The 56,107-nt window shown below is 61.7% G+C and carries 52 protein-coding genes, 1 tRNA gene and 1 pseudogene; 25 read left to right on the forward strand and 29 right to left on the reverse strand.

The features are described 5' to 3' along the window. The coding region (locus VHO05_RS19375; RefSeq protein ID WP_329648280.1) for a M24 family metallopeptidase at positions 1-481 on the reverse strand (481 nt) is incomplete at its 3' end. 260 nt (positions 482-741) lie between these two features. On the opposite strand from VHO05_RS19375, the pseudogene VHO05_RS19380 reads away from it, so the two are divergent. Then, positions 742-1,167, forward strand: a pseudogene (locus VHO05_RS19380) (tyrosine-type recombinase/integrase). 522 nt (positions 1,168-1,689) lie between these two features. On the opposite strand, the gene VHO05_RS19385 reads toward VHO05_RS19380, so the two are convergent. Further along, positions 1,690-1,764: transfer RNA gene (locus VHO05_RS19385), tRNA-Lys, on the reverse strand. A 200-nt stretch (positions 1,765-1,964) separates the two neighbouring features. Here VHO05_RS19385 and VHO05_RS19390 point away from each other — a divergent pair. Continuing rightward, positions 1,965-2,906: a DMT family transporter gene (locus VHO05_RS19390; protein ID WP_329648281.1), complete on the forward strand. Its 942-nt coding sequence runs from the start codon at positions 1,965-1,967 to the stop codon at positions 2,904-2,906. On the opposite strand, the gene tgt is transcribed toward VHO05_RS19390, so the two are convergent. From tgt to coaD, 9 genes are all read right to left on the reverse strand, one after another. Then, complete coding sequence (gene tgt / locus VHO05_RS19395; RefSeq protein ID WP_329648282.1) at positions 2,898-4,067, reverse strand: tRNA guanosine(34) transglycosylase Tgt; 1,170 nt, start codon at positions 4,065-4,067, stop codon at positions 2,898-2,900. The two genes, VHO05_RS19390 and tgt, sit on opposite strands and share 9 nt — an antisense overlap. Further along, the gene (queA, locus tag VHO05_RS19400; RefSeq protein ID WP_329648283.1) at positions 4,060-5,166 is read right to left on the reverse strand and encodes a tRNA preQ1(34) S-adenosylmethionine ribosyltransferase-isomerase QueA; all 1,107 of its coding nucleotides are present in this window, start codon (positions 5,164-5,166) and stop codon (positions 4,060-4,062) included. Before queA ends, tgt begins: the two co-directional genes overlap by 8 nt. A 353-nt stretch (positions 5,167-5,519) precedes the next feature. Next, complete coding sequence (locus tag VHO05_RS19405; protein WP_329648284.1) at positions 5,520-5,765, reverse strand: hypothetical protein; 246 nt, start codon at positions 5,763-5,765, stop codon at positions 5,520-5,522. 45 nt (positions 5,766-5,810) lie between these two features. Next, the gene (locus VHO05_RS19410) at positions 5,811-6,038 is read right to left on the reverse strand and encodes a hypothetical protein (RefSeq protein ID WP_329648285.1); all 228 of its coding nucleotides are present in this window, start codon (positions 6,036-6,038) and stop codon (positions 5,811-5,813) included. A gap of 255 nt (positions 6,039-6,293) precedes the next feature. Continuing rightward, the gene (locus VHO05_RS19415; RefSeq protein WP_329648286.1) at positions 6,294-6,671 is read right to left on the reverse strand and encodes a DUF423 domain-containing protein; all 378 of its coding nucleotides are present in this window, start codon (positions 6,669-6,671) and stop codon (positions 6,294-6,296) included. Between the two features lie 15 nt (positions 6,672-6,686). Further along, entirely contained in the window at positions 6,687-7,139 is a 453-nt protein-coding gene (locus tag VHO05_RS19420) for a DMT family transporter (RefSeq protein WP_329648287.1), read from the reverse strand. A gap of 23 nt (positions 7,140-7,162) precedes the next feature. Then, entirely contained in the window at positions 7,163-7,639 is a 477-nt protein-coding gene (locus VHO05_RS19425) for a peptidylprolyl isomerase (RefSeq protein WP_329648288.1), read from the reverse strand. 91 nt (positions 7,640-7,730) lie between these two features. Next, the gene (locus VHO05_RS19430) at positions 7,731-8,339 is read right to left on the reverse strand and encodes a peptidylprolyl isomerase (RefSeq protein ID WP_414653819.1); all 609 of its coding nucleotides are present in this window, start codon (positions 8,337-8,339) and stop codon (positions 7,731-7,733) included. Between the two features lie 105 nt (positions 8,340-8,444). Further along, entirely contained in the window at positions 8,445-8,948 is a 504-nt protein-coding gene (gene coaD, locus VHO05_RS19435) for a pantetheine-phosphate adenylyltransferase (protein ID WP_329648289.1), read from the reverse strand. Between the two features lie 293 nt (positions 8,949-9,241). On the opposite strand from coaD, the gene VHO05_RS19440 reads away from it, so the two are divergent. Then, positions 9,242-10,429 carry an alpha/beta fold hydrolase gene (locus tag VHO05_RS19440; protein ID WP_329648290.1) on the forward strand — a complete coding sequence of 396 codons (1,188 nt, stop codon included), beginning with the start codon at positions 9,242-9,244 and terminating at the stop codon, positions 10,427-10,429. 145 nt (positions 10,430-10,574) lie between these two features. Continuing rightward, the gene (locus VHO05_RS19445; RefSeq protein WP_329648291.1) at positions 10,575-13,037 is read left to right on the forward strand and encodes a patatin-like protein; all 2,463 of its coding nucleotides are present in this window, start codon (positions 10,575-10,577) and stop codon (positions 13,035-13,037) included. 6 nt (positions 13,038-13,043) lie between these two features. On the opposite strand, the gene VHO05_RS19450 is transcribed toward VHO05_RS19445, so the two are convergent. Then, a complete protein-coding gene (locus tag VHO05_RS19450) occupies positions 13,044-13,739 on the reverse strand; it encodes an OmpW/AlkL family protein (RefSeq protein WP_329648292.1) in 696 nt (231 codons plus the stop codon). A 295-nt stretch (positions 13,740-14,034) separates the two neighbouring features. Here VHO05_RS19450 and VHO05_RS19455 point away from each other — a divergent pair, with 295 nt between their 5' ends. Then, the gene (locus tag VHO05_RS19455; RefSeq protein WP_329648293.1) at positions 14,035-14,739 is read left to right on the forward strand and encodes a Crp/Fnr family transcriptional regulator; all 705 of its coding nucleotides are present in this window, start codon (positions 14,035-14,037) and stop codon (positions 14,737-14,739) included. 35 nt (positions 14,740-14,774) lie between these two features. On the opposite strand, the gene VHO05_RS19460 is transcribed toward VHO05_RS19455, so the two are convergent. From VHO05_RS19460 to gyrA, 3 genes are read right to left on the reverse strand one after another with little or no spacing between them, the layout of a single operon-like run. Next, a complete protein-coding gene (locus VHO05_RS19460; RefSeq protein ID WP_329648294.1) occupies positions 14,775-15,113 on the reverse strand; it encodes a YkgJ family cysteine cluster protein in 339 nt (112 codons plus the stop codon). Next, positions 15,113-15,322, reverse strand: a complete 210-nt coding sequence (locus VHO05_RS19465; protein WP_329648295.1) for a hypothetical protein — start codon at positions 15,320-15,322, stop codon at positions 15,113-15,115. The genes VHO05_RS19460 and VHO05_RS19465 overlap by 1 nt, the downstream gene beginning before the upstream one ends. A gap of 53 nt (positions 15,323-15,375) precedes the next feature. Further along, positions 15,376-18,147 (reverse strand): DNA gyrase subunit A, encoded by a 2,772-nt coding sequence (gyrA, locus tag VHO05_RS19470; protein WP_329648296.1) that lies wholly within the window; start codon positions 18,145-18,147, stop codon positions 15,376-15,378. A 317-nt stretch (positions 18,148-18,464) separates the two neighbouring features. On the opposite strand from gyrA, the gene VHO05_RS19475 reads away from it, so the two are divergent. Both VHO05_RS19475 and VHO05_RS19480 read left to right on the forward strand, forming a co-directional pair. After that, positions 18,465-19,160 (forward strand): PRC-barrel domain-containing protein, encoded by a 696-nt coding sequence (locus tag VHO05_RS19475; RefSeq protein ID WP_329648297.1) that lies wholly within the window; start codon positions 18,465-18,467, stop codon positions 19,158-19,160. A gap of 135 nt (positions 19,161-19,295) precedes the next feature. After that, positions 19,296-20,426, forward strand: a complete 1,131-nt coding sequence (locus tag VHO05_RS19480; RefSeq protein WP_329648298.1) for a cation diffusion facilitator family transporter — start codon at positions 19,296-19,298, stop codon at positions 20,424-20,426. Positions 20,427-20,544: 118 nt separating this feature from the next. Here VHO05_RS19480 and VHO05_RS19485 read toward each other — a convergent pair whose 3' ends face one another. The 4 genes from VHO05_RS19485 to VHO05_RS19500 all read right to left on the reverse strand — a co-directional run bounded on the left by VHO05_RS19485 (position 20,545) and on the right by VHO05_RS19500 (position 25,096). Further along, positions 20,545-21,087 carry a single-stranded DNA-binding protein gene (locus VHO05_RS19485; protein ID WP_329648299.1) on the reverse strand — a complete coding sequence of 181 codons (543 nt, stop codon included), beginning with the start codon at positions 21,085-21,087 and terminating at the stop codon, positions 20,545-20,547. Between the two features lie 345 nt (positions 21,088-21,432). Then, positions 21,433-21,906 (reverse strand): DUF1801 domain-containing protein, encoded by a 474-nt coding sequence (locus VHO05_RS19490; RefSeq protein ID WP_329648300.1) that lies wholly within the window; start codon positions 21,904-21,906, stop codon positions 21,433-21,435. A gap of 516 nt (positions 21,907-22,422) precedes the next feature. After that, on the reverse strand, positions 22,423-22,956 hold the full coding sequence (locus tag VHO05_RS19495) for a DUF1801 domain-containing protein (RefSeq protein WP_329648301.1): 534 nt from the start codon (positions 22,954-22,956) through the stop codon (positions 22,423-22,425). Positions 22,957-23,041: 85 nt separating this feature from the next. Next, positions 23,042-25,096 (reverse strand): pentapeptide repeat-containing protein, encoded by a 2,055-nt coding sequence (locus VHO05_RS19500; RefSeq protein WP_329648302.1) that lies wholly within the window; start codon positions 25,094-25,096, stop codon positions 23,042-23,044. A gap of 261 nt (positions 25,097-25,357) precedes the next feature. Here VHO05_RS19500 and VHO05_RS19505 point away from each other — a divergent pair, with 261 nt between their 5' ends. Then, positions 25,358-25,717, forward strand: a complete 360-nt coding sequence (locus VHO05_RS19505) for a YkgJ family cysteine cluster protein (protein WP_329648303.1) — start codon at positions 25,358-25,360, stop codon at positions 25,715-25,717. A gap of 62 nt (positions 25,718-25,779) precedes the next feature. On the opposite strand, the gene VHO05_RS19510 is transcribed toward VHO05_RS19505, so the two are convergent. Next, complete coding sequence (locus VHO05_RS19510) at positions 25,780-26,598, reverse strand: DUF1194 domain-containing protein (protein ID WP_329648304.1); 819 nt, start codon at positions 26,596-26,598, stop codon at positions 25,780-25,782. 154 nt (positions 26,599-26,752) lie between these two features. Between VHO05_RS19510 and VHO05_RS19515 the strand changes: the two genes are divergently transcribed. After that, positions 26,753-28,315, forward strand: coding sequence for a helix-turn-helix domain-containing protein (locus VHO05_RS19515; protein WP_329648305.1), 1,563 nt, complete (start codon positions 26,753-26,755; stop codon positions 28,313-28,315). 236 nt (positions 28,316-28,551) lie between these two features. Further along, positions 28,552-29,037, forward strand: a complete 486-nt coding sequence (locus VHO05_RS19520; protein ID WP_329648306.1) for a hypothetical protein — start codon at positions 28,552-28,554, stop codon at positions 29,035-29,037. A gap of 64 nt (positions 29,038-29,101) precedes the next feature. Here the strand turns inward: VHO05_RS19520 and VHO05_RS19525 are convergent, their stop codons facing one another. Continuing rightward, positions 29,102-29,716, reverse strand: coding sequence for a hypothetical protein (locus VHO05_RS19525; protein WP_329648307.1), 615 nt, complete (start codon positions 29,714-29,716; stop codon positions 29,102-29,104). Positions 29,717-30,145: 429 nt separating this feature from the next. Between VHO05_RS19525 and VHO05_RS19530 the strand changes: the two genes are divergently transcribed. The 3 genes from VHO05_RS19530 to VHO05_RS19540 all read left to right on the forward strand — a co-directional run bounded on the left by VHO05_RS19530 (position 30,146) and on the right by VHO05_RS19540 (position 32,922). Further along, positions 30,146-30,451 carry a hypothetical protein gene (locus VHO05_RS19530; protein ID WP_329648308.1) on the forward strand — a complete coding sequence of 102 codons (306 nt, stop codon included), beginning with the start codon at positions 30,146-30,148 and terminating at the stop codon, positions 30,449-30,451. 211 nt (positions 30,452-30,662) lie between these two features. Then, complete coding sequence (locus tag VHO05_RS19535) at positions 30,663-31,193, forward strand: c-type cytochrome, methanol metabolism-related (protein WP_329648309.1); 531 nt, start codon at positions 30,663-30,665, stop codon at positions 31,191-31,193. A gap of 613 nt (positions 31,194-31,806) precedes the next feature. Next, positions 31,807-32,922 carry a THUMP domain-containing class I SAM-dependent RNA methyltransferase gene (locus VHO05_RS19540; protein WP_329648310.1) on the forward strand — a complete coding sequence of 372 codons (1,116 nt, stop codon included), beginning with the start codon at positions 31,807-31,809 and terminating at the stop codon, positions 32,920-32,922. An 8-nt stretch (positions 32,923-32,930) separates the two neighbouring features. On the opposite strand, the gene VHO05_RS19545 is transcribed toward VHO05_RS19540, so the two are convergent. Then, a complete protein-coding gene (locus VHO05_RS19545; RefSeq protein WP_329648311.1) occupies positions 32,931-33,605 on the reverse strand; it encodes a DUF2076 domain-containing protein in 675 nt (224 codons plus the stop codon). Between the two features lie 649 nt (positions 33,606-34,254). Between VHO05_RS19545 and VHO05_RS19550 the strand changes: the two genes are divergently transcribed. Next, entirely contained in the window at positions 34,255-36,081 is a 1,827-nt protein-coding gene (locus VHO05_RS19550) for a hypothetical protein (RefSeq protein WP_329648312.1), read from the forward strand. 387 nt (positions 36,082-36,468) lie between these two features. Then, positions 36,469-36,876, forward strand: a complete 408-nt coding sequence (locus VHO05_RS19555) for a polymer-forming cytoskeletal protein (protein ID WP_329648313.1) — start codon at positions 36,469-36,471, stop codon at positions 36,874-36,876. 300 nt (positions 36,877-37,176) lie between these two features. Here the strand turns inward: VHO05_RS19555 and VHO05_RS19560 are convergent, their stop codons facing one another. Then, positions 37,177-38,670: a L,D-transpeptidase gene (locus VHO05_RS19560; RefSeq protein WP_329648314.1), complete on the reverse strand. Its 1,494-nt coding sequence runs from the start codon at positions 38,668-38,670 to the stop codon at positions 37,177-37,179. A gap of 521 nt (positions 38,671-39,191) precedes the next feature. Here VHO05_RS19560 and uvrA point away from each other — a divergent pair. After that, positions 39,192-42,161 carry an excinuclease ABC subunit UvrA gene (uvrA, locus tag VHO05_RS19565; protein ID WP_414653820.1) on the forward strand — a complete coding sequence of 990 codons (2,970 nt, stop codon included), beginning with the start codon at positions 39,192-39,194 and terminating at the stop codon, positions 42,159-42,161. A gap of 225 nt (positions 42,162-42,386) precedes the next feature. Continuing rightward, complete coding sequence (locus VHO05_RS19570) at positions 42,387-42,704, forward strand: hypothetical protein (protein WP_329648315.1); 318 nt, start codon at positions 42,387-42,389, stop codon at positions 42,702-42,704. Positions 42,705-43,158: 454 nt separating this feature from the next. On the opposite strand, the gene VHO05_RS19575 is transcribed toward VHO05_RS19570, so the two are convergent. The 3 genes from VHO05_RS19575 to VHO05_RS19585 form a co-directional block, all read right to left on the reverse strand. Then, on the reverse strand, positions 43,159-45,243 hold the full coding sequence (locus VHO05_RS19575) for a DEAD/DEAH box helicase (protein ID WP_329648316.1): 2,085 nt from the start codon (positions 45,241-45,243) through the stop codon (positions 43,159-43,161). Continuing rightward, positions 45,234-46,091, reverse strand: coding sequence for a DUF1837 domain-containing protein (locus VHO05_RS19580; protein ID WP_329648317.1), 858 nt, complete (start codon positions 46,089-46,091; stop codon positions 45,234-45,236). Before VHO05_RS19580 ends, VHO05_RS19575 begins: the two co-directional genes overlap by 10 nt. 566 nt (positions 46,092-46,657) lie before the next feature. Beyond that, positions 46,658-46,924, reverse strand: coding sequence for a hypothetical protein (locus VHO05_RS19585; RefSeq protein WP_329648318.1), 267 nt, complete (start codon positions 46,922-46,924; stop codon positions 46,658-46,660). A gap of 183 nt (positions 46,925-47,107) precedes the next feature. Between VHO05_RS19585 and VHO05_RS19590 the strand changes: the two genes are divergently transcribed. The 4 genes from VHO05_RS19590 to VHO05_RS19605 all read left to right on the forward strand — a co-directional run bounded on the left by VHO05_RS19590 (position 47,108) and on the right by VHO05_RS19605 (position 49,674). After that, positions 47,108-48,217, forward strand: a complete 1,110-nt coding sequence (locus VHO05_RS19590) for a hypothetical protein (protein WP_414653821.1) — start codon at positions 47,108-47,110, stop codon at positions 48,215-48,217. Positions 48,218-48,294: 77 nt separating this feature from the next. Further along, on the forward strand, positions 48,295-48,702 hold the full coding sequence (locus VHO05_RS19595; RefSeq protein WP_329648319.1) for a DUF302 domain-containing protein: 408 nt from the start codon (positions 48,295-48,297) through the stop codon (positions 48,700-48,702). 121 nt (positions 48,703-48,823) lie between these two features. Further along, positions 48,824-49,108 carry a hypothetical protein gene (locus VHO05_RS19600; protein WP_329648320.1) on the forward strand — a complete coding sequence of 95 codons (285 nt, stop codon included), beginning with the start codon at positions 48,824-48,826 and terminating at the stop codon, positions 49,106-49,108. Between the two features lie 164 nt (positions 49,109-49,272). Beyond that, the gene (locus tag VHO05_RS19605; protein WP_329648435.1) at positions 49,273-49,674 is read left to right on the forward strand and encodes an FKBP-type peptidyl-prolyl cis-trans isomerase; all 402 of its coding nucleotides are present in this window, start codon (positions 49,273-49,275) and stop codon (positions 49,672-49,674) included. Positions 49,675-49,686: 12 nt separating this feature from the next. Here VHO05_RS19605 and VHO05_RS19610 read toward each other — a convergent pair whose 3' ends face one another. Further along, the gene (locus VHO05_RS19610) at positions 49,687-50,526 is read right to left on the reverse strand and encodes a cytidylate kinase family protein (protein ID WP_329648321.1); all 840 of its coding nucleotides are present in this window, start codon (positions 50,524-50,526) and stop codon (positions 49,687-49,689) included. A gap of 76 nt (positions 50,527-50,602) precedes the next feature. Then, positions 50,603-51,076 (reverse strand): YbaK/EbsC family protein, encoded by a 474-nt coding sequence (locus VHO05_RS19615; protein WP_329648322.1) that lies wholly within the window; start codon positions 51,074-51,076, stop codon positions 50,603-50,605. A 327-nt stretch (positions 51,077-51,403) separates the two neighbouring features. Here VHO05_RS19615 and VHO05_RS19620 point away from each other — a divergent pair, with 327 nt between their 5' ends. Together VHO05_RS19620 and VHO05_RS19625 are read left to right on the forward strand one after the other, a co-directional pair. Next, on the forward strand, positions 51,404-52,231 hold the full coding sequence (locus VHO05_RS19620) for a hypothetical protein (protein ID WP_329648323.1): 828 nt from the start codon (positions 51,404-51,406) through the stop codon (positions 52,229-52,231). 55 nt (positions 52,232-52,286) lie between these two features. Then, complete coding sequence (locus tag VHO05_RS19625) at positions 52,287-52,541, forward strand: hypothetical protein (RefSeq protein ID WP_329648324.1); 255 nt, start codon at positions 52,287-52,289, stop codon at positions 52,539-52,541. Between the two features lie 70 nt (positions 52,542-52,611). Here VHO05_RS19625 and VHO05_RS19630 read toward each other — a convergent pair whose 3' ends face one another. After that, entirely contained in the window at positions 52,612-53,196 is a 585-nt protein-coding gene (locus VHO05_RS19630) for a TIGR00645 family protein (RefSeq protein ID WP_329648325.1), read from the reverse strand. Between the two features lie 362 nt (positions 53,197-53,558). Here VHO05_RS19630 and VHO05_RS19635 point away from each other — a divergent pair, with 362 nt between their 5' ends. Then, positions 53,559-54,413 (forward strand): DUF2189 domain-containing protein, encoded by an 855-nt coding sequence (locus VHO05_RS19635; RefSeq protein WP_329648326.1) that lies wholly within the window; start codon positions 53,559-53,561, stop codon positions 54,411-54,413. Positions 54,414-54,550: 137 nt separating this feature from the next. Continuing rightward, the gene (locus tag VHO05_RS19640) at positions 54,551-55,321 is read left to right on the forward strand and encodes a response regulator transcription factor (protein WP_329648327.1); all 771 of its coding nucleotides are present in this window, start codon (positions 54,551-54,553) and stop codon (positions 55,319-55,321) included. Positions 55,322-56,107: the final 786 nt, after the last annotated feature.

The following is a 56,107-nucleotide window of genomic DNA, read 5'->3' on the forward strand; positions in this document are numbered from 1 at the left end:
CGAGCGTATAGTGGTTTCGACGAGCGAACGTGCCGATCGCCTTTCCGATGTCGCTGAGCGGCTTGTTCGCGCCAATCTGCCTGATGCCCGTCCACATAGCCCGTCGCCCATCACGGCAAAGCCGCTCGATCGCTTTGGAGACTGGCGGCACGGCGAAAGATGCGCCCGTGTCGGCAAAAACACCATTCTTTTGCGCGGAAACGTCGATATTGACCAGGTCACCCGCAGCAATTCGACGGTTCCCCGGAATGCCGTGAGCGATCTCTTCGTTGACACTGATGCAGGTCGCACCCGGGAAACCGTAGCAAAACTCGGGAGCTGGCGTGGCCCCTGCTCTTTCCAGAAGACCTCGACCGAACTCATCTAGCTCGCCCGTCGTCATTCCTGGCTCGATGGACATTCCCATTGCTGCCAGCGTGTTGGCGACAATGCGGCCGATCTCCTTGAGCCTGTCGAACTCGTCATCGCTTGAAATCGTCATTCGCTATCCCGTCAATTTGTGTGAACTCATACTCTCGGGACGAGCTGTTCGCAAACACCTCAATGGCGGACGACGGCCGGCGCTCTCGCCACGTCCCAGCTATCTTCGGTGGCGGGGGTGAGCCGCCGATGTCTCCTATGGGTCAGGAACGACGGTTCGTAACTAGCCTATGGACGAAGTCGCCCGAACCCGGTCGCGATATCTGATCTCTAGCTCTCTTCGGGCGCATGCTGGCCTGTCTCAGAGAAGGGAGACAGACTATGGAAAGCGATCGTATCCCTGCTGCACCTCAGGCCTCCCACCGTCCGCCTTGGAACAGGGGCAAGCTCATCGGGGCGAAGCCACCTCTACGGCCGAGCCACGTCTGGTCGATCCGGAGCAAGCTGCAGATGGCGGCTGACGGGGCGAAGGTCGGGGCAACTCCTCTTTGCCGGTCGCGGCGGAGGCTCCAACGGACTCGCTACACGGCAGTACGCGCGTCTCGTTCATGAATGGGTTGCCAGCATCGGGCTCGATCCGGCCAAGTTCGGCACTCACTCGTTACGGCGCACGAAGGCGGTTCTATCGCCGAACCGGCAATCTGCGTGCTGTGCAGCTTCTCCTCGGTCACTCCAAGATCGAGAGCACCCTACCTTGGCATCGAAGTCGACGATGCGATCGAGATCGCGGAGAAGATCGATATCTGACAGCCGGTTCACCCCCACGAGCGGACCTGGACGGCGATGACCAGGGGCGCCGACCACAGTCAGACCGATGGCTGCAATTCGGACGTTGCGGTCGATCCGTGCATGTCAGCGACGGGTCAGAAACACGAAACCGCCTAGCGGCGACTTTGGCCGCTGTCCAGCGACAAGCAGACATAAGTAGCGATCGAGTCCCGAACGCCGATCATTCGACCACCCACTTCCGCTTCTGGGACGAATCCGCCTTACCGTCCCGAGGTGAATGTGCATTGGACTTGGTCGAGCCCCAAAGAGTCGACGCCAATTCGACGATTAAGTACCTAGCTTCTTTACTTAAAACGGGGCGTTACCAACTGCACCGAAAAGGCTACTTGAGCACGCCGCAAGTTACTTTTTGCAGCATACGCACCAACTCTTGGCCCCTACGCGTCATCTTGCGGGATGGGCGTCCTCACGAGATTGTTGAGAGGTCTAATATGACACATCACATAAGTAATTGATTTAATTGAATAAAAAAACGATGGGTGGTGAGCCGGGAGGGAATCGAACCCTCGACCCCATGATTAAAAGTCACGTGCTCTACCGCTGAGCTACCGGCCCGTGCCGTGCCGCGCCAAAGGCGGACGACGCATTCGAGAGAGCGCTTTCTAGGGGGAGCAGGCAGCCGGGTCAAGGAGACGCTTGCACCCCGACAGAGATGTCACGGGCACAGCGCCATTTTGCCCGATCTTTCGCCAAAATACCGCGTCGCAATCCGGCCCCCATGGGTTAAGAGAGGGCTCCCGAGGCCAGACCCCCACATGACAGCCCAGATCGACCGCCCCACATCGGCCGAAGCGGGCCGCCACCGCCTCCAGGCCATCGGCCTGATGATGGCTGCGGTTGTCCTTTTCTCTGCGCTCGACACAGCCGCAAAATTCCTGGTCACCCGCGAGGGCCTGAGCGTTGCCCAGGTTGTCTGGGTTCGCTTTGTCGGTCAGTTCGTGTTGTTGCTGCTTTTCGTGCCCGCCTTCGGCATCATGACCGCCAAGGCGCTCTTCACAACCAATCGCTTTGGATTGCAGATCATCCGCTCGGTGCTGATGGTCGGCACCACGGCCTTCAACTTCCTGGCGCTGCAATACATGCGCCTCGACCAGACCATCACCATCGTGTTTCTAGCCCCGCTGATGGTCGCCCTCCTCGCCGGACCATTACTCGGCGAATGGGTTGGCTTGCGCCGCTTCGTCGCTATTCTGTTCGGCTTCGTGGGCGTGCTGATTGCGGTTCGCCCGGGATTCGGCGTCGTGCATCCGGCTGTACTTTATGCCTTTGCCGCGATGCTTGTTTACGCGCTCTTCATGCTGCTGACACGGCACATGGCGCACTTCGATCCGCCTCTGGTTACGCTGTTCTATTCGATGTTCGTCGGCACGTTCGCCGGCGCGCCGTTCGCGTTGGCCGACTGGCACGCGCCACCGGATACGCTCTCGTGGTTCCTACTGGGCTCGCTCGGCATTCTCGGCGGCACCGGCCACTGGCTGTTCCTGCACGCCTACCGCTTGGCCCCGGCGTCCTCGATCGCGCCCTTCCTCTATATGCAGATCCTGAGCATGGTCGCGTTCGGGTTTGCGGTGTTCGGCGATCTACCCGACCTGTGGACACTCGCCGGTGCGTCGCTGATCGTCGCATCCGGCGTCTATCTCGTGCACCGCGAGCGCGTGATCGCCCGCGAAATGGTGGACGCCGCGCCGCTACCCTGACACAGCCGCTTTCTCGGAGGGTCTCGCCGCGATACGCGCCTTTGTTTCCTCGGCCCACGACGCAAACCGGCCCTCCTCGATCGCCGCGCGCATGGCGGCCATCAGGTCCTGATAGAAGACCGTATTGATCCAGGAGAGGATCATGGCGCCGAGATACTCGCCCGAACGAATGAGGTGATGCAGATAGGCGCGCGAATAGTCTCGCGCGGCGGTGCATGAGCTTTCGAGATCCAGCGGAGACGCATCGTCGGCGTTCACCGCGTTGCGCAAATTGACCGGCCCATTCCACGTATACGCAAGGCCATGACGGCCGTTCCGCGTTGGCAGAACGCAGTCGAACATATCGATGCCGCGCCGAACCGCTTCGATCAAGTCGAGCGGCGTGCCGACCCCCATCAGATAACGCGGCTTGCCTTCGGGCAGAAACGGCAACGTCGCGTCGAGCGTGGCAAGCATCAGGTCATGCCCCTCGCCGACGGCCAAGCCGCCGACCGCATAGCCTTCGAGATCCATCCCGACGAGGGCCTCCGCCGAGCGCCGGCGCAGCTCTTGATCGATGCCACCCTGCACGATGCCGAACAGCGCTTGTCCCGGTCCCGCACCACCGCTCGCGCGTTGCGCCAGAAACGCCTGCCGCGACCGCTCCGCCCAGCGAAGCGACAACTCCATCGCACGCTCCGCCTCGCGCCGCTCGGCCGGCAGCTCGATGCACTCGTCAAACTGCATCTGAATATCGGAGCCGAGCAGACACTGGATCTCGATCGAACGCTCCGGTGTCAGCATGTGCCGGGAGCCGTCGAGGTGCGATTGGAACAGCGCCCCCTCCTCCGTGATCTTGCGTATCTTCGACAGGCTCATGACCTGGAAGCCGCCCGAGTCGGTCAGGATCGGCTTTTCCCAGCGCATGAATTTGTGCAGGCCGCCGAGCTTCGCAACGCGTTCCGCGCCCGGCCGCAACATGAGGTGATAGGTATTGCCGAGCAGAATGTCAGCGCCTGCGTCACGCACCTGCTCCGGATAAAGCGCCTTGACCGTCGCCACCGTACCGACCGGCATGAATGCCGGCGTGCGGATGATACCGCGTGGCGTCACGATCTCGCCGCGGCGAGCAAGCCCGTCGCGCCCGAGCGGGCGATAGAAGAACGTCGCGGTATCAGTCATGGAGGCCCTTGCTGTCGGAAGGCGCGCGGAACAAAAGCGACGCATCGCCGTAGGAGTAGAAGCGATAGCCGGACGCCACCGCGTGCGCATAGGCTGCTTTCATTGCGTCGAGACCGGCAAACGCCGAAACGAGCATGAACAGCGTCGAGCGCGGCAGATGAAAATTCGTCATCAGCACGTCAACCGCACGAAAGCGATAGCCGGGCGTGATGAAGATGTCGGTCTCGCCTGCAAACGGCTGGATCTTGCCATCGGGCGTTGACGCGCTTTCGAGGATGCGCAGCGACGTCGTTCCCACCGCTACGATACGGCCACCGCGCGCATGCACATCATTGAGCGCCTGCGCCGTCTCGGATGCGACCTCACCCCACTCCGAGTGCATCTTGTGCTCGCTCGTATCATCCGCCTTCACAGGCAGAAACGTTCCTGCGCCCACATGCAGCGTCACGAAGTGCCGGGCTACGCCACGGGCCTCGAGGGCCGCAAACAGATCAGGCGTGAAATGCAGACCAGCGGTCGGTGCGGCCACGGCCCCTTCCCGCTCCGCGTAGATCGTCTGATAGCTCGCGCGATCTCGCGCATCCGGTCCGCGTTTCAGCGCGATGTAGGGCGGCAACGGCATCTCGCCGACGCTCTCGATGGCACGATCGAGATCCGGGCCCGCGAGATCGAACGTAAGCTCCACTTCACCCGCGTCCAGACGCGCGGCGACCGTTGCATCGAGCGCACCCAACGAACACGCCATATCGCTCTCGCGGCCGAACCGCACGCGATCCCCGATCGCAAGCCGTTTCGCAGGCCGGGCCAGCGCACTCCAGCGGCTGGCATCGACACGCCGCAGCAAATTGAACGTCACGCGTGACCGTAGGTCTCCGCGCACACGCACCCCTTCGAGTGCCGCTGGAATAACTCGGGTATCGTTAAGCACGAGGGCATCCCCGGCCTGCAACAGGCCAACGAGATCCCGCACTGTCCTGTCGGCCAACTTCGGCGCCTGACCGGGATTGACGACGAGCAGACGCGCCGCGTCCCGCGGTTCGGCGGGATAGAGCGCGATACGGTCCTCCGGGAGCTCGAAATCGAAAAGATCGGTACGCATGGGCCTCTCATAGCCTCAACTCAGGCCGATGAGGAACCCCTGCGACAAGAGAGCGTTGAACCCTCGTTGAGGAATACCAAATAGGGGGCGGCCGTGCCTGGCCCGACCAAGCCGACCAGATCGCCGAGAGACCCGGATCCGCACAAGCCACCCGAGCCAATGCGCCCTGATCCGACCAGAGACCCCACTTCGCCTCCGGACGCGGAGCCGGAGCCCAAAATCGAACCGCCGCCGGGGCCACCCGGGGGCCCCGCCGAAATGGGTGCATTCCATCTATTCCGACGCCCCGGCTGCAACGAACTCCCACCCCGAAACGAGGGCAGAGCACACACCGCCGGAGAGATCTGGCGACCTCAAGACGCCGCGCTGCGACGCGTCACGAGCGCATAAGCCAGAAAAATCAACACGAGCCCCACGACGGTTCCTGCGGGAAGCCCTTGCAGGAATGTGTTGGCATTCGTGGCTACGGCCGCGACGAACTCGCCGCTGCTCACCGGGCCAAGGATGATATTAAGCAGCACGCACAGGATGACGAGGAGCAGGCCTGCTTCCACAGCAAGCCATCCCGCCTTGCGGATGTGATCGATGATGTCCGGCATGAGATGGTCGGCGCGGGGCGCGAACCCCGCGCCCTCCCTTTAATTTCAGGCGATCGTGCGCTTCGAGAACAGCCAAAGGATGAAGCCGAGAGCGATCAGGCCGACGAGGCCGTTCGTGCCCAACTCCTTCACCAGGCCGACGATATTGGCGACGACGCCGCCGAAGAACGGCACGGTGCCGCCAGCCAGCAACGATGCGACGATTGCCAGCCCGAGGAGCATCAGGCCGACTTCCGTCAAGCCGGCGATCCAGGACTTAGTCGTATTGATCATTTCCATGTCGTCTCCCCCGAACGGGTTTGGTTGATATTGCCGGGCGCGCGGCCCAGCGCCGAACGCGAGCCAACACAAGCACCACCACAATGTAATGAGACGCCATTCACCTGCAGCTCATGCCGCGCGGGGCTCGCGCCGCGCACAGCGACTCAGGCTGGACTGACACAAGGGTAATACGCCCAGCGGCAAACACAACAGCCGGGCAGTAACTTGTTCAGCTATGCTGCAATGCAATGAGAGCTTCGGGCGCGCTCAGTGGCCCCGGAACGCGGACACGATCCCCGTGAGACCGGCCAAAACCCAGGCCAGAATCAAAAGTGAGCCGCCAAGCGGCGCCGCCATTGGAAACAGCTTCCCGCCACCCAGCACGCGCGCAGCCACATCGCCGGAAAAGAGCGCGACGGCAAGGATCATCAACGACGCGCTGGCGAGGAAACCCACCGGTAAGGGCGCGCCGGATGCCACGGCCGAGAGCGCCATCGCCGCCGCCGCGTGCACGATGAGAAACATCGCGGCCGTCGCAAGCGACGGATCGGCAACGCGGTGCGCGGCAACCGCAGACAAGGCCACGCCCGCCGCGCCGATCAGACCGGCAACGCCGATATTCCAGAGAGCCCACGTGCCGCTCATCATCGTCGCTCCGTTTCAGAAAAAGCGCACCATGAGCGCGCCGATCACCACCATCACGGCACCGGTCGCTCGACCCAGCGAGATCTCGCGCGTCGCAAGGCCGAACAGTCCATAGTGATCGAGCGCAAGACCGGCCGTCACCTGTCCCGCAATGGCGAGCGCGATGACGGCGCCGACGCCGAGTGTCGGCGTCAGCACGATCGCAACCGTCACATAGATCGCGCCCAGCACACCGCCGAGCCACAGCATGGGCGGGAGCGACGAGACGTTACCCCACGCCACCTGTCCCCGCGCGAATGACAGCGTCACCACCAGGAGACACAGCGCACCGACGAGGAAGGAAAGTGTCGCCGCCCCAAGCGGATTGCCGAGCCTTGCGGCTGCCATGGCATTGATCGGCGCCTGGATCGAAATCATCGCGCCGGCCAGCAGCGCGAATGCGGCAAGTAGAAGAGCCTGCGGCGACATCAACTTTCCCCAGTCTTCGGCGATCAAGCCGCGTCAGCAGCCACTTTCACCGAGATCATCTTGTCGGGATTCTGCACGGGCTCGCCGCGCTTGATCTTGTCGACGTTTTCCATGCCCTCGATCACCTTGCCCCACACCGTGTACTTCTTGTCGAGGAAGGTCGCATCGTCGAAGACAATAAAGAACTGGCTGTTGGCGCTGTCCGGCGAAGCGGCACGCGCCATGGAGCAAACGCCGCGCACGTGCGGCTCGGCATTGAACTCGGCCTTCAGATTCCCATGCTCCGAACCGCCCGTGCCGGTGCCGTGCGGGCAGCCGGTCTGCGCCATGAAGCCGTCGATGACGCGATGAAACACTACGCCGTCATAGAAGCCCTCGCGCGCAAGCTGCTTGATGCGCGCCACGTGGTTGGGCGCCAGATCCGGGCGCAGTTCGATGACCACCTTGCCCTTGGTCGTCTCGATGATGAGGGTGTTCTCGGGGTCCTTGATGTCGGCCATAGGTAAGCTCCACTGGAGATGAGAAAGATTAGCGTCATGCCGGCGACGATGTCGGCAGCTCGGCATGAAACGCCGCGATCGGACGTGAAAATCAGGGCGCCGCAGTCGCCATGTACATCTTCACGATGACGTCGGGCTTCGGAGGCGGCTCGCCCTTGGCGATTTGGTCAACGAACTGCATGCCGTCAACCACCTGTCCGAAAACCGTGTACTGGCCGTTGAGATGCGGCGCGTGGGTAAACGTGATGAAGAACTGGCTGTTGGCACTGTTCGGATCGCTGGTGCGCGCCGCGCCGAGCGTGCCGCGCTCAAACGCCGTAGCAGAGAATTCTGCCGGAAGGTCCGGATACTTCGAGCCGCCCGCGCCGGTGCCCAGCGGATCGCCGGTCTGAGCCATGAAGCCCGGGATCACGCGATGGAACTTGAGGCCATTGTAGAAGCCTTCGTTGATCAGCATCTTGAACCGCTCGACGTGCTTCGGCGCGAGATCCGGCCGCAGCCGGATCGTGACCTTGCCGTTCTTCAGCTCCAGGATCGCCGTGTTGGAGGGATCGTTCGCCGTGGCGCCGGTCGTCACCATGCCACCCGCGGTTTGCGTTCCCGCACCCGCGGGTTGTGTGATCTGCACACCATTGCTGCTGCAGGCCGCCAATCCGAAGGCCATCGTCAGCGCGGCCGCCAGATACTTGATCGTTTCCATTCGCGCGCTCCTGGCCTTCGATTGTTGTGTTTGTCGGCGCCGTTCGATTCCGATGCCCGCCGTTATGGCCTTTTGCAACCCGCCGGGCAACCGGCCGATACGCCGTTACCGCTTCGCCTGGGCCTTCGTAGCGAGCCACAACGCCACGCCCTTGGAAACGAAGGGGGTCACGTCGCCTCCCATCAGCGCAATCTGACGCACGAGATTGGCGGCGATATGCCGGACCTCGGGCGACGCGGCGACGAAAACGGTCTGCACCGACGGCACCATCTGGCCGTTCATGTTCGCCATCTGCATTTCGTAGTCGAAGTCGGTGCCATCGCGAAGACCGCGGAAAATGACACTCGCACCGAACCGCTGAGCCGCCGAAACAGCCAGATCCGAGAAGGTGATGACCTCGATCGGAATGCCCGCCGACGTAGCAATCGCACGGGTCTCGGCTTCGAGCATTTCGACACGCTCGTCATCCGAGAACAGTGGCGCCTTTGCCGGATGCACGCCGATACCGATCACCAGCTTGTCGACGAGCCGGCTGGCCCGTTCGATGATGTCGGTATGCCCGAGTGTGACGGGATCGAACGATCCCGAGTAGAAGCCGATCCTGCTCATGGCTCCTATGTAGCCGGGCCACCAAGATCAGTTCAACACCCCGGAGGCATAATCGGCCGTTGGCGGACGGCCTTTCCCGCGTCATTGTGGCCGGCAACGGTGACTGAACGGGCGGAAACCATACCCCGCCGGCCGCCGCGCTGAGTGTTGTATGTCACCTCAGCCTCTTGAAATGCCTTGTGACCTTGGCAGGGCTAGCGATTGCCCGGGCGGCACGGGATCGACGCGACGCGTGACATTCCGAAGCGCGAGTGCAGACTCGTGCGCCAAGAGAATCATGCGGGCGGAGCGAGATGCCGACTTCCAGAACCTATGTCCGTCGAGGACCTTCGTACAAAAACACCATCTACACGTGGATGCTCGCCCTCGCTCTCGGCTGTGGCACCGCAACTGCCGATACCGAGGTTCCAGCAAACTCTCTCGCAGCGGCCGCGCCGGGAACGATCTTCAACGCGTGGCCGTTGGAGGAGCAATCCAAGGCAGCCTACAGAGCCTATCGCATCCTTTACCGTTCGACGGATCATGACGGCAAACCCGTCGCTGTCAGTGGCGCGATCCTGGTTCCGAAAACCCCACCGACCGGCAAGCCACGCGATGTCATCGCTTGGTCGCATCCGACAACCGGTGTCGTTCCCAAATGCGCTCCGACCTTGAACCCCAATGTCGCGGGCACCGTTCCGGGGGCCGACAGCCTCATCGCGAAAAATTACGTCATCGTTGCCACCGACTACATCGGCCTGGGCACGAAAGGAACGCACCCGTACCTGATCGGAAAAGGCGAGGCGCAGGCTGTACTCGATTCCGTGCGGGCGGCGCGACAGTTCAAGGGCGCGGCCGCCAGTGACCGTTTTGCGGTCTGGGGCCATTCGCAGGGCGGACACGCAGCGCTGTTCACGGGCGAAACCGCTGCTGCCTATGCGCCGGAGTTGAAGCTCGTTGGCGTCGCGGCCGCTGCACCTGTCACAAGCATCGTCGAAGTTTACAAGGCAGGCGAAGGTGCCCCCAGCGGGCGCATCCTCATCTCCATGATCCTTTACTCGTGGGCACATACCCTTGGCCTACCCCTCCACGATACGGTCGAACCTCAGGCACTTCATCACGTAAAAGATCTGGGCTCCGATTGCATCGCAACCGCCGAACAGTTCGCAAAAGCGGACCTCGACGAACGAATTCTCGAGAAGAACTTCCTGCGAGTCGATCCGACAGACTTCGCGCCAATCCGCAAAGTCATGGACCAGAATGAGCCCGGCCTGCTGCCGGCCGGAACGCCGGTTTTCGTCGCGCAGGGGACCGCTGATCATATCGCCCGGCCCGCCATCACCGAGGCCCATATCAAAAAAATGTGCAGCGGCGGCGCAAAGGTTAAGCGGCACGTGATGGAAGGCGTCGGCCACTTCACGGCTGCCCATGACAGCGCAAACGCAACCGTCGAATGGATCTCGCAGCGCTTCAACGAAGACGCGCCTCCCGACGATTGCTGAAACCAGGGGCTGCCGTTCCTCGTTCTCTATCCACATCCGTCTTGCCCGGCAGACCACGGAGTAGACGCACCTGGCCGCCGCATGGTCTAGGAATCCGTAAGGACGGAGCGACTCGGAAGAGATCCAGAAAGTTCGGGAGCGGCCAATGAGGGAGAAGGAGCTGCGCATCGCACTCGTGTGCTTTGGCGGCGTCTCACTGGCCGTTTACATGCACGGGATCAGCAAGGAGATCCTGAAGCTCGTCCGCGCATCCTCCGCCTTGCACAACATCCCCGATCGCAAGGCTCGTGCGGAGGCCGTCTACCCCCAATCCGACCGCCATCCTGAATTCGAAACGGACACCGAGCCGGTCTATTTCGAGCTCCTCCGGGAAATCGGCCGCGACCTCGATCTGCGCGTCATTGTCGATATCATCGCAGGCGCATCCGCTGGCGGGATCAACGGAACGATGCTGGCCCGCGCGTTGAGCCACGATCTCCCAATTGGAGCACTCCGCAATCTCTGGCTCGACAACGCCGATGTGAACGTACTGCTCGCGCGCGAGGCCCGCGCAGGACGCTGGAGCAAAGCGGCGCTGCGTCCCTTGTTCTGGGGCGCAGCCAAAACCGGTTACATCCCTTCGATCCGAGATGACGAGGTCCGCCGAAACCTTTCGCTCTTCGTACGCTCGCGGTGGTTCAAGCCGCCACTCGATGGCCCTTGCATGTCGGCACTCATGTACGATGCAATTCAAGCCATGGGCGAACCTCGCAAGCCCAACGCACTGCTCCCGTCCGGTCAGCGCCTCGACCTCTTCGTCACGCTGACGGACTACTACGGCCAGATGCATCTCGTGCAAATCCACGATCCCCCGCTCATTCATGAACGCGAGCATCGCCACGTCCTGCGCTTCTGTTTTCGCCGGACGCAGAGCGGTATTGCCGAGAACGACTTCGACCTCGGCAATGCCCCGGGCCTCGCTTTCGCGGCGCGCGCCACATCGTCCTTTCCGGGCGTATTTCCGCCTGCACAGATCGCAGAGATGGACCAGCTTCTAAGCGAGCGCGGCGCCACATGGCCGCGACGCCAGGAGTTCATCGAGAAAAACTTCCCACGCTATTTGGACGCCAACGTCGATCCCGCCTACGCGAGCTTCATCGACGGCAGCGTGCTCAACAATAGGCCGTTCCGCGAGGCAATTGCCGCCGTTCACGGACGCCCCGCTTATCGCCAGGCCGAGCGGCGGCTGGTCTACATCGAGCCCAACCCCTCTACTCCGGTGACGAAAGAGCGCTTGGCCATACCGGGCTTCTTCGCCACCGTACGTGGCGCCATCTCGGATCTTCCGCGCGCCCAGCCCGTAACCGACGACCTCGGCTGGGTGATCGACTTCAACGACCGCATGCGGGAGCTTCGGGGCATCATCGAAGGCGCCCGGCCGCAGGTCACGCGCTACGTCAACAGCATTGTTCCCGCCTCGCCCGATTGGTCCAACGCCACGCAACAGATCAGCGTCTGGCGCGAGGCGATGAATGCCCAGGTCGCGCGCGAGGCAGGCTTCGCCTATCAGGGATATGTGCGCCTCAAGCTGGCATCGATCCTTCGTTTCGTCAGTCGCATGGTTGCTTCGATCCTGGGCGTACCGAACGGCTCGCCGATGGCCAACGCCGTCAGCGCCACTCTTGAGGCTTGGGCCATGCGCAACGGTATCGTCTACGAGACGGCTGACGCGCAGGCCCTTCATGCGGAGGGCTCCACGACCGCCCCGCTGCTCCCCTGGGCCGCCTTCCTGCTCAAGTTCGATCTCGATTATCGCAAACGCCGCCTGAACTTCCTCATTGAAGGACAGAACCGTCTTTACCAGCTCCTGAGCGAGGGCCGGTACCCGGGGCTCGAAGCGGCAACCGTCAATCATCTGAAGCGTGATTTCTATGCGTGTCTAGAAGCACTGAGAAAACGGCAAGACTGGCGGCAGTTTAGCGTGGAGACGCACGCGCTGGTCGCGGAAATTTTCCCCGCCCCACCATCCGCTTCCGATGCACGCAATCTCCAGGCCTCTGCCGCGCTGTTCGTCGATACGCATCAGGAGCAGCTCACGCGCCTTGTCGACCGCCTCTCCGATGAGATCAATCTCACCACGAGCACACGCGACGTAGACCTTCTCCTTGCCGCCATGGATCCGACCGAATGGCCGCAGGAGGCCCGGCGCGAAGTCCTCGTGAACTACCTCGGTTTCCCCTATTGGGATCTGCTGACGTTTCCTGTCGCGATGACGCGCGAGCCGGGTGAGTTCCGCGAGATCCTCGTGGATCGCATCAGTCCGCTCGATGCACGCACGCTGTCAGGCGTTCCCGGCGCCACGCTTAAGGGCACGGGCTTTGCGAATTTCGCGGGCTTTCTGTCCCGATCCTACCGCGAGAACGACTATCTGCTCGGCCGCATGCACGCCATCGATCGCCTGATCGATATCATCTGCAATGCCGCCGAGATCAGCTACACGTCCGACCGTCTCGACATCACGGCCTTCAAGAAAAAGGCCTTTGCGGCCGTGCTCGACCACGAAGAGCCTCACTTGAAGGCATGCCGCCCTCTCGTCGACGCCATGCGCCGACTGATCCAGTCACTGTGAGAGTCGCTATTTCAGGGCCGCAGCTTCACGACGCCCGAACACATCCTCGAGATTGAAGCGGTATCCGACGCCGAGGCTGAAGATCCACGGATCGATGTCCACATCCGCCTTGATGCCAGTGGCACCCCACGAGGCGTCCGTTTCGATGAACGTCTTCTTCACGTCGGCGTTGAGATACCAGCCCTCGCCCAGAGAAACGTCGACACCCGCCTGAAGCGTGAACCCGACGGCATCATCGAGATCGATCTTCGCTCCGAGATCGCTACGTCCTTCATTGAAGAAGTGGATGTACTGCAGCCCGGCGCCGACATAGGGCTTCAGCGCGCCGAATTGATCGAAATGATACTGCAGCGTCAGCGCCGGCGGAAAGACCCAGAAGTCGCCGAGATCCGTCCCGTTGATGCTGCCCTTGCCCTCGGCTTCGAGCTTCGCGAAGCAGCAGAAGAGCTCGAGCGCGATGTTCTTGTTGAAGAAGTACGACAGCGTCAGCGTCGGCAGGACCTCCGTATCGACTTCCGCGTCCGCACCCGCGAGCCGTGCTCCACCCGCAGAGACTTTCGCCGACGAGTCCGGATCGACGACGGTCCCTTGCACACGCACCATGAAGTTGCCGCTCTCGCTTCCGGCGGCGGCGGGCGCAACCAGCGCGCCCATCCCGACCGCGACCGCTGCGATGGCGCCTAGAACTTTCGTACCCGTCATATCCTGCTTCCTTCTGGATCCATTTCGTCGGCCCATCGACACGCCGGCCCGAATACAATGGCGCGAACATTGCGGTGCGCCGCGCCTTATCCGACAGCGCGAAGTGCGGACAAAATCTGTCCTGGATCAGCAGCGAGGCCATTCGCGAGGGCGCGTTGCGCGCCTGCCACGAAACGTTTGATTGAGATCAAACGAGACGCGCCACCGGCACGCGGTCGATTTGATCGCGATCAAGGTGCATACGGAGAGAGACGACGAAGTAGACCGCAGACACAAATCCAAACCGGGCGGGGCGATGAAAAACACCCTCGACGTCGTCTCACAGCAGTTCGAACGCCAGGCTGTGCGGATAGCGACGCGCAAACGTCAAAGTCATCCTCTGGCGCCCCAACCCAACGAGACGGTCTATCTCATCCGCAAGGGGCTTTTCCTGGCACGCATTCCAATGCCCGGCGACCAGCACCATATCCTGTCGATCCTCTATCCCGGTGACGTGATCCGATCGAACGCCTTGCGGCCTCTGGAAGGCGCCGACATCCTAACGGCATCCGAAACTGGTGAAGCCTGGCGCTTGCGCTGGTCTGCCGTGGAAGCGCTCGCCCGGGAGGATCATGGTCTTGAATGCCAGCTCTTCGACAGCATGGCTGATCTCGCCGCGCGTCTCGCCCTTCACAGTGCGATCACTGCGGGCCTGACCGGTGACGAGCGCGTGGCGGCCATGATGATCGAGCTGGCGCTGCGCACCGGCAAGGAGACGCATTCGGGCCTGACGTTCGAGATGCCGCTCTCGCGGATAGACATTGCCGAGTATCTGGCGCTCAACGCCGACACTGTATCGCGCATTGCATCCCGTATGCGCAGCAACGGGCTCATTGCTCAATCCTCGGCGCGCGACCACCTTGCGTGCCGCAGCCTCGCGGCCTTGGAAGACGCGTGCCCCCTCGCACCGGCGTTGCGGCGCTTGCACGCCGCCCCGGTGCAGCCACAGCTCGCGATTTGATGGACGCGCCGCGATTGTAGAAATCGCGAGCAGACTTACGCCTCCGCAACGACAAGCTCGCTTAAGCCGAACTTGCTGCGGGCCATCTGACACGCATCGTCGCCTGCAACGCAGGCTCGGCACACATCCGGCCGATCTGCATAGACGGCACATGATGTCGAGACGCCGACGACGCCAACCAACGCGCTGCATCGCGCGCCGTCGCAGCGCATGCCGGATAGGGTGACCAAATCTTGAGGAAGGCGCGCAAGAGCTGCATCGTCCTCCCACGTGAACCGCGGCCAATCAGCGGAATACGAGCAACAGGCTCCGCACGCCATGCAGGGTGAGGCTTCCGATGCCGCGCCGGGCACAGTCGTTCTCAACCGCTGCATTAAGCGTCATCGAGCATGGCGAGCGCGGACCGCCGGTCGCCAGGCTTCAGCTTCAGAAACAGCAGGCGCGCCGCCTTGATGTCGCGCTCCGATCCACTCTTGGCCGCGGCCTGAAGCGCAATCGTCGTCGGATGCGTTGGACCGCAAATGAACGCCAGCGCCTTGCCTAGCCGCTCCATGGCCGCTCGATCGATTGCCGTCTCGTCCATTGTGGTTACCCTGACACGTTCGGGAAGGAGAGCGCCGTCGCTATTGCGAATAGCTAGTCCTCGCTCGCACCGTCCCCGTTCTCGCCCTCGGACCCATCGTCCGAGATACGTTCAACCGAAACAACACGCTCTTCGGCTTCCGTCTTGAAGATGCGCACGCCTTGCGTGTTGCGGCCTGCGATACGCACATCGTCCACCGGGCAGCGGATGAGCTGACCGCCGTCCGTCACGAGCATGATCTGATCCGAATGCTCGACGGGGAATGACGCACGCAAGTTGCCGTTGCGCTCGTTGACGACCATCGCAACGATGCCTTTGCCACCGCGTCCGGAGGTCCGGTATTCGTACGACGAGGTCCTTTTTCCGAAGCCGCGCTCCGAAACGGTCAGCACGAATTGCTCCTTGGCGGAAAGCTCCGCATAGCGTTCCGGAGTAAGCTCCGCTGCAACGCCCTCTTCGCCTTCCTCCGCCTCGATCTCGACTTCGACCGCAACATCAACCTCATCGCCGCTTTCGCTGCGGCGGATCTGCGCGGCCTGTTTGAGGTAAGCCGTACGTTCCGCCGGCGATGCCTCGGCGTGTGTGAGGATCGCCATCGAGATCACTTCGTCATCATCGTCGAGCCTGATGCCGCGCACGCCGCTCGAATCCCGGCCCTTGAAGAGGCGAACCTCATCCTTGATCAGGAAGCGGATGCACCGGCCCACGGCCGTCGTCAGCAGCACATCGTCTTCCGGCGACGCGATGGCGACCGACACGATGCGATCCGGCTCCGCGCCCTCCTCCGCATCGAGCTTCATCGCGATCTTACCGTTGCGGTTGATATTCTCGAAATCGGTGAGTGCGTTGCGCCGCACGCCGCCGCTCTTCGTTGCGAAGATCAGCTCGAGCTTCGACCACGTCGAAGTATCCTCGGGCAGCGGAAGAATGGACGTGATGACCTCGCCCTGAGCCAGCGGCAGCAAGTTGATAAGAGCCTTGCCCGCCGACTGCGGCGTGGCCGCCGGCAGGCGCCACACCTTCATGCGGTAGCACATGCCTCGCGAAGAGAAGAACAGCACCGGCGTGTGAGTCGAAGTAATAAAGACCTGCGTGACGAAATCCTCGTCTCGGGTCGACATGCCCGAGCGGCCCTTGCCGCCGCGCCGCTGGGCTCGGTAGGTTGAGAGCGGAACACGCTTGATGTAGCCCTTGTGCGAGACCGTGACGACGACGTCCTCGCGCTGGATCAGATCCTCGTCTTCGACCTCGCCCTCAATATCGACGATCTCGGTTTTGCGCGGCGTCGCGAACTCGTCCCTGATCGCGGTCAGCTCGCCTTTGACAATGTCGATGATGCGGGCGCGCGACGACAGGATCTCGAGATAGTCCTTGATTTCCTCGGCGATCTTTTTCAGCTCGTCGCCGATTTCATCGCGGCCAAGGGCTGTGAGGCGTGCGAGACGCAGCTCGAGAATGGCCTTCGCCTGCTCCTCGGAGAGCTTGTAGGTTCCGTCCGCGGCGAGTCCGTGCCGCGGATCGGCGATGAGCGCAATCAGCGGCGCCATATCCTTGGCGGGCCAATCGCGCGCCATCAGTTGCGCCTTGGCCTCGGCCGGCGACGGCGAGAAGCGGATGAGCTTGATCACCTCGTCGATATTGGCAACGGCGATGGCCAGACCGACCAAGACATGCGCACGGTCGCGCGCCTTCATGAGCAGATGGCGCGTGCGCCGCGTCACGACGTCCTGACGGAACGTCGTGAACGCCTCGATAATGTCGCGCAAATTGAGCTGCTCGGGCTTGCCGCCGTTGATGGCGAGCATATTCGCGCCGAACGTCGTCTGCAGGTCGGAATAGCGCCAGAGCTGGTTCAGCACGACGTCCGCAATCGCGTCACGCTTGAGCTCGATAACGATGCGCATTCCCTCGCGATTCGTCTCGTCCCAGATGTCGGAGATGCCCTCGACGCGCTTGTCGCGCACGAGATCGGCGATCTTCTCGATCAGCGTCTTCTTGTTGATCTGGTACGGGATTGCCGTGACGACGAGCGCTTCGCGATCCTTCCGGATCTCTTCGACCTCGACCTTCGCCCGCATGATGATCGAGCCGCGGCCCTTGTGATAAGCCGCGAGCGCACCGGCACGGCCGAGGATCAGGCCTCCCGTCGGGAAATCCGGGCCGGGAATAACCTGCGTCAGGTCGTCGATCGTCGTTTCCGGGTTGTCGAGCATCAGAATGCAGGCGTCGACCACCTCGCCGAGATTGTGCGGCGGAATGTTCGTGGCCATGCCGACGGCGATGCCGCCCGCACCGTTGACGAGCAGGTTCGGGAACTTCGCCGGCAAAACCGACGGCTCCTCGAGACGGTCGTCGTAGTTGGGCTTGAACTCGACCGTGTCCTTGTCGAGATCGTCGAGGAGATACTGCGCGATCTTGGAGAGCCGCGCTTCCGTGTAGCGCTCGGCTGCTGGCGGATCGCCGTCGACGGAGCCGAAGTTGCCCTGCCCGTCGATCAGCGGCACGCGCATGGAGAATTCCTGCGCGAGGCGCACCAGCGCATCGTAGATCGCAAGGTTGCCGTGGGGGTGGAAGTCACCCATCGTGTCGCCCACCACCTTGGACGACTTCATGTGCTTCTTGTTCCAGTCGAGCCCAAGCCGCTGCATCGCGAACAGGATGCGCCGGTGCACGGGCTTGAGGCCGTCCCGAACGTCGGGCAGTGCGCGGGAGATGATGACGCTCATCGCGTATTCGAGGTAGGAGCGCTTCATCTCGTCCGTGATGAACACGGGGCGGATATCGCTCGGACCTGAGGCGCCGGGCCGGTCGCTGGTGTCGCTCAAAGTGGAAATCCTGGATAGGGCCGCAGGGCTGCGAACGGAGCGCCCGCCTGCGCGCGTTTTGGATCACCCGAAGTTTAGCCGACCCGCCACAGCCGGGGCAATGCTGCAACGCCCGAAAACCGGCCTCCTCCCCAACATCGAAACCCCCGGAACAAGCCGCCCACTCGGGTGTTTCTCACCCTGGCGCGGCGTCCGGCCTGTCAATAAGTCGCGCTTTGTGCCTTTCTGCCCTTGGCTTTTCACGGTTGCGTGCTTGAAAGGCGCCCTTGCCGCATACACGTGAACGGCACATTTTCCGCTCTAGGGGACTGAACTCTATGAAACACTTGTCTCTTTTTGCCGCCGGCCTGCTCGCCGTCGCCCCCGTCGCGACGGTCCCGGCCTGGGCCACCGACTTCGTGGCCGCTCAGGCCGATACCGAGTATCTGGCCAAGGACCACCTGATCGGGTCCAAGGTCCACGGGGCTGAAGGCACCATCGTCGGCGACGTCGAGGACCTCATCATTAACGACCAGAATCAGGTGATCGGCGTCGTGATGGGAACCGGCGGCTATCTCGGTTGGGCCGAAAAGAAGGTCGGCGTTGCTCTCGGCTCGCTGAAGTTCGAGGAGAAGGACGGCACGCTGTTCGTCTCGCTGCCGGATCTCACCAAGGCCGCCCTCGAAGGCGCACCGGAATTCAAGCGCAGGAAGCCGCCGAAGACGCTGTTCGAGCGCGCGAAGGAAAAGGTCAACGAGTTCTCGGACAAGTCCAAGCCGCAGCTTGAAGAAGCCAAGCAGAAGGCTCAGGAAGCCCTCGACAAGGCCAAGGAAGCCGCCGCGCCCGCACTCGAGAAGGCCAAGGAGGCCGTTTCCGGTGCCATCGACTCGGCCAAGGAGGCCGTCGACAGCGCAACCAAGCCGAGCGAGCCTGCGCCCGCCACGGAACCGGCACCAGCTCCCGCGCCTGAAGCCCCTCCGGCCTCTGAACCCGCTCCGGCCCCCAGCGATCAGCCTGCTCCGGCCAATCCATAAGCTGTGAGCCATTAACGTAACGAGGCCCTGGCGCGAAATGGCGTCAGGGCCTTTTTTCATGCCGCCTTCCGGCAAAACCAAATCTCGCTTAAACACGACACAGCGGCTTCAAACGAGAGAACAGGAGACGGGAGCGTGGCAGCGGGCGGCTCGACAGGCGTTGTCGTCGTAGCGCTCGTCGCAAATCTCGGAATCGCCATTGCCAAGTTCGTGGCATCGGCTTGGACCGGCTCGTCGGCCATGCTCTCCGAGGCGATCCATTCCCTGGTTGATACGTCCAACCAAGGCCTGCTGCTCCTGGGGATCAAACGATCCCAGCGCCCGGCCGATGCCATCCATCCGTTCGGCTATTCGAAGGAACTCTACTTCTGGAGCTTCGTTGTCGCGATTCTGCTGTTCTCGCTCGGTGCGGGCGTTGCGATTTACGAAGGTGTCGACAAACTCCTCGATCCGCATCCCATCACCGACCCAATCGTCAACTACGTCGTGCTCGCGGTCGCATTCGTGCTCGAAGGCATCTCGGTCTGGAAAGCAACCGGCGAGTTCAATCGCCGCCGGGGGCAAGCTCCGGCGCTCGCCGCCCTGCGTGCGTCGAAAGATCCGGCTTTGTTCACTGTGCTGCTGGAAGACATGGCGGCGCTGATCGGCTTGACGATTGCCACCATCGGCATTGCCATCTCGCACGTCACGGGGTCGCCCACCGCCGACGGCTACGCGTCCATCCTGATCGGACTTCTGCTCGGCGCCGTCGCCGCCTTCATGAGCGTCGAAATCCGCAGCCTTCTCATCGGCGAGGCGGCTTCCCCCGCAGTCCGGCGGGACATCATGGAAGCGATCCTGGCCGAACAGCGCCAGGGCCATCCGATCCGCGCCGTCAACGACATCCGGACCATGCACCTAGGGCCGACGGACATTCTGGTGGTCGCCAGCGTCGATTTCGAGGATGGCGAAACGGCTGCTTCGATAGAGGCAGCCGTCGCGCGCATCGAGGCGACGATCCGCACCCACACGCCTGCGGTCCGCCGTATTTTCATCGAAGGCCAGTCGGCCCGCGATCACGAACGCGCCGAGCGCGCACTCGCCGGCCTGCCGCCGAAGCCCGACGCCCCGCCTGTCGAGCCGCAGGCACCGCCGGCAAAACCCGCAGCCGCAAAACCTGGCACTCCGCACTCAGGGCAAAGCAGCGCGTCGGTCTCACCGTCTCCCGTCGCGCAACAACGACTGAGCCGCAAGGAGCGCAAACGCCAGAAGTACCAGAAGCGCTGACCCAGCTGTTCCCCACTCCAGTCCCTATGGAAGAGAGTTAGGGTGAGGGGCAGCTACACATTGCAGCACAAACTTCGACACCTTGTCCCAGCCCCTCCCCTCATGGGGACGAGGAAGCCTAGAACGGGATCTCGTCGTCGAACGGCTTGTCCATGCCGCCGCCACCACCCTTGGAACCGCCGCCCCCGCGGGGGGCCCGCTTCGGCTCGCTGCTGCCACCACCGAAGCCGCCACCGCTACCACCGCCGAAGCCGCTGTCGCCGCCGCCGTAGTCGGACTGACCTTCCTGCATGCCGCCGCCGGCACCGGCGCGGCCGTCCAGCATCGTCAGCTGGCCGTTGAAGCCCTGCAGCACCACTTCCGTCGAGTAGCGCTCCTGACCCTGCTGGTCCTGCCACTTGCGCGTCTGCAGCTGGCCCTCGATGTAGACCTTGGCGCCCTTGCGCAAATACTGCTCGGCGACCTTGCACAGGTTCTCGTTGAAGATGACGACCGAGTGCCACTCGGTCTTCTCCTTGCGCTCGCCGCTGTTCCTGTCCTTCCACGTCTCGCTCGTGGCGATCCGCAGGTTGGCGATCGGGCGTCCGTCCTGCGTGCGGCGGATCTCGGGATCGCGCCCGAGGTTTCCGACGAGGATCACTTTGTTGACCGATCCGGCCATGCTCTTAACTCCTTGGCTAGCGCGCAACGCGGCGAAAGCTCGGCTCGCCGGCGAATGCGATTGGTGAGGCCGCCCCTCGGACCTCAAACGGCCCGCGACGACTCAAGTTGCAGCACCCTACCCGTATCCACGCCCACAGGCGAACCAGGACCGAACCGGCATTGCGGTTGTCCCAAGCTTTTTAAATTCCGCCGCCTCGGCGCGGGTTAGACGGCCGAAGCTCGCACGCAATCAAAAGCGCCGACATCTCGACTGAGCCGCAATGTTCACATTATGTTCTAGCCCGGAGGAGCACTGCCGGCAAGTCAAAACGGACAGCAGCGGCAGCGAGCCGCCCGACACACCTCATGCCGTCTTTGGCTTTTTCTGAGTGCGAGCCGGACGCGTGGTTGGCGGTTTCGACGACGTGTTCAGCACCACGGCGGCGCGAACGAGCGCCTTCAAAGCCTTTTCATCGATCTTGGCGCCCTCGCGGATATCGATGGCGCGTCGGACGTTGCCATCGAGGCTAGCGTTGAAGAGACGTGACGGATCCGCCAACGCCGCGCCCTTGGCGAAGGTCAACTTCACGACGCCCTTATACATCTCGCCCGTGCAGATGATGCCGCCGTGTTCCCACACCGGAACGCCGAACGGATTCGACGGCTTTCTCCATTTCACCGCCTCGACCACGTCAGGGTCTGCCTGCTTGATGATGGCCCGCACCCGCGCGAGCATCTCGCCCCGCCAATCGGCGAGCTCCTTGATCCGCGCATCGATGAGCTGAGAGGCAGAGCATTCCCCGCGTACGTCCATCGAGCCGCTCGCCCTCTTCGCCATTGTGAGTGCCCTTCGCCGCGGTTGTTGTCGGCGGCTCTTCCTCGCGACATTCGCCGACGCTTTCGCCAACTGATTTTCAGCTCAATGTGCTCGACCTGATTACAAAATCATTCTGGAAGTTGCGACGGCACACTATTCACCATCGAAATGAGTTCTCCTCGCACAGATCAACATTTGGGCGCACCATCTCATCACTGACTAGATGTCGTGGAGGACTTTATGACCCATAAGTCTCTGCTTACGGCTTCGGCCGTCGTCGCCCTTCTTACTATCTCATCCGGCGCTGAAGCCGGTGGTTGTCTTCGCGGCGACCGGACCGAGGCTCGGCTATCGACAGCAGTTCATCGGACCGACCGCATGTTCCAGCGCGTTGGCGATACGTTTGTTCGCGCCGGAGATCGGATGTTTGGCTGGATCCATAGAAGGTCCCGCACCTAGTTTGCTCTTTGCGTCAGGAGCGGGCGCTCTCGTCTGACCGCCAAAATCGGAAAGCACAGTGCGCTCGCCGTGCCCCGCTCACATTTTTTCGCCAGGCAACTTGCTCGCCTGCTTCACCCAAGCGGCGAGCTGCGCTTCGTCGATGGGGTCGTCCTCGTGGATATCGAGGTAGCGTACTTCTTTCTGCTTGGACGCGCCGGGCGGGACAGGACGCAGCGAGGCTCCACGGAAGAACGCCACTTTGACGTACTTCGCGAAGACGTGGATGCCGAGGAACCAGCCATTCTCGCCCGAACCCTCTATCCCGTACAGCGGCGAGTTCCATTTGACGGCCTTGCGCACGCCGGGGACAGTGCGCACGATGAGCGCGTCGAGGCGGCGTCCAACGTCACTCTTCCAGCCTGGCATCGCCGCGATGTAAGCCTGCACGGGGCCATCGCCGTATCCCTTCGCAATCTGCGGATTGCCGCCTGAGAGGAGGGTTGGCTCTGCCGCCTTGCTGGAGGGCGCCTTTGTCGCCGCCTTGCGCGGCTTGACCGCCTTCGCAGCGACGCGCTTGGCAGCAGCCTTCTTCGCGACCTTCGCCGGCGTCTTGGTCGTCTTGCTGGCCATTGCACAACCCTCTGTCAGACGGAGCACCTTGCGGCGAGAGATACGTTTGGATCTGGACTTGCTGTTTCCAGCCGGAAGGAGAGACTTACCCGCCTCGCGCAATATCGGCAGCGGCGGAAAGATCCTTCAGCGTCTTCGGCGTGATCGCCTTCGAAGCCGGACAATCGTCGGCGCGCAGCCGGTCATAGATCGCCACGAGGTCGCCGCGGAACTCCTGTCGCTGCGCGCGCCGGGCGACGCCTGTTGCTATGGCACCGTTGCTCCACCGCGGACGGCACGCAAGCCGCATCAGGTAATCGGTGATGCGCGGCTTATAGATGTCGGGATAGGTCTGCGATCCAGCCGCAATAAGGCTTTGCCATTGCGCGTACTCCGGCGAGGAGGCCCAATTCGCAAGCTCAGGCAAATTGGTGAGCGGTGCGATCTGCTCCGCCAAACGGGCCTTTACCCGGCGGCTCAGAATACGTTCGACGGAGCCCTTGAGCTCGGAGACGTCCGCCTCCGTCATGCCCGTCATCGAAAGCCCGCTCAGGTCAGCGAAGCCATCTGCATCCGCCTGAGGCGGCACCGTCTTCCAAACCTTCGCCTCGCGCAAATCCGCGCCCGCAATCGTCGCCCCGATCATGTCGGCTCCGAACAGCGAGGATCGATAGAGCGACGCGCCGTCGAGTTTGGCGTCACGCAGATTCGCGAGTTCAAGATGCGTGTAGCTCAGCACAGCGCCCATGAGATCGGCGCTGGACAGATCCGCACCCAGAAGCTGAGCGCCCGTGAGATCGGCACCCTGTAGGTTGGCAACCAGGAAGTTCGCGCCCTGCGCCTGCACACCGCCTGTGAGATCGGCCTTGTCCAGCCGCGCCGACGAGAAGTTCGCGCCCTGCACGATCGAATAGGCAAGCTCGACGCCATCGAGACGCGCATCGTCGAGCTTCGCGTTGCGCAAATCCACACCTGTCATATGCGCGCCGTCGAGCCGCGCACGCGTGAACACCGCCCGCCGCGCCGTCGTGCAGTTCGCGGCTTCGCGATCTTCGGTCAGGATGAGTTGCGTGACATCCGCGCACTGCATCCACACGCCGCGCAGATCCGTCCCGACGAGGGACGCGCCGCGCAAATCCGCGCCCGTGAAATCCGCCTGATGCAAGTCCGAGCGGTCCAGCTTGGCAAACCGCAAATCGCGATCACGCAGATTGAGGCTCGGCTCTCCCGGCGTCAGGTCCTTGTCGGACACAAGATCCGTGTCGATCACTTCGAGATTGCGCTTGAACACACCCAGCAGCGATCCGTCGGAGCCGAACGTCAGCAACGGCACCGTATAGCCCGCAATGTATTGCGGCGTCCGCCCCGTCTCGTCCTCGTTGTTGAAGCCCAGAACGCGTTGCGTCCAGCGGTCGAGCGTCTCCCCAGGGATCGTCGCGAAGAAGAACGAGCAGACCGCGACGAGCAGCAAGACCACGATCGTCGAGACGAAGCTCAGCGGATGTGCGGATGTCGTGCGCAGGAACGCTTCCTTGAACGATGTTTCGGCGCGCATCAGGAATAGGCCGATGGAGATCAGGATGGCGATATCGACAAGCAGCGCGATCCGATGCGTCCAGGTAATCGCGACGTCGTGATACGGCAGAAAGACGACCTGGATGTAGATGAGCAGCACGACCGGCAGCACCACAAGCGTCAGCCAGCTCATGCCATGCAGGAACGCGCTCATCACGCGGCTGCGGTACGGCCCCGCGATCGCTTGTACGAAGAAGAAGTTGTTGAGCTCGAGCCGCAACGGATGCGTACGCTTGTCCGTCGCCTCGAGAAGCCGGATCGCGTAGTCGAACTCCAGCGTCTCGCGCGCCAGCAGCGTGAGTTGCGAGACGACACCGAGATGCATCAGCACGAGCACGATCGGCGCGAACTGAAAAAACTGCTTAAGCTGAATGTTGACCTGCAGAATGGGCAGCGAGACCGGTGTCTCGAGCAGTAGGTCCTTATGCGTGACGCCCGCCACGGCGATCATGAGATACGCCATGATGGCAAGGAAGATCAGCCAGCCCGTGTGGGCTGTGTCGCTCGAATGATTGACGGCTTCGAGCAGGCTATACGGGTTGACCGGCGTTTCCCCTTCGGGCGCGCCGCGTGTCAAATCCGTCATACGGGGAACCCTCGATACAATACGGGTACTGACTGGCCGACATTAAAGGAGAAAGTGTGTCCTGAAGCCAGGGCGGGACTGTCCCATCCCCTCTACTTTCCCCTCTGTTGTTGCCCGCCCGCCGCAAAGGGGCGCCAATTTTGGCGCGCAATGGATTGAAAGCCAGGGCTTTAGCGTTGCCGTCGCCCCGAAGTGGAGCTAACAGAAACGCGAGGGCTGCCGGCCCGGCGCCCGCCCATTGGGTCAATACGGGGACCTCTCGTGTATAACTGTAGGAAGTGTCCCGGGTTCTGCTGCTCCTATCCGCTGATCGCTCTCGACAAGCGGGATGTCGAGCGTCTGGCCCGTTACCATGGCATGGAGTTCGAGGAGGCGCGGCGCGCCTTCACGCGTGAGGCGCATGGCCGGAAGTACGCCATGAAGCGCAAGCGCGATCGCCATTTCGGCGCCATTTGCCGGTTCTTCGATACCGAGAAGCGCTGCTGCACGATTTACCACGCCCGTCCCGCCGTCTGCCGCTCGTTTCCCGGCAAAGGACGCTGCGGCTACTACGATTTCCTGACCTTCGAGCGTCGCGCACAGAACGATCCGACTTGGGTTGCAGTAACGACCAATCGGTAGACCACCCCATTCCGGTATCCGGATCGCGCTTGTGTGGTTCGCTGGGCCCCGCCGGAGCGGAGTCAGCGGCTTTGGAGCAAAGCCTGGGCGCCGCGACCGCTGAGGCCCGCAAGGGCCGGTGCCTCGATCTCCCGCTTCAGCTTGCGTCGGATGGCACCGGCATAGTCATCGCGGCTCTTCACGGGCTCGACGAAGGCATCCGGCCCGCCGATCACCTGCTCCTCGTAATAGCCGATCAACACACTGGCGGGTGGTTGGCTCTCGGGATTGTCGATCACACCATCCAGCAGGCCCTTGTAGATGATGGGCATGCCATTGATGGTGATCCCGCCGGCCAGGATCTCGGCGCGCACGTCTGGAAGCTCCGGTCCCTTGTTGTTCACCCCGTCGCCGGAAAGATTAATGATGCGACGCGTACCGGCGAAGCCGCTACGCTCAATGAGGGTCGCCGCCTTGATGAGTGCGCTGCTGATGGACGTGCCTCGCACCATCCTCGCCGGCCGGTTCCTCTCCAGCCGCGAAGCAAAATGCAGGGCGCTGGTAGGGCCGCTGATCATCATCCAGGGTACCACCACGCGCTGCTGCCCATCGCCTCCCCATTCGATGTAGGTGACGGCAATGCGGCCGTGGGGGCCTGTGCGGATTGCCTCTAGAATATCCGAGTGGCGGAAAGCCGAGACGAAGCCTTCTTGCTGAAGGCGCTTCTCATCTCGATCCATCGAGATGGAGACGTCGGCCACGATGACGAGCTCAAGGTCGACCGGCGTTTCCGCCAATGCCACGGCCGGTCCGGTCGCCACAAGCAGTAAGATGCAGACAATGCTCCGCAATTGCCGCGCCACCATGGCGCGCGCCCCCCAAACCCAGTCCGTTCGTATCATCGGGTCTCGCCGATCCTTCCGCGTGCCGCTCGGCGTCCCCGCCGTCTGCGGATGAATCTCGTGCAAGATTGTTGTCTTAATATTTGAAAAAACGTCTGTTCTGTGATGGACGCCGGGTTATGTTGCCTACCTTACAATTCGACGGGTGCGAGCCATGAGCCGGCAGCGCTACGAGGACATCGTTTTCGACGGTTCGTTCCTCACCGCCGAGCGCGGCAACGACGAGCAGTTAAGGTTTACCCGCCATGAGCGGGCATTGCTGACACTGTTCGTCGGAAACGCCGGCAGGTTGGTGCGCCGAAACCAGGTTCTTGATGCGATCTCCTCGACGGGATCAGACATCTCGGATCGCAACGTTGACTTCCTCGTCAACCGGTTGCGCTCGAAGCTCGGCGACAATGCGCGGGCTCCGCGTTTCATCGCGACCCAATACGGCGAGGGCTATGTCTGGATCGCCAGGGCCGAGGCGGGAGCGACGGAGGCCTTCATCGCCGTCGGTCCGTGCTACGGCCTGAGCGATGCCGCGACCGCCGCTCTTGCCGAACCGGTTCTTCCGCTGCTGGTGCACAAGCTCGACACGGCGACTGGCGGCAAGCACCGCATCGTACTCAAACCCGATTGGCGGCAGGGCGCCAATCCAGCGGACGCAGTCTCGTATTGGCTGGAAACGAGTTTGCACGCCGACGGGGATCGGCTGCACGCCGCTTGCGTATTGCGGACCGGCGCATCTGGCACCGTGCTCAAGGGATTTCGCTCAAGTTTTGTACCCGACGGGCTCGCCAGCTCCGTTGCAGCTCTCGCGGCGGACGTAAGGGATTCGATTTGGGCACACCTCGCCATGCCGGTGGAACGTGTCGTGCCCCCCACACAAACGCCACTTGAGCTCCGCCTGCACGACGCCGCGCTGAAGCTGACGCGAACGCCAGAAAGCTGGGCGGAGTCGGCGGCGCGTCTCGACAGCGCTCAAACTGAGGCACCGAACGATCCGTCTCTCGCGATCATGCGTGCGCTTGCGCTGCACACAGGGCTCCTTCAGCGCAAGGAGGACAGACCGAACATCGAGGAATGGGCGGAAACGGAGTGCGAGATCGAGCGTCTTGTGCTCGGTTCCCTGCATGCGATTCAGGACAACCCACTTCTCACGCTCTCGGCGGCTAGGCTCCTGGTCTTCATTCATCGCGGCCATTGGGAGCTGGCCGAACGGCTGGCAGACGAAGCCTTCGAGAAAAGCACCGCCTTCGCCACGAAGGCACAAATGAAAATGTGGAAGGGCGAATTCACGGAGGCCCTATCGCTTTACGACAAAGCCATCGAGCTTTCCGAGCCGGCATCGGAATTCCACGTCTATCTCATGGTTCTCAAATGCTCGACGTTACTGGCTGCGAACGATCGCGCTAGTCTCGATGCGGTGTGTACCGAACTTTATGCCATCAAACCCATCACGCGCGAGCAGATCGGGCCGTTCGTTGTCAGCGCGGAAGCGCCCCTCCCGCCCGATCTTGAAGCCGCTCTAGGTGTGATTACCGAGGAACGCGCACTCGCGCTGATTTACTATCTCTACAATGTGACCGCCCGGCACTTTCACGCGCCCGAGCATCGCAACAATGTCATGCGCGGGCTCGTGACCCATTTGCGGCGGCGCTTCGGTGAGAGCATCGTGCCGAAGGAGGTCCGTCTTGGGCTCTCCGAACCGGACGTCAGGCCGCTTTCTGCGTGAACGATCACGACGGCTGCGCCTCACCCGCCGGAAATGCGGCTCTCAAAAAGAAGAACGCGTTTTCAGAGGGTTGACCGCGTCGACTGAATCATGAAATAAGCGATGTTAAGTAAATAATTAATCAAGCATTATTTATAATGCAGGGTGAACCGCACAATGTTATGCGGGCGGTCACCTCGGGACGGCGCACGCATTTGGGGCGCGCCACCCGCAGCGCCTCAAAGAGGGAAACGACCATGAGTCTCACGACGCGCGTCGTCACCGCTTTGGCCGTGCTTTCGGTCGCGGCGATCCCGGTTGGCGCACTGACTATCAAGAATAAGTCTTCAAAGGACGTCTCGGCGGCCGTCGACAATGGCAACGAGGAGGCCGTCTACCAGATTCCCGCGGGCGGATCCGTGGAGGTAAAGCAGGACTGCAGCTCCGATTGCGCCGTCACCGGCCCCTGGGGCTATTCGCGTCTCGTCTCTCAGAATGACGCCATCGAGACCGACGGCACGTCTCTTGTGACGGCAATCGCCGCCCCTTCCGCCCCGGCATCTCGGGGCCTCGTCCCGCAGAACCCTGTCGCCGACCCGGCAGACGCCGCAGCATCCGACACCCCCGTGGCCAAGCCCGAGCAACCCAAACGCTCCGCCAAACCCCGCCGTGCTGTTCGACAGGCTCAAAAAGGCCCCACACCCGGCACCTTCGAGATGCTGATGCAGCCTCCCAAAAAGTAGGCTTGGTCAAACCGCAATTGCAGAGGCCGCGGCCCGTTGGGCTCGCGGCCTTTCTCGTGACCGGCTAACCCGCGCCGCCGGTGCACTTGGTCTCGCACGGGACCTCTTCCCGGCTCTCGACGGAGCCCCGTACCGGCGACAGCACCTCGCGAAAGCACTTGCCGCCTTCCTTCACGACACGCACGAGCTGCGTCTTGCTGAGCAGGGACTGGCAAACGACTTCCATGCTTTGCGCAACCATCACGCTCTTGGGGCCTGCAACATCCGCACGCGCCGCGCCGACCAAGAGATCGAGGAAGCTTGAGGGCGGTTGCTCACCGGGCTTCTGAAGCTGATTGTAGGCAATCCATTCGTAGGTCGCCTTGCCGTCGGACGTCGACACCTTGAGCGAGATATCGCCGGTCGCCGCACAGGCGCCCGCATCGACCTTCGTGCCTTGCGATGTGGAGAGCGCCTTGTAGTCGATCTTGCAATCGATGTTGCGTTCCCAGATCTCGTACTGCTGGAGACGGTGCGAAACCTGCGTAAACGGCACCTTGTAGGTCCACGCGTGATAGGCCGTGATGGCTGTTGGGATGGCACCCAGAATCGTAACAACAAGTGCAGCCGTTTTGAGAAACGGAACGAAGCGCTGCACGGGGCCAAGTTGCGGCTCGGGATCCATGGCTCGGTCGGTCATTGGTGTCGTTCCCTCAAATGTCATTTCATTGGAAATCATCATCACGCACGTCGGGCTCCAGCCTCAGGCTTCCGCGCGGATGTGCCACGAACAGCCTGAACCACACTTGAGCGGCAGGTTCATGTCCAGTTCACTTCAGCGAGAGGCTTTCGTGACTGAGGGTAGCGCTAGCCGCGTTGAATGACCATTCCGGTCGCGAAGGGCCGATCTGTTGGCACCGGCACTTTTTCAACCCGCAAGATCACGTAATCCCTTGCCCATAATGGTCGCCCCATCCGCAGCGGACCGAAATGGCGCCGCCCCTCTCGTTTCCATAGATGGAAACCAATCGCGTTGGTCTCTAACGCGCCGCACCGGATGCAAAAAATCGGACGGTGCCATCGCAGGGGATCCGCGGGAGGACAACAACAAGCCCAAGGAGAGGACGATATGTTTCGCACCAAAGCCCCCTGGATCGCGCTGGTTGCTTTCGCGCTTGCAACACCGGCTGCGGCCCTCACCATTGAAAACCAGGACAAGGCCGAGCTGAAAGTCGGCATCGACGAAGGCAACGTCGAGCATGTTGAAACGATCGCGGCCGGCAAGGCCGGCGATCTGTCCGCCAAGTGCAAAGAAGGCTGCGGCCTGACCGGCCCGTGGGGGTTCTCGTGGATGGCAAAGCCCGGCGACAAGCTCGTGTTCAAGGACGCGAAGCTGAATGGCGCGACCGTCATCGAAGGAACAGTGACGCAATAGCGTCGTAAACGGTGTCATCCGTTTCCGCGCCCTCCCCCAGGCGCGGTGAACGGGGCCGGGCGTAAAAGACGCATGCAAACCTGCGCCCGGCCCTTACCTTTCGGCGAGAATGCTTGAACGGAAATTTCCTACCAACCATATCTGCAACCACGGGCACTGAGGGAGCAAACCTTCGCCGAGCAAATGCAATGCCGGCGAGATGGAGTTCCTGATGATCACAACCCGGTTGATTTTCCTGATCCCCGTTGCCGTCCTGCTTTCAGTACCCGCCGCCTACGCCGAACCCGATCAATCAGCACCGGCCAGTTCCGCCGCCGTCAAGGAAGAGGACGGCAAATACTTCGACGCCGACGGCAACCCCACCTACAAGATCGGCCCCAAGGACTCCGTCGATTGGTACACGTTCTCGGGCTATCGCCGTTTCAACGGCGCCTGCGAAGTGTGCCATGGCTTTGATGGGTCGGGGTCGAGCTTCGCGCCCGACCTGACGCAATCCCTCAAAAGCCTCACTTACGACCAGTTTCAGAAAATCGTCGTTGGCGGCAAGAAGGACGTGAACACCGCGCAGACGTTGGTGATGCCGGCCTTCGGCGATAACAAGAACGTCATATGCTACCTCGACGACATCTACGTCTATTTGCGTGCGCGCGCCGACGGCGCCCAAGGACCAGGCCGTCCCGCTTCCAACGCACCGAAACCGAAAACCGCTGCGGACTACGAAAACGAATGCATGGGCCCGTAGGCCCGCGCAAAAAAACGAGCCCCGTCGCACTGTCCGGCGATCGGGGCTCTTTGTCTTCGATAACCTACCCAGCCGAGCCGGGCTTATGAGGCGAGGCTCTGGATAACCGGTCCAGATCTATGACCGGCTCCCGCCCTCGCATAAAATCTGACATGTTGTGATTTGAAGAGCTTGGGTGCGCAAAGCTTAAGCTGCAGCGGCTCGCGCTAGCCAAGCTTGGACCTCGCTTCAGCGCGGGGCCCGAGGCGACAACCAGGTGGCGTCATTCCTGCTCCATTCGCTGTTGAACCGAGTTCCGTGGCCTTGGCGTTACGCGCTGGCCAGCCGGCAACGCACAAGACCACGGATAATGATAGCTATCCTCTCAACCGGGGGTACTGGATATCGAAGGACGGAGTGCGGACCCCGTTCAGGGAGATATCTAGCGACAGCCATCTGATCATAGAGTTGGCCTGTCTGGGCTTTCTGTCAACCCCAATTGCATCCCGTAAGTGATTGCCCGCATACGAGTGACGCCGTGTGCAGCGCAACGATTAATAGAGCCCTAACGCAAAGCGCTCCGATGCCCGAAAAAGGTGTCGCTGGCCGTGCACCTTCCCGATATGCAGACCCCATGAAACGAGACGGCTCCTTCGAGATCTTCCTGGCCACGGCACCGGGCCTGGAGACAGTGCTATGCGATGAGGCAAAAGCCAATGGATTCCGAGCGCCCAAGGCGGTCGATGGCGGCGTCAGGATCGAGGGCCGCTGGCATGACGTATGGCGCGCCAATCTCGTGATCCGCGGCGCAAGCCGCGTGCTTGCGCGCGTGGACGCTTTCCGCGTCACGCATCTCACCGATCTCGAAAAGCGCGCGCGCCGCATCCCGTGGGGCGACATCCTCCGCCGCGACGTTCCCGTCCACGTCGAAGCCACGTGCAAGAGTTCGCGCATCTACCATTCGGGGGCCGCGGCCCAGCGCATCGAAACCGCCATCCGTGAAGAGCTGGGCGCCACCGTATCTGAGGACGCCGAGGTCGGCGTCAGGGTGCGCATCGATAAAGATCTCTGCACCGTCAGCATCGACACCTCGGGCGAGCTGCTGCACAAGCGCGGCTTCAAGGAAGCCGTCAGCAAGGCCCCGATGCGCGAGAACCTGGCGTCGCTGTTCCTGCGCCAATGCGGTTATGACGGATCGGAGCCAGTCGTCGATCCCATGTGCGGGTCCGGCACGTTTGTCATCGAGGCCGCCGAAATCGCCGCGGGCTTGATGCCCGGACGCACACGTCGCTTCGCCTTCGAGCAACTCGCGACCTTCGACGACGAGGCATGGCAGAAGCTGCGCGCTTCGAAGACGGCGATCGTGCCTGCCGTACGCTTCTACGGCAGCGACCGCGACGCGGGCGCGATCGCCATGAGCCGCGCCAACGCGGAACGCGCGGACGTTGCGGCCTTCACGCAATTCGAGCAACAGACCGTTAGCGAACTCTCAGCTCCTGATGGACCGCCCGGTCTCGTCATCGTCAATCCGCCCTACGGCACGCGGATTGGTGACACAAAACGCCTTCACTCGCTCTACCGCGCGCTCGGCCAAACACTCGCAAATAAGTTTGCCGGATGGCGTGTCGGGCTGATCACGACCGATGCCGCGCTCGCGAAAATGACCGGCCTCCCTTTCAAGCCGCCAACGGCTCCGGTGCCGCATGGCGGTCTGCGGGTCACGCTGTTCCAGACAGACCCACTGAGCTAGACGCAGGCCTACGCGTCGTAGCTTCCGTCGTCACCCCAATCGTCCTGGTCGCTATCGTCGAGCGCATCCTGCGCGTCGTCCAAAGCAGCGTCATCCGCCGCGACGTCTTTACGTGCGTTGTCAGCGTCGTTGCGCGCAGTCTGCGCTTCGCGCTGCGCACGCTCCAGCGCGGAGGACGTGCCCCCTTCGGCAGACTGTCCACCACCGAACAAGCCGCGGATGCTTTCGGCCAGCAACATCCCGCCTGTCACGCCAGTCGCCGTCGAAAGAGCGGAAGAAAGAAACCCGCCGCCGGACGACTGTGGTGCCGCCTGCGGGTAGTCCGGCCGCTGTGGCGGCGAATCCGATATTTGCCGGCCAGCCGACGGCACTGATCCTTCAGGACGGGACTGGTATTCACGCGCACCGGCAAGAAAACTGCCACCAGCCGCGCTCGCACGTGAGCCCGCCTCGCCCGACGCCAGGTTTGCGACCCGCGCTTCAAGCTCCCGAATGCGGGCGTCCGCCTGCTGCAGCGCCTGCTCCTGAACCAAAACGGATTGAACAAGCAGGTAGGGCGCGTCTGGGACTTGCCGTACACCGTCCCGGATCAATTGGTCCGCATCGCGATCCTTCGCGATGCCCTGGAGCTGTTGCAACCGGTCAAACAGACCCGCAATCAGCTCTCGCTCCTCAGGGGTCATGACGAACTCCTTTCTGCCGTTGTGCATCCTTGATGCGAACGCACGATGGGAAGAAAGGTGCCTTGCCGCCCGTTACACCGGGGTGGCCGCCGACTTACGGATTTGTAGAGCGCCGCCGAGCGGAGAAGCGTGCAGCTCCCTGTGTCAGAACCTCTGAACTATTGCCGCTGAATTTGGTGCCATGGCCACTCCCTCGAGAGGTTCCGCGGCGAAGGAGTGGCCTCGCGGACGCTCAACCTTTGGGCTGTTGAGGCAGAGATGGCAAAGTGGGGCACGGAATATAGTTCTTCGGCGCGTTGGAGCAGACTCTCGGCTGTGGCTGAGCCTGCGCGGCCCCAGAGACGCCGTTAAGAGCGAACGCACCAATAACAAAGGCGGTCATGAGCAATTTAACCATCGTTGTTACTCCCTAGCTGAATGGTCGCGTCGCTCTGTCATGAAAAATATTATCGAGCGCCGCAGCGCACCAATTCACACGTCAGATCCGGGGGCTTTTCGCATCGAGCAGGAGCTCGGCACGTTTTGACCACCCGAGTGAGGGATGACAGGTCCGCGCCGTTGGCCGTAGTATGTAACGGTATCGAACTGCTTCCCCGCTCTGCGGGGACAAGCGCTTTTTCAGCGCGCGTAGGTTGGGTGCGTCATGGAGATGTCGCTCAATTCCTGGAGCGAGTCTGACCAGCAGGCCATTCGCGAGCAGCTGGACCGTATCCTCAAAAGCGGCCCATTCCACCAGTCGCGCCGGCGTCAGCGGTTTTTAGAGTACATCGTCACAGAAACCTTGGCCGGTCGCAGCGACCGGCTGAAGGGTTACACCGTCGCCGTAGAAGTTTTTGAACGGCCCGAAACGTTCGACCCGCTCGTAAACCCTATGGTCCGCATCGAGGCCGCGCGCCTGCGCGACAAGCTGCGCGAATACTACGAGATCGAAGGCCGAGACGATCCTATTCGCATCGACCTTCCCAAGGGCTGCTACGCGCCACACATCGAGTTCCGCCAAGCAACTGATCCTGCCGCCACGGCAAAGGCACCCGAAAACAACAAGCACGATCCATCACCTCCGCCGGTGCCAAACGCAGTCGCGGCACCTCAGTCGGCTCGCGCTTGGTGGGGCCCTATTTCGTCGTGGCAGTTCGCCGTAGCCGCCGCGATCCTATTCGTGGCTGTGATCGCAACCGGCGTCTGGCGATGGGCCGCCGTACCGCAATTTGAGAAGGCGTCGATCGCGGTTCTGCCGTTCGAGAATTTCGGAGGCGATCCGAAATGGGAACGCCTCGCCGACGGCATGACCGAAGACATCATCACCGATCTGTCCCATTCCAAGGATCTGTTCGTCGTCGCGCGAAGCTCCACCGAAATATACAAGAACAATCCCGCGGACATCAGAAAGGTCGGCAGCGAATTGGGTGTTCATTATGTGCTCGAAGGCAGCATCCAGCCGATCGACGATCAGATCAGAGCCACCGCCCAGTTGATCGATGCAACGACTGGTACCCACGTATGGTCCAGCCGGTACGATCGCCCAACTACAGACCTGTTCAATCTGCAGAGCGAAATTACCGAAAGGATTGCTGCGACGCTGACGGGTTATGAGGGTGCCGTTGCCGAGGCCGAACGCGCCCTCGTGAAGCGAAAACCGCCCCGCGCGTTGACGGCCTACGACACCTACCTTCTCGGCATGGAAGCCAAGCACAAGGTGACGAAGGAGAGCTTGATCGAGGCAGATGGCCTGTTCCGCAAGGCACTAGAGCTCGACCCGCAACTCGCGCGGGCGTATTGCGGTCTGGCGACCGTGCAAGTCTACATGATCGACCTCGGGCTCGCTCCCTCCGTCGACGATGCCGTCGCCAAGCAGATGGAATACGCTGCGAAGGCGGTCGAGCTCGATCCCAACGACGGAGAAACTCACCTCGTTCTCGGCACGGCGTACGCCTATCAGGGCAAAGCGGAGCAGGCGCTCGCCGAGTTCGATCGCGCCGAAACGCTGGCGCCGTCGAAAGCAGACCTGCTCCTGATCATCGCCTGGTCCCTCCCCGGCTTTGGCCAATCGGAACGCGCGGTGAATCTCGCGGAGCGCTCGCTCAAGCTCAATCCGCATTACCCCGATTGGTACAACCAAGGACTGAGCCTCGTATTCTTCTTTGGCGGGCAGTACGAGCGGGCAGTGAAATATCGGCTCCTTGTAAAGGAGCCCGTAGCGCTCGATTACGCGTTCCTTGCCATGTCTTACGGATACCTGAACCGCAAGGACGCAACGGACGCGGCTGCCGCTAAGGTCAAAACGCTGGATCCATCCTGGACCGCGGAACGCTACCTGAGCGAAGCGGGCGGCTATGCGGACAGGGAGGCGGAACTCTTCATCGGCGGGGCGCGCAAGGCCGGATTGCAAAGCTGCGTCCCAGCCGGCCAACTTTCGAGCGCGCCCAATCTGGTCCGCGTAAAATCCTGCGATCTGCAACGGGGAACGCAAGGTTGACGGTCCGATCCACCGGCCATTTCTTCCATCCAGCCTGCGTTCTGGCCGCCCGAGGCACCCTTCGCCCCAAGCGGTGGCGTTAGATGCCGAGCGAGCTTGCGTCTGTGTTGTAGGCACGCCAACAGAACGCGCTCATACAATTCACAGCAAAAGATCCGCCGACTGTCGAAAACGCGGCTCGTTGATGGTAACGAGGGTGGATGTCTGAGTCATTCGCGTCGGATGGTCGAAAAGAAGGACTCTCTCATGTTCGCGAACAGGAAGGCAGACGGACCGCACACCTCATCTCTTGGGAACGAGGCTGAAAAATCAGCTTATGGCGCACCGCCTACGTCTCGTATCGCTGTGGGCCCGACATATCGATCAGGAAGCTCGTCGTCACATTCAATGGTCGACGAGTTTCTGACAATGAAGGGCGATCTTGAAAGCGAAGGCGACATTCACGTCAAAGGCAAAGTCTTCGGCAACATCAGGTGCAAGCTCCTTATTGTCGAGGTTGACGCCTTGGTCGAAGGAGGGGTTGAGGCCGAGGAAGTCATTGTTCGCGGCAATGCAAAAGGCACGATCCGAGCAGACCGTGTAAGGCTCGAGAAGACGGCTAACGTGGATAGCGAGATCCGACACAATTCCTTTTCCGCGGAGGAAGGCGCTCGCATCAAAGGCTCGCTGCGCTCGAAGGACGACCCAGCGAAGGAAAGTGACACGGACGCCACGACTTCGCACCGGCAAAGATCTCCGCGCACAACAGAGGACATTGCGCGCGCTGTCCAAACCAGCAATCCCGACGCGGCATAGAGTCAGAACGGCTTCTGGCCCTAATGCGGCATGCCCGTCGCCTTCCTTGTGCTTGGCCTGCTTCGTCAGGTTGGCCGCTTCCTGGGAGGGCTTACCGAGCCGCGTGTTGCCCCGGGCTGTCGACGCGTCTCGTATGCAGTCCGTTAAGGAGTGGCAAACGTCAGCCGCGCGCCGGCACGCCAGTCGAGCAGGTCGTCGTAGGCGATGGAGGCCGACCCATCCGTTCCGGCCACCGGAAGCGCAGCTGCCGCCACCTCGTCAGACGGAGAAACCAGGCAACCAATCGTCGGCGTCTATCGCCTACCAGAGCCAATCCTTTTGCACCTGTTGGGTGCGGCCACGCCGACGGTCTGGCGGCGGGGGGCTCGGCTGATTAAAGAAGCTGAAGAAGCCGCCGCCCTCCCACGTTGGAGCGGGTGGAGGAGGAGGTGTCGGGCGGCGCGTTTTGAATCCGCCCTGAGGCTGGTTGCTCAATACCGCAACGAATTCGGTGCGATAGTTGGTTTCCTTGCTCAACGGTTCGTCGGAGATGATGATCGAGGATCGCGGCAGCGCCGTCGGCGCGATCCGATCCAGCACTTCGCTCGGGATGCTGATACGGTCGAGCGCGTTCTTGGCGTCGTCGCCAGTGTCGATCGAGACCGCGCTCCAGCGGAGACCCGCGCCGTCAGACGCCATCGCCGTGAAGACGTGCGTGCCGATTGGCATGTCGGCATCGCGGATCGTGACCGGCACTTCGATGGTCGCATCGAAGACCTCACCTCCGTCCGGCCACGGCTTGCGCGTGTTCCTGCGCACGTAGAGCTTTTGCGTCGCGCGGCTGACGTAGATCGAGACGGGCTCGAGCGCGAGTTTCGCCTCGTCCGCCGCTTTTGCAGTATCTATCTTCCTGACTGCGGCCTCCTTGGCGGCGTCAGATGCTTTGGTCGCGGCTTCGAGCTTCGGCTGCGCCTCCGTTTTGATTTTGTCGAGTTTTGTGGCCGCTTCGGTAGCCTTGGCAGCGGCTTTGAGCCTTTGTTCTTCGGCGCGCGCCTTGGCTTCATCCGATTTCGCCTTGGCGAGTTTCTTTTCGGCTGAAGCGAGATCGGCGTCGGCAGAAGCCTTCTGCCCTTCCGCCTTGCGGAGTGCAGATTTGGCCGAAGCTGCCTCTCGTTCCGCTGTCTTGGCGAATTTCTTTGCCTCGCCGACCGCTATGGCGGCCTCGGCAGCGTCGAGCGCAAGCCTCTCGGCACGCCCCGGAGCAGCGGCGACGGCCTCCGCATTGGGCGCGAACAGCGCCGAGTGAGAGAAGTCGACCGGCGTTGCATCGTTCGGCGAAATAATCACGCGCATTCCAATGCGCGTCTTGTCGAACAAATTCTCCGCAAAGCCATAGGGCAACCGCACGCAGCCATGCGAGGCGGCATACCCCGGCAGCGGGCCGCCATGCATCGCGATCCCGTTCCAAGTCAGGCGCTGCATATGCGGCATGTGGGCATCGTCATAGAGGTTCGAGCGGTGATCGATGTTCTTCTGAAGAATGGAAAAAACGCCGGCCGGCGTTTCGCGTCCTTTCGTGCCGGTTGAAACCGGCGCCTTTAGAAACCAACCGTCAGCGTCATAGAACGTAACCTGTTGGGACTTGATCGACACGATCGCCATGATCGGTTCGCCGGCGTCGCGCGGCGCCACCTCCTCGGCTGAGCGGGCCGACTGTTTCGCGCTGACATCGCCACTCAGCGCCGTCAGTACCACCATGGCCGCAATCACTACGCTCGCGGGGAATCTCAAAGGCCGAACAGATAAATCAATCATCGTCTATCAATCTGATACGCAACGCATTGCGTTTGATGCCAGTCCTCGACGGCACCAATCAAGTTTCGCGTAGCAAAATTAAGGCTGGCTTAGCAGACGGCGGGTTTCGTTGTGATCTTTTGATCACGCGGTCCGTCGGCGTGGCCGAGCTAAGCGCTAACAGCGGTCGATCTCGCGCCTCCCCTTCTAACAATGGGGTAATCCGTTCGTTCATAACGCCTTTCAGACCGGCTTGGGGAGGACTCCAGCCAGTGATTCCGCGACACCGCTTTGGCGCTGCGTTCCGTTAACGGAGGTTGCCCAATCTGTGTCGGCGCGCCCGTTGGCTACCGCTCACCAGGGCCGCACCTCACTAGCACTCACCACTGCCCTCCATGAGACCACCTGCGACCGTACCTCCCCGGCCTAGCCCTTAAAACCGGGCCGCACCGCCCCCAAATCCCAGCGTCCACCCCTAATTTTTGCCCCGCGCCCTTGGGTTGCATTGCCGCCGCCCAGGCGCCGGGCTAGACGTGAGATCCATGAGCAAATCTCCGAAAAAACCGGCCGCCCGCCCCGGCTCCGACCTGATGAAAACCATCCACGTCAGGGGCGCACGCGAGCACAACCTGAAAAACGTCGACCTCGAGATCCCGCGCGACGCACTCGTCGTGTTCACGGGCCTCTCGGGCTCCGGCAAGTCGTCCCTCGCCTTCGACACCATCTACGCCGAGGGCCAGCGCCGCTACGTCGAAAGCCTCTCGGCCTATGCCCGCCAGTTCCTCGAGATGATGCAGAAGCCGGACGTCGACCACATCGACGGTCTGTCGCCCGCCATCTCCATCGAGCAGAAGACGACCTCCAAGAACCCGCGCTCGACCGTCGGCACCGTTACCGAGATCTACGACTACCTGCGCCTGCTCTTTGCGCGCGTCGGCGTACCCTATTCGCCCGCGACGGGCCTCCCCATCGAGAGCCAGACCGTCTCGCAAATGGTCGACCGCGTCCTGGAAATCCCGGAAGGCACCCGCCTCTTCCTGCTCGCCCCCATTGCGCGCGGTCGCAAGGGCGAGTTCAAGAAGGAGCTGGCGGAGTTCCAGAAGAAGGGCTTCCAGCGCGTCAAGATCGACGGCACCTTCTACGAGATCCCGGACGCGCCGAAGCTCGACAAGAAGTTCAAACACGACATCGACGTCGTGGTTGATCGTATTGTCGTGCGCGGCGACATCAAGAAGCGCCTGGCCGACAGCTTCGAAACGGCGCTCGGCCTCTCGGACGGCATCGCCGTCGCCGAGTTCGCCGACAAGCCGCTCTCGAAATCCGAAACCGAAGGCGCCAACAAGAGCAAGAACGAGACGCACGAGCGCATCACGTTCTCGGCCCGCTTCGCCTGCCCCGTCTCCGGCTTCACCATCGAGGAGATCGAGCCGCGCCTCTTCTCCTTCAACGCCCCCGCCGGCGCCTGCCCCGAATGCGACGGCCTCGGCACCGAGCTGCAGTTCGAGGCCGACCTCGTCGTTCCCGATCAGACGCTCGCTCTGAAGGACGGCGCCATCTATCCCTGGTCGAAGACCGGAAACACCTCGCCCTACTACGAGCAGACGCTCGAAGCCCTCGCCAAGCACTACAAGGTGTCCATGTCGACGCCGTGGGAGCGGCTGCCGAAGCACGTGCAGCTCGCCATCCTCTACGGCACCGGAGAGGAGGAGGTGGAGTTCACCTACGAGGACGGCCTCCGCCGTTACAAGACCGCCAAGACCTTCGAAGGCGTCATCGGCAACATCGAGCGCCGCTGGCGCGAGACGGATTCCGAATGGGTCCGCGAGGAGCTGTCGCGCTACCAGAACGCCCACCCGTGCGAGGCGTGCCACGGCTACCGCCTGAAGCCGCAAGCCCTCGCCGTCAAGGTCGGCGGCAAGCACATCGGCGAGGTCGGCGATCTCTCGATCAAAGCGGCCAACCAGTGGTTCGCCGACGTCCCCAAGACCTTCACCAAGCAGCAGACCGAGATCGCGACGCGCATCCTGAAGGAGATCCGCGAGCGCCTCGTGTTCTTGAACGACGTTGGCCTCGAATATCTGACGCTGTCGCGCTCCTCGGGCACGTTGTCCGGCGGCGAGAGCCAGCGCATTCGCCTCGCCTCGCAGATCGGCTCCGGCCTGACCGGCGTGCTCTACGTGCTCGACGAGCCCTCCATCGGCCTCCACCAGCGCGACAACGACCGCCTGCTCGGCACGCTCCGCCACCTGCGCGACCTCGGCAACACCGTCATCGTCGTCGAGCATGACGAGGACGCGATCCTCACCGCCGACCACGTCGTCGACATCGGCCCCGGCGCCGGCATCCACGGCGGCGAGATCATCGCTCAAGGGTCGCCCGACGATATCATGGCCGACCCGAAGAGCCTCACCGGCCAATACCTCTCGGGCACACGCCAGATCCCGCTGCCGAAACAGCGCCGCCCCTTCGACAAGAAGCGCACGCTGAAAGTCACGGGAGCGCGTGGCAACAACCTGCACAATCTCACCGCCGAGATCCCGCTCGGCCTCTTGACCTGCATCACCGGCGTCTCCGGCGGCGGCAAGTCTACGCTGCTGATCGATACCGTCTTCAAGGCCGTCGCCCGCAAGCTCAACAATGCGCGCGAACACCCGGCCCCCTTCGACAAGCTCGAAGGCTTGGAGAACCTCGACAAGGTGATCGACATCGACCAGTCGCCCATCGGCCGCACGCCGCGCTCGAACCCGGCGACGTACACGGGCGCCTTCACGCCGATCCGCGACTGGTTCGCGGGCCTCCCGGAATCGAAAGCGCGCGGCTACGGGCCGGGGCGCTTCTCGTTCAACGTCAAGGGCGGCCGCTGCGAGGCCTGCCAGGGCGACGGCGTCCTCAAGATTGAGATGCACTTCCTGCCCGACGTCTACGTCACCTGCGACCAGTGCAAGGGCAAGCGCTACAACCGCGAAACGCTCGAAGTGACGTTCCGCGAGAAATCCATCGCCGACGTGCTCGACATGACGGTCGAGGAAGGCGCCGATTTCTTCAAGGCCGTGCCGCCGATCCGCGACAAGCTGGAGACGCTGGCCCGCGTCGGCCTCGGCTACATCCACATCGGCCAGCAGGCGACGACCCTCTCCGGCGGCGAGGCCCAGCGCATCAAGCTGTCGAAGGAGCTCTCACGCCGCGCCACGGGACGCACGCTCTACATCCTCGACGAGCCGACTACGGGCCTCCACTTCCACGACGTGGCGAAGCTCCTGGAGGTGCTGCACGAGCTGGCTGACGCCGGCAACACGGTGGTCGTGATCGAGCACAATCTGGAGGTGATCAAGACGGCCGATTGGATCATCGACCTCGGCCCCGAGGGCGGCGACGGCGGCGGCAAGATCGTTGCCGCAGGCACGCCAGAGGACGTGGCCGCCGTGAAGGAAAGCTACACCGGCCGCTACCTGAAGGATCTTCTCGTTAGGCGTTCCAAATCGACTGGAAGCAAGAAGCAGGCGGCGGAATAGACGGCCCGGCCGGAAACCGCCCCTGCCCGAGCGCGCGGGCGCCCGCCCTATAGCCACGCCGCCACCCCATGGTTACCATGTCCCGTCGCCGCGCTTGAATTCGCCGGCGGCGCGGCTTTCATGACGGGGACAGGCGTTTCAAGGGAGGCGTCACGGTCGGCGTTTGGTGGGGACCGAACCGTTACGCACTCGGTTCAGCAGTCATCCAGCTATGGAGCACCCACCGTGCGCACGCGTAAAGCCTCGCTCACCTTCTCGGCCGCAGCCCTTGCGCTCGGCCTCGCCGCCGCCCATCAAGCTTGGGCCGAGCCATCCACCACGATGCAGGGGATGACGGTCGCACAGTCCGAAGACTCGATCATCTCGAACCCGCCGCAGCCGGACCCCCAGACCCTGACGAACCCGAGCGCCAACAAGCCCGTCACGCCGGCCGAAGTGGCCGAATGCATGAAGAGCTGGGACCCACAGTCGGGCATGAGCAAGGAAGAGTACAAGAAGTCGTGCGAAAGCTCGCTCAGGTACTTCCCCGAGAAGGGCGACTGACGCGTCCCGGCCCTTAGACCCAGGCAGGGCCGTACCCGCGAGCCCAGCGACTGCAACGTGGCCTTGCCACGCCGGGGCGGCCTTGCGTCCGTGAGCCAAAGCCACACCGGGCGGCGCGCAAACAACGAACGGCAAAAGGAAACAGGCGGCGGAGTAACGCCGTACTCCCACCGCCTGCCCGCTATTTCAGAGGCGCTTACTTGCCGCCGGGAGAAGCCTTCGGCTTCTCCTTCTTCGGCTTGCGCTTTTCCTTCTGTGCTCTCTGGCCTTTCGACATGACTGCGGTCTCCCTGCTTGTATGACCTTGCATCAGGTTAGCGCCGGAAACGGGCGATTCCCAGACATGGCGTGCGCAGAATGGCCCCCCAGGCGGAGGAGAAACCCGGCCGAGAACGCGAAAGCGGCAGACCGGGGCCTGCCGCTTGCTCATGCGCACGGCACCAGATCTTGCTGATCAAGCCGGAAGAGCATCCAAGATCCAAGCGCATTCAAGCCTCGACAGGCGCGGATCGTTCGCCATCGCTAGATCACGCAACTTTCGGGTCAAAGTTGCAACCGTTTCATTGGAGCCGCCAAATCGTTCAGCAATCTGGATGGGAACGCCTTGCTCCTCCAAAACTTTCAAAACTTCGGGTCGAAACCAGCGAGGCATTTCAGCAGTAAACAGTGAATAGTCGGCGCGCTCACCTGCCTTGGTCACGAACAACTCCACACAGCCGAAAAGCTCCGGCAAGCTATACTCACAGGCGCGCAGAAACTTGAAGACATTGTCTAACTTGTCCAGCTCTCCACGATACGACGTCGAATGCCAACTAAAGAACGCCCGCATTGTTGTCGATTGACGGAGCTTGTTGAGGTACATGGCAAGTTGATTGGCGCTCGTAACGCCGAACTCCCGTGGCCTGCGGACCGAGCAGATGATTTCACATACAGCGCGGAATTCGTCATATCGTGGGTGACCGGTCCAACTTAGTTGAGCCTGCTCGCCTAGGGCATCCTTGGTCTTGTCCTTCACTGCTTCGATTGTATCGATGCCAATCGACGAGAGACGCTTCACTTCTTCCCAGGTGAGACCAAGGCGGTCGATAAGACCGCTGACCCTGTCACTTATGGCGTCGCTCGCTTCCTCTTGTGCAATATGCACGACGAACTCGTCGGGAGCGCTGTCGAGGTCACCAAACAGCGGGGGATTTACATCGACATCTTCATGGCCCGGCGGACTGTGAAACAAGAAGACTTTACCAACATGATGCTGACCGAGTCTCCCGGCACGACCTCGGATGTTCGAGAAGGTGAAAAAATCATACTGCTCGCGATTGATGGTCTTATCGTAGATTAGAACCGCCTTCGCAGCCGTATTGACGCCTTCAATAAGAGTCGACGTGCAGATGAGGATCGGCAGCATCCGATCGTTAAACAATTTGACGAACCGTGAAGCGAGCGCGCGCGGTATGCGACCGTGGTGCACCCCGACCCCGGATGCCACCGCTTTGCTCAGCTCCCACCGCCCGCCATAGTTCAGGTCGATCCAGGTCGCAAGCTCGCTCCCCATTCCGACCACCGTGTCGGTGTCGGCAAGGTCGGCAGCCAACTGATTGGCTTTGTCGGGGGAAGAGACAAATACAAGTGCGGGCCAGTTGTCCTCCTTGTAGACTTCCTCAACAAGCCTTGCGTCCTTGTCAGCAACGCCCTTGAGATCGAAGGTATCGACGGCAACCGTGGAAAAACGTGTCCTAAGGAACTCAAAGCGCCAACGAGTGTTCGAAGCGATCTGGACGCTCTCTATATTGGGGCCCAGAAAGAAGAACTGCCTGGCTCTGCGGAGTAGCTGGTAAACAGCAGCGTTCAATGTGACACTTCGGTCATCACGCCGAGCTGGATCAAGCTTGTAGAACTCATCGACAACAACGAGGTCGAGCGTTCCCAGATCCTCTCGGTTGATCAGTCGTTCCTGCGTACCTAGGAAGATGACTTTTGCCTTCGACGGCGCTTCGGAATGGTGCATAAGGATGTCAAAATCCGATCCAAAGCGCGCGACAAGCCGACGCCTAAACTCATCCAGAAGGGCAATGGTCGGGAGCACGATTGCAACACGGCTATACCGGCCGGACAACAAAAGCGCATCAATCAGTATGCTTTTTCCGAAGCTAGTCGGTGCACTGAGAATAAGATTTTTTCCTGCCAAGAGCACGTTTAACGCAGCTATCTGCTCCTTATGCAGCGTAATGCCACCGAGTTTCTCGACCGTGACAGCCTCGGCAACAAACGCATCGCTCGTGTCCGAATGCGACGTGTCGATGTAATTCCACAAACCGACCGATCGGGCCAAGCTGCTCAGCAACTGAGAATATGAAGCCGCATCCGGACGCTCCGATATCAGGTCCGCAAGCCGCGGCACGGCGCCAAGAATGTCCGGATCGTCGGGTTCACCTGCCTGGATCTCGACGGCAAGATCCTGCAACAGAGAAAAAAGGCGCGTCTTAAGCACGTCGCTTTCAAGCGCCTTCAACTCATCCCAGCGAACAGGTTCTATCGCCATTGGAGCCCTTTCAACCGATCGTCGAATGCGCTCGCGAGCGCATCTTTGTTGTCGAGGGGGATATAGACGACAACGATGCGAAGCTGAGTTGCTAGAGGGCTGGCTGCAACTTTTGCAACCAAGCGGTTCAGCTCAGAGACAGCGTCGACCACATAGGAATCGCATTTTGATGTCGCTTTTTTCAACCCCTCGCTGTCGCACAGGATACCAATGACGAACACGGAAGCTTTCAAGAACTCGTCCAGGCTGGTCTGTGTCCTGAAGACTCGCAGGATCTGTTCGTAGTGCGGTGTGTTTTTCGAGATCTGCGGCCCAAGTAGAAGCTTCTCATTGGTTAGGAAGCCTTGGTCGATATGAGATGCGACGGAGGTGATCGCAGCGGAGATTGCTTGATCCCCATCGGCGTAAAGCTTCGATTCACCGAGCCAGATCTCAAAGGTGTCACTGGAGGGAAATCGGGCGTGAACCATATCAAACGATTTGATGGGATCGTTCGAACTGGACTTATAGAACACCCGAGGCGAGATCGGGATCGTATCGAAGAAATCGCGACACACTGCATGCAGTGCTATTTCGCCAGCCTCTCCGCGTCTGGCATACTGCGCGCTTGTATACACGCGCACGGCCGCCTGCTGGAGTTTTACATACGCGTTGCCATGGTGAACACGCAGCTCTTCTTCCAATAGGGCGTAATCTGGAAGCCATTCGATGAGATGATTGGCGAACGAGCCACATCGCCATTTTCCAAACTCGAAACCAGCGCAGTAGCTCAGACCACGAGGGTTTGAGGATGCCTCATCGTGCAACTGATCCAATAACCTTGAAGGCTTAAAATCATAAATTGTCATACGAGCACAACTGCTCTTTTCTCAATCGAGAAGTCAACGTGTGGTAGTTATTATTCACTTGATAAATGCGGAAAGTTGCATTGCAAAAAGGCCCATCTAAACTTATCCCCGCCGCCCCATCCTCCGCATACGCCCTCCGTATCCCGCCCATCCGGGGGCCGGCGCGAGCTGGGCGTTTGGTGGGCGGGGAGCTGCGCCTCCGCTTATCGCTGGTACCATCAGCTAGGCTGGCAAGGTGCGGAGCCGTCTTCTCGATGTGATGGATTGGGAAGCAAACGCGCACACGGTGGATGTTCGGGTGCGCGGCTTCGTGCCGGTGGAGGTCGTGTCGCGATGGAGTAGGGTTGTGCCGGAGGCGCGCAAGCCAAAGGTATAAGCCGCTCACCTCGTCGCGATGCTGGGCAGCGGCGGAGCGGCTTGGCCGCATCCCCGAGTTCTACCCACGGCCTGCCGCTCCGCTCCCCGGAGTTCTCACTTGCACACCGCTCTTTGAACCGATCCGCACGCACACCCGCGAGCCCGGCGCTGCGCGGCTATCGATCCGCGCCCGCGCGCATCCGCGCGCGTTACGCGTCCGGCTCCGCAGCGCCCTGCGCCGCCCGGAAGCTCTCCAGGTCCACGACATTGCTGCCGGGCCCGTTCACTTCCGAAAAATGCGTCACCTTGTTGGCGTCGCAAACGTAGAGCCACTTCCAGTCGAACAGCTCGCCGTCGCGCACATAGCCCAGCACCGCACCCTTCTTGGTGCGCCAGAACAGCGAAGGCGGCAGCTCGGTGCCGTCCTTCACCCAGTTCGGTTCGACATACTCGGCAACGGGTTTCCAATGGATCATCGGCGTTCCTTGCAGGACCAGCGGCAGAGGTTTCAGAGATCGCGCGGCGGCAATCTGAACCGCGAAGGCGCATTTTCGCGGCGACATTCGCCAAAGACGGGGACACAGTCAATCGCCGCGTGCGCCCTCCGGCGTGACGCGCACGCCCGTTCCCGCTATCGTGGCGGGATGATAGCGCATTCAATGGTCAGAGCGATCCTGCGGTGTTGCGCGGCGATGCTTGCGATCGCATTGCCGGACCTCGCCCCTCCCGGCATCGGCGGCGTGGCACCGGCATTGGCCGAGACCGCCAAGCTGACGAAGGAGCAGGCGGCCGCTGTCGCCGCCTACGACAAGGCCCTCGCCGACTTCAAGGCAATCCTGGCCCAGCGCCGCGCCGAGATCGACGCCAAGAAAAAGCTGCCGAAGCTGCCCGGGCAAGCCATCTACCTCGCGCGCCTCAAGGTGATGAGTACCTACAAGGACCTGACCGACGCGCTGCCGTCGCGCATCGGCCGGCCCAACAGTTACGGCGTCCCGCCCGCCTACTTCGACGCCGCCATCGAGCCCCTGATCGAAGAGTATGCGGCCCTGTTCAAGATCATGCAGGCGCCGCCCGCGTTCGCGCTGGCCTCCGAAACGCCGATGAAGGACGTGATCAACCTCGGCCGTGTGATCGCGCGCGCCAAGGGCGCCGACGCGGACTCAGCCGAGGTGGCGGGCCGCATCAGCCTCGCCCTCTTCTTCGCCGAGACCAACGGCCGCCAGAACATCGGCAACGCGCGCTCGAACACCTACAAGGGCAGCCTGCAGACGGGACCGTCCGAAGATCGCAAGGGCCGCAGGAAGTGGGCCGCGATCAAGAGCAGGATCGCAAAATTGGATCCCAAGCTTTCCGCCCGCGACGACACCGAAGAGAAGCGCGCCGCCAAGATCGACCAGCGCTACAATCACTGGACCGCCGTGCGCAACGGACTCATGAACGCGCATGCGGAGCACTTCGCCGACATCCCGGCCATCGTGAAGATGCTCCCCGACGAGATCGATCAGATGAAGCTGTTCGAGCTGATCCAGATCATTCCGACGCCGACGCGCGCCGCGCTGCAATCGGGTGATGTCGCGAGCTACAGGATTTCGGACCCACGGATCATGGGCTTCCTGCGCAACAACAGCATCTTCACCTTCGGCAAGGCGGATCGGGCGAAGACCTCCGCCACGTACCGCGAAATCCTCGACGCCATGTGGCTGTTCAACCAGAAGTTCGAGAAGGCCAAGGCCAAGTATCACGCCATCGAGCACGGAGCCGTGGAATAGCGCTTATCCTCTGGCCTCGAAGACAAGAGACTATCGACAGGGTAGCATCCCGCGCCAAACCAAGGGTGTGAAACAGCATGGCGCATCAGGGCTTGATCACGCGGGCGAGCGACTTCGATCCCACCGAGACAATGAATCGGCTGGAGGCAGCCGTTCAGCGCCGCGGCGCGACGATCCTGGCGCGCATCGACCACGCAGCCGCAGCCGCCAGCGTGCATCTCCCGCTGCGCCCGACGGCAGTTCTGATCTTCGGCAATCCGAAAACCGGCACCCCCCTCATGCAGGTAGAGCAAACGACGGGCATCGACCTGCCGCTCAAAGCCCTCGTGTGGCAGGATGCGGATCGGAAGACGCAGCTGTCCTACAACGCTCCGCAATGGATTGCGGAGCGGCACGCAGTTGAAGGCGCGGAGCAGACGGTGGCGGCCATGCGGGAAACCCTTGTCGCAATTGTCGATGAGGCAACGAAGAAAGAGCCGACGTAGTACGATCTACATTCCGCGCCTTCGGCGCCAAGATGCCGCCCGCGTGCGCCATCCTCCCGCCGCCTGGAGTGTGCTAGAAGCGACTCACTCGTCTCTAGGGGCAATGTACGAGAGGGATACTATGAACCGTTTGCTTATGATCGCATCGCTGGCCGTCGGCCTCACCGCAACGGCAGCGTTGGCCGAGGTCAATCAGGCCGTCAAGGACGCCTGCCGCGACGACTACCACAAGCACTGCGACAAGCTTGAAGTCGGCAGCCCGGAGCTGCGCACCTGCATGAAGTCGAAGGCTACCGAACTGTCCCAGGGCTGCCTCGAGGCGCTCGTGAACAACAAGGAAGTCACGCAGGAAGACGTCGACGCCTACGTCAAGGAAATGGAAGAGAAGGCGAAGGCGCAGAAGTAAGCGAGGCGTGCGCGGGGCTCGCCAATGCGGACCCCGCGCACAACCTTCAAAAAACGACAGAGGCCCGCGAGAGAGGCCCAATGAATTCGGGAGGAACTGAAATGCGCACTTCTTCTATTGCGACGGCCTTCAAAACGATGAGCATCGTCGTCGCTGCTGCCGGCATGCTCGCCATAACTACTGCGGGGCCCACCTGGGCACAAGACGTTGGCGCAGCACAGACGACAGCGTCCGGGTTGAAGATTGTCGACACCGTTGTTGGCACAGGCGCAACGCCCAAGACGGGCCAGTCTTGCGTCATGCACTACACCGGGTGGCTCTACGAGAACGGCGCCAAGGGTAAGAAATTCGACAGCTCGGTTGATCGCGGCGAGCCCTTCCAATTCCAGATCGGCACGGGACAGGTCATCGGAGGTTGGGACGAGGGCGTCGCTACGATGAAGGTTGGCGGCAAGCGCACGTTGATCATTCCGCCGGATCTCGGCTACGGCGCACGCGGCGCTGGCGGCGTCATCCCTCCCAACGCCACGCTCATCTTCGATGTCGAACTCCTGGACGTGAAGTAATCCGCTGGGGTGCTATGGGTCGCTCGGGCCGTGGGGGGCAAATGCAATGTGCGAGATTTTGCTCTCCACGCGCTCGACTCCTTCGATCCCTTGCAACAGACGCACGACCTCAACGATCAGTTTTTCATCGGTCGTAGCTCCCGTCAGTGTGACCTTGCCACCTTCGACGTGGGCGTCGAACCCGTGCTGACGGGAGGTCGCGCCGAACCTTTTATCCATGACAGAACGCACGCGCGCCAGGAGCAACTGATCAGCAAGTTCGCCACGTGATTGAGCCGTTTCCTGAAAAGCCGGGCTCTCACTTAGTCGAACGATATGATCAACACAGTCGCGAATGGGAACCCGGGCCGTATTGAGCACTATCGAATAGAGAGCTGGGTCGGCCCAATCGATTCCGAACAGCTTCTGCATCGTCCCGTTGTGGGCGGCATCATTGCGTTCGATTTCGCGGCGCGCCAGATTGGCATCTCTGAGCTCCAGCCGATCCATCAGAACCTTTTCTCGGAATGCCATCGGCGCGCAGATGCGTACGCATACGACGTGCTGCACAGACCTAAGAAGATATGGCGCACCCCACCCGCGTATGAGCGCGTTGCCCTTGGCCGCAAGCTCGAGAATTTCTTGCGCCGTGTATCGTGACAGTCGCCTGCGATCGGTCGTCCAGCGAGCAAGGAGAGACGCCTCTCCTTCGAGCAAGCGATGCACCTCACTGCCCGCCATACCAGTGCGTTTGGCGATGTCGTGCTCGACGAGTTCATGATGAATGATGGTGAGACCCAGCTGCTCTGCGAGACCCGCGGCCACTTCGCTGCCGCGCGTCGCCATTTCTCGGGTCATTGCGATTACGGTCATTGCAATCTGCCCACGCTGCAGAGATGACGACGGGACTGCGCCAACACGGCAACGTTATCGCGCTCGCGGGATGCAGTCAGGCACGCGGCGCGCTGAAGCGGCCATGAGGGAACTTGGCCATCATCCGCTGGAACTCTCGGCCCGTCATGTGCACCAGCGTACGATGGTCACCGCCTTCGAAGTATACGTCGCTGAACCCCTCCAGGCTCTCGTCGACAACGGCAGGCAACCCGTAAGCGCCCGCGATCGGCGGGATGGCTCCAAGCGCGCAATCTTCAAAGACACCGGCGACCTCCTCTTCAGTGGCAAGACCAACTGTCTGGTTCAGCCACGTACCGAGATCGTTGAGCGTCACTTGGCGCGAAGCCGGCACAACCGCAAGCAGGTAACCGTCCTTGCGCCTGATGAGTACGCCCTTTGCCAGATTGTTTTCGGAAATCGCAGTCGCGTGTGCCGTTTCCTGCGAGGTGTGTGTCGCGTCATGCGTCATCACCTCAAAAGGCAAACACAAATCTTCTAGGTACTGCTGGATCGATAGAGCGATAGCCATGGAAAGCCTCCATACAGCCGTCTCACAACGGCCCATTCAGAGCCAGCCGCGACTGGGGCATCATCGACCGCGATCTGAAACGATCGGGAAAGCTAGCCGGAGACAATCAGATGACGTCAGTCGCCGGTCCGCGCTCGCTGTTCCACTATAGTTTATTCCCTCTCCCAATCCGTCGCAACGCCAAGGGCAAACGCTCATCCCTGCGATCCGCTCCGGACGTTGCTGCTCCGCACAAGTCATCGTTTAGGCTCAAACTGATGTCATCGGGTTGTGCGGGGACTGGCGCAAAAGCAAGGGCCACGCACCTGAGAAGCCTAAGGAGATTGCATGTCGAAACGACTACTGCTGGCAATTGTGTCCGCAATGGCCTTGTTGATGCCGCTCGCGAGTGCTGAAGCGCAGCGCGGCCGCGATGACTGGCGGCCCGATAACCGCACCGATTGGGACTTGCTCGGAAAGGCCGAAATTGGCACGCGCCTCGAGCGCGACGTTATCGAGGTGGGACGCCGCGAAGGACGCTTCAGCGCGATTGGCTTCACGGTCTCCGGCAGCGACGTGCGCATCGAAGATCTCCGGATTATCTACGTCGGCGGCGAGGTGGACGAGCTTCGCGTCCGCGATTTCTTCAAAGCCGGCACACGCTCGCGGCCGATCGACCTCCCCGGTCGTGGGAGCTTCATCCAACGCATCGAGGTGACTTATCGCGCGCCGGGACCGGTTCGGATCGAGTTCTATGGCGAAAGGCGGCGCGAACCGGTTTGGGCGGAGCTTGGCTGCAAGAGCGTTGGCTTCCTCGAAACGAACGACGTAATCCGCGTCGGCCGCCGTGAGGGCGCGTTCAGCGCCATCAAGCTGCAGGTCTCGGATGCAAAGCTCAGGTTGCAGCGCCTGCGCATCGTCTTCGGAGATGGCACTTCGCAAACCTACGACGTGCGTTCCGTCATTCCCGCTGGGGCCGAGACCCATCCGCTCGATCTCGATGGCCGGCGCCGGATCATCGAGCGCATCGAACTCGACTATCTGCCCTCAATCAGCCTGAAGCGTCCCTCACGGGTTTGCGTGCTCGCCATCGAAGGCCGCAGCGGACCTGGTGGCGGTCCCGGCGGCGGATGGGGCGGCGGTCCCGGTCGCGATGGACCTCCTGGCCGGCGCTGACGCGAGACCAGTGACCACATCACCCAAACAATCGTTCGAGGAGAGGATCCTTGCCATGAAGACCAAGATTGCCGCTGCAGCCGCTCTGATAATGCTGGCCGCGCCTGCCTATGCTGCCCCACCCGCCGACCAGGATGCCTGCAACAAGTTAGCGTTCAACCTCGCGGAGAAGGCTGCCGCCAAGAAGCTCGCAGAAGCTGCCGCTACGAAGGTCGACGAGCTGATCTCGAAGCTGGAAGGCCAATGCGCCGACGGAAAGCTGGCCGAGGCTGATGCGACGGCGAAAGAAGTCGATGCCGCTCTGAAGTAAGCTGAAAAGCTGAATTTCAACGGGAACGGCGCGAGGAACACCTCGCGCCGTTCTCTTTTCGACATTGGGCCTAGTGCGCCTCAGCACTCTTTGCCTGCTTGTGCGCAGCATGAGCGTGTCCCAGATGATCGACGTAGGCGATGCCCATTGCAGACAGGATGAACGTCACGTGGATGATCGTCTGCCACATCACCCCGGCCTCGGTGAATTTTGCGCCTTCAATCCCGAGATTTCCGGCCTCGATGAAGGTCTTGAGAAGGTGGATTGACGAGATGCCGATGATAGCCATCGCGAGCTTGATCTTGAGCACGCTGGCGTTGACGTGATCGAGCCATTCCGGCTGGTCAGGGTGGCCTTGCAGCCTCAAGCGCGAGACGAAGGTCTCGTAGCCGCCGACGATGACCATGACAAGTAGATTCGAAATCATCACAACGTCGATCAAGCCGAGCACGATCAGCATGATCTGCTGTTCGCCGAATGACGATGCGTGGCCCAATAAGTGGATGAGCTCTTTCATGAAGAGAAAAACGTAGACGCACTGCGCGACGATGAGACCGAGGTAGAGGGGCACCTGCAGCCAGCGCGATCCGAAGATCAGCGAGGCGAGGATGCGCAGCGATGAGTTGTCGAAGGGCGGCGAGGATGTACGAGGCATGAGTGACCCTATGCGGTGACGCTCGTTCCTGACGACGAGCCGCGCTCGATTAGCATTCCGACATCGGATTCGAAACGAGGTGTGCTCGCACGCCTCATCCTTTCGTAGTTTTCCCGAAGGTCCGTCACGCCAATCATTTCGACCCGCCCCAGCATCGAGCAGTCCGACCGACCTCAAAATGCACATCTGCAGCATTAAAAAGAAAACAGTCCGCCAATGCCTTGATGAGCCGGACCCTATTGAATTGCCACAATCCCCAACGCATCTCAGGTATACGGCGCCGTGCAATGCACATGACAGGAAAGGCGCTTGGCCACCTCTTGGCGCCGCGAGTGCCCAAGCACAGCTTGGGAGGACAGGCCATGACCAACTACGTATCGGGCGCAGGTGGCAGCCACCCACATGAGCCTGGCGTCGATTTGAAATGGCCGGCCTCGGCAATCTGGCGTTCCGGCGAACCAGCGGTTCGTCAGATCCGATTGACGGACATTAAGGACGTCATTGTTGAGGGCATAGCGGATTTCAACGCGGCGCCCACGCATGCCATTTTTCTCTGCCTGATCTATCCGATCGTTGGCTTGGTTCTCTTCAGGGTGACGTTCGGCTATCACCTTCTGCCGCTGGTTTATCCGCTGCTCGGCGGCTTTGCCTTGATCGGCCCGGCAATTGCGGTTGGACTCTATGAGATAAGCCGGCGCCGCGAGCTTGGGCTCGACGTTTCTGCTTGGCATGTGTTGGAGGTCTATCGCTCCCCGCATATCGGAGCGATCATCCGCCTCAGCATTGTCCTGCTCGCGATCTTCGTCGCCTGGATGATGACGGCTAGAGCTCTTTATATGCAGAGCTTTGGCAGCAATCCTCCAACCTCCGTCTCTCAATTCGTGAACGATATTCTGACAACTCCCGCGGGTCATCAGGTCATCTTTGCGGGCAATCTCATCGGCTTCTTCTTTGCGGCCCTCGTGTTGGTGATCAGCGTGGTCTCGTTCCCCATGCTCGTCGACCGCGACGTCAGCGTCTCGACGGCTGTACGCACCTCGGTAAGGGCAGCATTCGCAAATCCGATCCCGATCGCGGCATGGGGTCTTTTGGTTGCGGTCTCTCTGATCCTGGGGGCCTTGCCCCTCTTCTTTGGCCTCGCCGTAGTCTTCCCGGTGCTAGGGCACGCGACTTGGCATCTCTATCGCAAGTTGGTGAGCCCAAACGAGGTTATCTAGCAATCAGATGCCCCCTTGGCCGGTCGTAGTAGCCTTGACTGCCGGACAGTGTGCTTAAGATTGAACCGAAATTGACCATCGCAGGCAACGCCTGCGATGGTATTCATGCTTGTGCGGATCCGATGAGGCGCCGAGCTATGGTTTCGCCCTCGAACATCGACATATCGAAACTGGGTTCCGACATGCTGCGGTTCACCAGCAGCGTCGATCAGCTCGACAATCCCGACGACGTTCTCGATCACCTGCACAAAGTGACGATCCACGACGCGCAATTGAGCGTGTTGGGGGCCGCACAATTTCCCCTTCGCTGGGGCGACATGGCAGGTGTCGAGCTCGGCAAGACGGTATTTTTGCATAAGAGCACGCCCGAGGGCTGGTGGGAGGAGCACGTAGAGCTGAGCCGCTCGCAACCCGGATGCGGCTTCATGTTCTCCCAATTGTCCCTCGCCCCTTTCACCATGTCGGAGTTGATGCGTATTCTCGAGCCGCTTGGCGCGGAGAGATGGCCGTTCGAGCTCGGCCTCAAATACGGAATGCGCGATCGGTTCAACTGTCCGGTCGGCGGCCGATGGGTTGTCACATACTGGTCGAAGACCGTGCTGACGTCTCGTCTCTCTGAAAAGGCGCGAGCCATCCTGTTTATGGGTGGAACGTTTGCTGCCATTAGGCTGCAGAAGCTGGTGCAGTCCTCAGCCGATAGGATTGGTCAGGCCATCAGCCTCACCCCGCGCGAGCTCGCCGTGCTGCGGCTGCTGTCGGTAGGGCATCAGCTCAAGGACACCGCTTCACTGCTCGAGCTGGGTGAGGAAACCGTGCGCACCCACCTCAAGAAGGCGCAAGCCAAACTGGGTGTGAAATCGCGCACACATGCCGTGGCACAAGCCATCCGCCGGCGACTGATCCCATAATATCGCGGCCGCAGGTCTCACCCAAACCGGGGATGGCGCGCAGCCAATATTTCGCCCAGTGTCCGGCGGCGACTTCCTGCCTGGAGGCCAAGGGCATCGGCATATTTCGCCGTTGTTAGTCGCGACAAAGCGCGAGGGACCCGCTCGTCCCTCGCGCCGAAAATTCCATTTTGGGGGACGGGCTGTCGCAACGGAAGAACCGGGGGGAGGCGCCGAAAGCGCCTGCGCAGCCCAGCCGCTCGGGCCGGACATCGCGTCGATCGGGACGATGTCCTAAATCCGCCGTCGTGTCCGGCCCTGGCGGTGCCGCTCCTGCGTGGCGAGCGTTTAACTCTTCACTTGCGGGACGGGCTGGTGGTGCCGGAGGGCCGTCTTGCACGCGGCGCGGAATTTCACGCGCTCCTTGCCATGCAAGCCTCTCGTGTCAGCCTCTTTTGAGCACTGGATCGACTCCGGACTGCGCAGCATGCTGTGCTTTGTGGGGGGCGGAGCTACAGGCGCAGCACCAGTCGATGGCGCCAGCGTAGTAAAGCCGGGATCCGCGTGCGGGGTGCTCCCATAATTTGCAGCCATTGCCCCACTTCCTGCGATCAAAAGCGCGGATGCGGCCAGCGCCGGAAATAATCTGAAAGCCTTCATTGGGGGCTCCTTTTCTGTTTTGGGGGGCGAAATGCGGCATGACCGCGTGCGCCCACCGATATTGATGGGAGGAGCGACACCGGTTCACCAGCGGGCGAGCGAATACAAATTCGTAAAGGCAGGCTGGCCAGCTTCTAGACCTCAGAA

It is taken from the genome of Hyphomicrobium sp., assembly GCF_036262015.1.
Taxonomy (GTDB): domain Bacteria; phylum Pseudomonadota; class Alphaproteobacteria; order Rhizobiales; family Hyphomicrobiaceae; genus Hyphomicrobium_C.

What these genes read in the sequence shown, in the direction of transcription:
- VHO05_RS19390 (WP_329648281.1), top strand. Translation starts at nt 1,965, where the DNA reads ATGACAGCCCAGATCGACCGCCCCACATCGGCCGAAGCGGGCCGCCAC.
- tgt (WP_329648282.1), bottom strand. Translation starts at nt 4,067, where the DNA reads ATGACTGATACCGCGACGTTCTTCTATCGCCCGCTCGGGCGCGACGGG.
- queA (WP_329648283.1), bottom strand. Translation starts at nt 5,166, where the DNA reads ATGCGTACCGATCTTTTCGATTTCGAGCTCCCGGAGGACCGTATCGCG.
- VHO05_RS19405 (WP_329648284.1), bottom strand. Translation starts at nt 5,765, where the DNA reads ATGCCGGACATCATCGATCACATCCGCAAGGCGGGATGGCTTGCTGTG.
- VHO05_RS19410 (WP_329648285.1), bottom strand. Translation starts at nt 6,038, where the DNA reads ATGATCAATACGACTAAGTCCTGGATCGCCGGCTTGACGGAAGTCGGC.
- VHO05_RS19415 (WP_329648286.1), bottom strand. Translation starts at nt 6,671, where the DNA reads ATGAGCGGCACGTGGGCTCTCTGGAATATCGGCGTTGCCGGTCTGATC.
- VHO05_RS19420 (WP_329648287.1), bottom strand. Translation starts at nt 7,139, where the DNA reads ATGTCGCCGCAGGCTCTTCTACTTGCCGCATTCGCGCTGCTGGCCGGC.
- VHO05_RS19425 (WP_329648288.1), bottom strand. Translation starts at nt 7,639, where the DNA reads ATGGCCGACATCAAGGACCCCGAGAACACCCTCATCATCGAGACGACC.
- VHO05_RS19430 (WP_414653819.1), bottom strand. Translation starts at nt 8,339, where the DNA reads ATGGAAACGATCAAGTATCTGGCGGCCGCGCTGACGATGGCCTTCGGA.
- coaD (WP_329648289.1), bottom strand. Translation starts at nt 8,948, where the DNA reads ATGAGCAGGATCGGCTTCTACTCGGGATCGTTCGATCCCGTCACACTC.
- VHO05_RS19440 (WP_329648290.1), top strand. Translation starts at nt 9,242, where the DNA reads ATGCCGACTTCCAGAACCTATGTCCGTCGAGGACCTTCGTACAAAAAC.
- VHO05_RS19445 (WP_329648291.1), top strand. Translation starts at nt 10,575, where the DNA reads ATGAGGGAGAAGGAGCTGCGCATCGCACTCGTGTGCTTTGGCGGCGTC.
- VHO05_RS19450 (WP_329648292.1), bottom strand. Translation starts at nt 13,739, where the DNA reads ATGACGGGTACGAAAGTTCTAGGCGCCATCGCAGCGGTCGCGGTCGGG.
- VHO05_RS19455 (WP_329648293.1), top strand. Translation starts at nt 14,035, where the DNA reads ATGAAAAACACCCTCGACGTCGTCTCACAGCAGTTCGAACGCCAGGCT.
- VHO05_RS19460 (WP_329648294.1), bottom strand. Translation starts at nt 15,113, where the DNA reads ATGCAGCGGTTGAGAACGACTGTGCCCGGCGCGGCATCGGAAGCCTCA.
- VHO05_RS19465 (WP_329648295.1), bottom strand. Translation starts at nt 15,322, where the DNA reads ATGGACGAGACGGCAATCGATCGAGCGGCCATGGAGCGGCTAGGCAAG.
- VHO05_RS19475 (WP_329648297.1), top strand. Translation starts at nt 18,465, where the DNA reads ATGAAACACTTGTCTCTTTTTGCCGCCGGCCTGCTCGCCGTCGCCCCC.
- VHO05_RS19485 (WP_329648299.1), bottom strand. Translation starts at nt 21,087, where the DNA reads ATGGCCGGATCGGTCAACAAAGTGATCCTCGTCGGAAACCTCGGGCGC.
- VHO05_RS19490 (WP_329648300.1), bottom strand. Translation starts at nt 21,906, where the DNA reads ATGGCGAAGAGGGCGAGCGGCTCGATGGACGTACGCGGGGAATGCTCT.
- VHO05_RS19495 (WP_329648301.1), bottom strand. Translation starts at nt 22,956, where the DNA reads ATGGCCAGCAAGACGACCAAGACGCCGGCGAAGGTCGCGAAGAAGGCT.
- VHO05_RS19500 (WP_329648302.1), bottom strand. Translation starts at nt 25,096, where the DNA reads ATGACGGATTTGACACGCGGCGCGCCCGAAGGGGAAACGCCGGTCAAC.
- VHO05_RS19510 (WP_329648304.1), bottom strand. Translation starts at nt 26,598, where the DNA reads ATGATACGAACGGACTGGGTTTGGGGGGCGCGCGCCATGGTGGCGCGG.
- VHO05_RS19515 (WP_329648305.1), top strand. Translation starts at nt 26,753, where the DNA reads ATGAGCCGGCAGCGCTACGAGGACATCGTTTTCGACGGTTCGTTCCTC.
- VHO05_RS19520 (WP_329648306.1), top strand. Translation starts at nt 28,552, where the DNA reads ATGAGTCTCACGACGCGCGTCGTCACCGCTTTGGCCGTGCTTTCGGTC.
- VHO05_RS19525 (WP_329648307.1), bottom strand. Translation starts at nt 29,716, where the DNA reads ATGACCGACCGAGCCATGGATCCCGAGCCGCAACTTGGCCCCGTGCAG.
- VHO05_RS19530 (WP_329648308.1), top strand. Translation starts at nt 30,146, where the DNA reads ATGTTTCGCACCAAAGCCCCCTGGATCGCGCTGGTTGCTTTCGCGCTT.
- VHO05_RS19535 (WP_329648309.1), top strand. Translation starts at nt 30,663, where the DNA reads ATGATCACAACCCGGTTGATTTTCCTGATCCCCGTTGCCGTCCTGCTT.
- VHO05_RS19540 (WP_329648310.1), top strand. Translation starts at nt 31,807, where the DNA reads ATGAAACGAGACGGCTCCTTCGAGATCTTCCTGGCCACGGCACCGGGC.
- VHO05_RS19545 (WP_329648311.1), bottom strand. Translation starts at nt 33,605, where the DNA reads ATGACCCCTGAGGAGCGAGAGCTGATTGCGGGTCTGTTTGACCGGTTG.
- VHO05_RS19550 (WP_329648312.1), top strand. Translation starts at nt 34,255, where the DNA reads ATGTCGCTCAATTCCTGGAGCGAGTCTGACCAGCAGGCCATTCGCGAG.
- VHO05_RS19555 (WP_329648313.1), top strand. Translation starts at nt 36,469, where the DNA reads ATGGTCGACGAGTTTCTGACAATGAAGGGCGATCTTGAAAGCGAAGGC.
- VHO05_RS19560 (WP_329648314.1), bottom strand. Translation starts at nt 38,670, where the DNA reads ATGATTGATTTATCTGTTCGGCCTTTGAGATTCCCCGCGAGCGTAGTG.
- uvrA (WP_414653820.1), top strand. Translation starts at nt 39,192, where the DNA reads ATGAGCAAATCTCCGAAAAAACCGGCCGCCCGCCCCGGCTCCGACCTG.
- VHO05_RS19575 (WP_329648316.1), bottom strand. Translation starts at nt 45,243, where the DNA reads ATGGCGATAGAACCTGTTCGCTGGGATGAGTTGAAGGCGCTTGAAAGC.
- VHO05_RS19580 (WP_329648317.1), bottom strand. Translation starts at nt 46,091, where the DNA reads ATGACAATTTATGATTTTAAGCCTTCAAGGTTATTGGATCAGTTGCAC.
- VHO05_RS19585 (WP_329648318.1), bottom strand. Translation starts at nt 46,924, where the DNA reads ATGATCCATTGGAAACCCGTTGCCGAGTATGTCGAACCGAACTGGGTG.
- VHO05_RS19590 (WP_414653821.1), top strand. Translation starts at nt 47,108, where the DNA reads ATGGTCAGAGCGATCCTGCGGTGTTGCGCGGCGATGCTTGCGATCGCA.
- VHO05_RS19595 (WP_329648319.1), top strand. Translation starts at nt 48,295, where the DNA reads ATGGCGCATCAGGGCTTGATCACGCGGGCGAGCGACTTCGATCCCACC.
- VHO05_RS19600 (WP_329648320.1), top strand. Translation starts at nt 48,824, where the DNA reads ATGAACCGTTTGCTTATGATCGCATCGCTGGCCGTCGGCCTCACCGCA.
- VHO05_RS19605 (WP_329648435.1), top strand. Translation starts at nt 49,273, where the DNA reads ATGCTCGCCATAACTACTGCGGGGCCCACCTGGGCACAAGACGTTGGC.
- VHO05_RS19610 (WP_329648321.1), bottom strand. Translation starts at nt 50,526, where the DNA reads ATGACCGTAATCGCAATGACCCGAGAAATGGCGACGCGCGGCAGCGAA.
- VHO05_RS19615 (WP_329648322.1), bottom strand. Translation starts at nt 51,076, where the DNA reads ATGGCTATCGCTCTATCGATCCAGCAGTACCTAGAAGATTTGTGTTTG.
- VHO05_RS19620 (WP_329648323.1), top strand. Translation starts at nt 51,404, where the DNA reads ATGTCGAAACGACTACTGCTGGCAATTGTGTCCGCAATGGCCTTGTTG.
- VHO05_RS19625 (WP_329648324.1), top strand. Translation starts at nt 52,287, where the DNA reads ATGAAGACCAAGATTGCCGCTGCAGCCGCTCTGATAATGCTGGCCGCG.
- VHO05_RS19630 (WP_329648325.1), bottom strand. Translation starts at nt 53,196, where the DNA reads ATGCCTCGTACATCCTCGCCGCCCTTCGACAACTCATCGCTGCGCATC.
- VHO05_RS19635 (WP_329648326.1), top strand. Translation starts at nt 53,559, where the DNA reads ATGACCAACTACGTATCGGGCGCAGGTGGCAGCCACCCACATGAGCCT.
- VHO05_RS19640 (WP_329648327.1), top strand. Translation starts at nt 54,551, where the DNA reads ATGGTTTCGCCCTCGAACATCGACATATCGAAACTGGGTTCCGACATG.